The sequence below is a fragment of the Phytohabitans maris genome (assembly GCF_031085175.1).
GTDB lineage: Bacteria > Actinomycetota > Actinomycetes > Mycobacteriales > Micromonosporaceae > Phytohabitans > Phytohabitans maris.
Genome location: NZ_JAVHUY010000053.1, coordinates 1 through 55,080 on the forward strand (window position 1 = coordinate 1; position 55,080 = coordinate 55,080).

Annotated in this window: 65 protein-coding genes, 3 tRNA genes and 1 pseudogene (1 of these 69 only partly in view); 57 read left to right on the forward strand and 12 right to left on the reverse strand. The window is 69.9% G+C overall.

Features of this window, described 5'->3' with window-relative positions; all coding sequences use genetic code 11:
* The 8 genes and pseudogenes from RB614_RS37445 to RB614_RS37480 form a co-directional block, all read left to right on the forward strand.
* Positions 1–538: pseudogene (locus RB614_RS37445) on the forward strand (amino acid permease); the annotation flags it as partial.
* 47 nt (positions 539–585) lie between these two features.
* A complete protein-coding gene (locus RB614_RS37450; RefSeq protein WP_308716373.1) occupies positions 586–1,254 on the forward strand; it encodes a GNAT family N-acetyltransferase in 669 nt (222 codons plus the stop codon).
* A 395-nt stretch (positions 1,255–1,649) separates the two neighbouring features.
* Positions 1,650–2,162 carry a hypothetical protein gene (locus RB614_RS37455; RefSeq protein ID WP_308717448.1) on the forward strand — a complete coding sequence of 171 codons (513 nt, stop codon included), beginning with the start codon at positions 1,650–1,652 and terminating at the stop codon, positions 2,160–2,162.
* Positions 2,163–2,357: 195 nt separating this feature from the next.
* Positions 2,358–3,287 carry a hypothetical protein gene (locus RB614_RS37460; protein WP_308717449.1) on the forward strand — a complete coding sequence of 310 codons (930 nt, stop codon included), beginning with the start codon at positions 2,358–2,360 and terminating at the stop codon, positions 3,285–3,287.
* 369 nt (positions 3,288–3,656) lie between these two features.
* Complete coding sequence (locus RB614_RS37465) at positions 3,657–4,109, forward strand: SAM-dependent methyltransferase (RefSeq protein WP_308717450.1); 453 nt, start codon at positions 3,657–3,659, stop codon at positions 4,107–4,109.
* Positions 4,110–4,146: 37 nt separating this feature from the next.
* Complete coding sequence (locus RB614_RS37470; protein WP_308717451.1) at positions 4,147–4,566, forward strand: SAM-dependent methyltransferase; 420 nt, start codon at positions 4,147–4,149, stop codon at positions 4,564–4,566.
* Entirely contained in the window at positions 4,563–4,889 is a 327-nt protein-coding gene (locus tag RB614_RS37475; RefSeq protein WP_308717452.1) for a hypothetical protein, read from the forward strand. Before RB614_RS37470 ends, RB614_RS37475 begins: the two co-directional genes overlap by 4 nt.
* 245 nt (positions 4,890–5,134) lie before the next feature.
* Positions 5,135–5,773, forward strand: coding sequence for a hypothetical protein (locus RB614_RS37480; protein ID WP_308717453.1), 639 nt, complete (start codon positions 5,135–5,137; stop codon positions 5,771–5,773).
* A gap of 423 nt (positions 5,774–6,196) precedes the next feature.
* Here RB614_RS37480 and RB614_RS37485 read toward each other — a convergent pair whose 3' ends face one another.
* From RB614_RS37485 to RB614_RS37495, 3 genes are all read right to left on the reverse strand, one after another.
* Entirely contained in the window at positions 6,197–7,018 is an 822-nt protein-coding gene (locus RB614_RS37485) for a hypothetical protein (protein WP_308717454.1), read from the reverse strand.
* A 484-nt stretch (positions 7,019–7,502) separates the two neighbouring features.
* Complete coding sequence (locus tag RB614_RS37490; protein ID WP_308717455.1) at positions 7,503–8,672, reverse strand: hypothetical protein; 1,170 nt, start codon at positions 8,670–8,672, stop codon at positions 7,503–7,505.
* A complete protein-coding gene (locus tag RB614_RS37495) occupies positions 8,659–9,645 on the reverse strand; it encodes a hypothetical protein (protein WP_308717456.1) in 987 nt (328 codons plus the stop codon). The genes RB614_RS37490 and RB614_RS37495 overlap by 14 nt, the downstream gene beginning before the upstream one ends.
* 307 nt (positions 9,646–9,952) lie before the next feature.
* Between RB614_RS37495 and RB614_RS37500 the strand changes: the two genes are divergently transcribed.
* From RB614_RS37500 to RB614_RS37570, 15 genes are all read left to right on the forward strand, one after another.
* A complete protein-coding gene (locus tag RB614_RS37500; RefSeq protein WP_308717457.1) occupies positions 9,953–10,774 on the forward strand; it encodes a hypothetical protein in 822 nt (273 codons plus the stop codon).
* Positions 10,775–10,844: 70 nt separating this feature from the next.
* Positions 10,845–11,303 carry a single-stranded DNA-binding protein gene (locus RB614_RS37505; protein WP_308717458.1) on the forward strand — a complete coding sequence of 153 codons (459 nt, stop codon included), beginning with the start codon at positions 10,845–10,847 and terminating at the stop codon, positions 11,301–11,303.
* A gap of 2 nt (positions 11,304–11,305) precedes the next feature.
* Complete coding sequence (locus RB614_RS37510; RefSeq protein WP_308717459.1) at positions 11,306–12,169, forward strand: FtsK/SpoIIIE domain-containing protein; 864 nt, start codon at positions 11,306–11,308, stop codon at positions 12,167–12,169.
* Positions 12,170–12,226: 57 nt separating this feature from the next.
* The gene (locus RB614_RS37515) at positions 12,227–12,613 is read left to right on the forward strand and encodes a hypothetical protein (RefSeq protein ID WP_308717460.1); all 387 of its coding nucleotides are present in this window, start codon (positions 12,227–12,229) and stop codon (positions 12,611–12,613) included.
* Positions 12,614–12,629: 16 nt separating this feature from the next.
* Positions 12,630–12,959 (forward strand): glycosyltransferase family protein, encoded by a 330-nt coding sequence (locus tag RB614_RS37520; protein WP_308717461.1) that lies wholly within the window; start codon positions 12,630–12,632, stop codon positions 12,957–12,959.
* Positions 12,960–13,083: 124 nt separating this feature from the next.
* Positions 13,084–13,719, forward strand: coding sequence for a DUF6197 family protein (locus RB614_RS37525; protein ID WP_308717462.1), 636 nt, complete (start codon positions 13,084–13,086; stop codon positions 13,717–13,719).
* A complete protein-coding gene (locus RB614_RS37530; RefSeq protein WP_308717463.1) occupies positions 13,716–13,943 on the forward strand; it encodes a hypothetical protein in 228 nt (75 codons plus the stop codon). The genes RB614_RS37525 and RB614_RS37530 overlap by 4 nt, the downstream gene beginning before the upstream one ends.
* Positions 13,940–14,245, forward strand: coding sequence for a hypothetical protein (locus RB614_RS37535; protein WP_308717464.1), 306 nt, complete (start codon positions 13,940–13,942; stop codon positions 14,243–14,245). The genes RB614_RS37530 and RB614_RS37535 overlap by 4 nt, the downstream gene beginning before the upstream one ends.
* On the forward strand, positions 14,242–14,913 hold the full coding sequence (locus RB614_RS37540) for a hypothetical protein (RefSeq protein ID WP_308717465.1): 672 nt from the start codon (positions 14,242–14,244) through the stop codon (positions 14,911–14,913). Before RB614_RS37535 ends, RB614_RS37540 begins: the two co-directional genes overlap by 4 nt.
* Entirely contained in the window at positions 14,910–15,326 is a 417-nt protein-coding gene (locus RB614_RS37545) for a DUF6197 family protein (protein ID WP_308717466.1), read from the forward strand. The genes RB614_RS37540 and RB614_RS37545 overlap by 4 nt, the downstream gene beginning before the upstream one ends.
* The gene (locus tag RB614_RS37550) at positions 15,323–15,778 is read left to right on the forward strand and encodes a DUF3307 domain-containing protein (protein ID WP_308717467.1); all 456 of its coding nucleotides are present in this window, start codon (positions 15,323–15,325) and stop codon (positions 15,776–15,778) included. The genes RB614_RS37545 and RB614_RS37550 overlap by 4 nt, the downstream gene beginning before the upstream one ends.
* Positions 15,775–16,854 (forward strand): hypothetical protein, encoded by a 1,080-nt coding sequence (locus RB614_RS37555; protein ID WP_308717468.1) that lies wholly within the window; start codon positions 15,775–15,777, stop codon positions 16,852–16,854. Before RB614_RS37550 ends, RB614_RS37555 begins: the two co-directional genes overlap by 4 nt.
* Positions 16,851–18,473, forward strand: coding sequence for a replication initiator (locus RB614_RS37560; RefSeq protein WP_428983188.1), 1,623 nt, complete (start codon positions 16,851–16,853; stop codon positions 18,471–18,473). Before RB614_RS37555 ends, RB614_RS37560 begins: the two co-directional genes overlap by 4 nt.
* Before the next feature lie 72 nt (positions 18,474–18,545).
* Positions 18,546–18,899, forward strand: a complete 354-nt coding sequence (locus RB614_RS37565; protein ID WP_308717470.1) for a helix-turn-helix domain-containing protein — start codon at positions 18,546–18,548, stop codon at positions 18,897–18,899.
* 5 nt (positions 18,900–18,904) lie between these two features.
* Positions 18,905–20,425, forward strand: coding sequence for a LacI family DNA-binding transcriptional regulator (locus RB614_RS37570; protein WP_308717471.1), 1,521 nt, complete (start codon positions 18,905–18,907; stop codon positions 20,423–20,425).
* Positions 20,426–20,533: 108 nt separating this feature from the next.
* On the opposite strand, the gene RB614_RS37575 is transcribed toward RB614_RS37570, so the two are convergent.
* The 3 genes from RB614_RS37575 to RB614_RS37585 form a co-directional block, all read right to left on the reverse strand.
* A tRNA-Val gene (locus tag RB614_RS37575) sits at positions 20,534–20,605 on the reverse strand.
* A 12-nt stretch (positions 20,606–20,617) separates the two neighbouring features.
* A tRNA-Cys gene (locus RB614_RS37580) sits at positions 20,618–20,688 on the reverse strand.
* 37 nt (positions 20,689–20,725) lie between these two features.
* Positions 20,726–20,798, reverse strand: a tRNA-Gly gene (locus RB614_RS37585).
* A 381-nt stretch (positions 20,799–21,179) separates the two neighbouring features.
* Between RB614_RS37585 and RB614_RS37590 the strand changes: the two genes are divergently transcribed.
* Together RB614_RS37590 and RB614_RS37595 are read left to right on the forward strand one after the other, a co-directional pair.
* Positions 21,180–22,991 carry a hypothetical protein gene (locus RB614_RS37590; RefSeq protein ID WP_308717472.1) on the forward strand — a complete coding sequence of 604 codons (1,812 nt, stop codon included), beginning with the start codon at positions 21,180–21,182 and terminating at the stop codon, positions 22,989–22,991.
* Positions 22,988–23,893 carry a 5'-methylthioadenosine/S-adenosylhomocysteine nucleosidase family protein gene (locus RB614_RS37595; RefSeq protein ID WP_308717473.1) on the forward strand — a complete coding sequence of 302 codons (906 nt, stop codon included), beginning with the start codon at positions 22,988–22,990 and terminating at the stop codon, positions 23,891–23,893. The genes RB614_RS37590 and RB614_RS37595 overlap by 4 nt, the downstream gene beginning before the upstream one ends.
* Positions 23,894–23,917: 24 nt before the next feature.
* Here RB614_RS37595 and RB614_RS37600 read toward each other — a convergent pair whose 3' ends face one another.
* On the reverse strand, positions 23,918–24,148 hold the full coding sequence (locus RB614_RS37600; protein ID WP_308717474.1) for a hypothetical protein: 231 nt from the start codon (positions 24,146–24,148) through the stop codon (positions 23,918–23,920).
* Positions 24,149–24,265: 117 nt separating this feature from the next.
* On the opposite strand from RB614_RS37600, the gene RB614_RS37605 reads away from it, so the two are divergent.
* Positions 24,266–25,642: a cellulase family glycosylhydrolase gene (locus RB614_RS37605; RefSeq protein ID WP_308717475.1), complete on the forward strand. Its 1,377-nt coding sequence runs from the start codon at positions 24,266–24,268 to the stop codon at positions 25,640–25,642.
* A gap of 107 nt (positions 25,643–25,749) precedes the next feature.
* Positions 25,750–26,790: a Gfo/Idh/MocA family protein gene (locus tag RB614_RS37610; RefSeq protein WP_308717476.1), complete on the forward strand. Its 1,041-nt coding sequence runs from the start codon at positions 25,750–25,752 to the stop codon at positions 26,788–26,790.
* 34 nt (positions 26,791–26,824) lie between these two features.
* On the opposite strand, the gene RB614_RS37615 is transcribed toward RB614_RS37610, so the two are convergent.
* Positions 26,825–27,514, reverse strand: a complete 690-nt coding sequence (locus RB614_RS37615) for a carbon-nitrogen hydrolase family protein (protein ID WP_308717477.1) — start codon at positions 27,512–27,514, stop codon at positions 26,825–26,827.
* Entirely contained in the window at positions 27,511–28,500 is a 990-nt protein-coding gene (locus tag RB614_RS37620; protein WP_308717478.1) for an NAD-dependent epimerase/dehydratase family protein, read from the reverse strand. Before RB614_RS37620 ends, RB614_RS37615 begins: the two co-directional genes overlap by 4 nt.
* A 94-nt stretch (positions 28,501–28,594) precedes the next feature.
* Between RB614_RS37620 and RB614_RS37625 the strand changes: the two genes are divergently transcribed.
* The 3 genes from RB614_RS37625 (at position 28,595) to RB614_RS37635 (ending at position 31,655) form a co-directional block, all read left to right on the forward strand.
* Complete coding sequence (locus RB614_RS37625; RefSeq protein ID WP_308717479.1) at positions 28,595–30,028, forward strand: FAD-dependent oxidoreductase; 1,434 nt, start codon at positions 28,595–28,597, stop codon at positions 30,026–30,028.
* 118 nt (positions 30,029–30,146) lie between these two features.
* A complete protein-coding gene (locus tag RB614_RS37630; protein ID WP_308717480.1) occupies positions 30,147–30,461 on the forward strand; it encodes a hypothetical protein in 315 nt (104 codons plus the stop codon).
* Positions 30,462–30,668: 207 nt separating this feature from the next.
* Positions 30,669–31,655: a sigma-70 family RNA polymerase sigma factor gene (locus RB614_RS37635; protein ID WP_308717481.1), complete on the forward strand. Its 987-nt coding sequence runs from the start codon at positions 30,669–30,671 to the stop codon at positions 31,653–31,655.
* Here RB614_RS37635 and RB614_RS37640 read toward each other — a convergent pair.
* Entirely contained in the window at positions 31,560–31,991 is a 432-nt protein-coding gene (locus RB614_RS37640; RefSeq protein ID WP_308717482.1) for an STAS domain-containing protein, read from the reverse strand. The two genes, RB614_RS37635 and RB614_RS37640, sit on opposite strands and share 96 nt — an antisense overlap.
* Before the next feature lie 139 nt (positions 31,992–32,130).
* Between RB614_RS37640 and RB614_RS37645 the strand changes: the two genes are divergently transcribed.
* The 3 genes from RB614_RS37645 to RB614_RS37655 all read left to right on the forward strand — a co-directional run bounded on the left by RB614_RS37645 (position 32,131) and on the right by RB614_RS37655 (position 35,784).
* Positions 32,131–33,465 (forward strand): FAD-binding oxidoreductase, encoded by a 1,335-nt coding sequence (locus RB614_RS37645; RefSeq protein WP_308717483.1) that lies wholly within the window; start codon positions 32,131–32,133, stop codon positions 33,463–33,465.
* Between the two features lie 19 nt (positions 33,466–33,484).
* Positions 33,485–34,147, forward strand: coding sequence for a CPBP family glutamic-type intramembrane protease (locus RB614_RS37650; RefSeq protein ID WP_308717484.1), 663 nt, complete (start codon positions 33,485–33,487; stop codon positions 34,145–34,147).
* 152 nt (positions 34,148–34,299) lie between these two features.
* The gene (locus RB614_RS37655; RefSeq protein ID WP_308717485.1) at positions 34,300–35,784 is read left to right on the forward strand and encodes a methionine--tRNA ligase; all 1,485 of its coding nucleotides are present in this window, start codon (positions 34,300–34,302) and stop codon (positions 35,782–35,784) included.
* A gap of 602 nt (positions 35,785–36,386) precedes the next feature.
* On the opposite strand, the gene RB614_RS37660 is transcribed toward RB614_RS37655, so the two are convergent.
* The gene (locus RB614_RS37660; RefSeq protein WP_308717486.1) at positions 36,387–37,631 is read right to left on the reverse strand and encodes a tyrosine-type recombinase/integrase; all 1,245 of its coding nucleotides are present in this window, start codon (positions 37,629–37,631) and stop codon (positions 36,387–36,389) included.
* Entirely contained in the window at positions 37,618–38,574 is a 957-nt protein-coding gene (locus RB614_RS37665) for a helix-turn-helix domain-containing protein (protein ID WP_308717487.1), read from the reverse strand. The genes RB614_RS37660 and RB614_RS37665 overlap by 14 nt, the downstream gene beginning before the upstream one ends.
* A gap of 107 nt (positions 38,575–38,681) precedes the next feature.
* Between RB614_RS37665 and RB614_RS37670 the strand changes: the two genes are divergently transcribed.
* The 24 genes from RB614_RS37670 to RB614_RS37785 form a co-directional block, all read left to right on the forward strand.
* Positions 38,682–38,912, forward strand: a complete 231-nt coding sequence (locus RB614_RS37670; RefSeq protein ID WP_308717488.1) for a helix-turn-helix transcriptional regulator — start codon at positions 38,682–38,684, stop codon at positions 38,910–38,912.
* A gap of 196 nt (positions 38,913–39,108) precedes the next feature.
* Positions 39,109–40,032, forward strand: coding sequence for a hypothetical protein (locus tag RB614_RS37675; RefSeq protein ID WP_308717489.1), 924 nt, complete (start codon positions 39,109–39,111; stop codon positions 40,030–40,032).
* Positions 40,029–40,355: a hypothetical protein gene (locus tag RB614_RS37680; RefSeq protein WP_308717490.1), complete on the forward strand. Its 327-nt coding sequence runs from the start codon at positions 40,029–40,031 to the stop codon at positions 40,353–40,355. The genes RB614_RS37675 and RB614_RS37680 overlap by 4 nt, the downstream gene beginning before the upstream one ends.
* Complete coding sequence (locus RB614_RS37685; RefSeq protein WP_308717491.1) at positions 40,348–40,743, forward strand: hypothetical protein; 396 nt, start codon at positions 40,348–40,350, stop codon at positions 40,741–40,743. Before RB614_RS37680 ends, RB614_RS37685 begins: the two co-directional genes overlap by 8 nt.
* On the forward strand, positions 40,740–40,970 hold the full coding sequence (locus RB614_RS37690; protein WP_308717492.1) for a hypothetical protein: 231 nt from the start codon (positions 40,740–40,742) through the stop codon (positions 40,968–40,970). Before RB614_RS37685 ends, RB614_RS37690 begins: the two co-directional genes overlap by 4 nt.
* Positions 40,967–41,803, forward strand: coding sequence for a hypothetical protein (locus RB614_RS37695; RefSeq protein ID WP_308717493.1), 837 nt, complete (start codon positions 40,967–40,969; stop codon positions 41,801–41,803). Before RB614_RS37690 ends, RB614_RS37695 begins: the two co-directional genes overlap by 4 nt.
* Positions 41,803–43,206 carry an AAA family ATPase gene (locus RB614_RS37700; protein WP_308717494.1) on the forward strand — a complete coding sequence of 468 codons (1,404 nt, stop codon included), beginning with the start codon at positions 41,803–41,805 and terminating at the stop codon, positions 43,204–43,206. Before RB614_RS37695 ends, RB614_RS37700 begins: the two co-directional genes overlap by 1 nt.
* A gap of 277 nt (positions 43,207–43,483) precedes the next feature.
* On the forward strand, positions 43,484–43,843 hold the full coding sequence (locus RB614_RS37705) for a hypothetical protein (protein WP_308717495.1): 360 nt from the start codon (positions 43,484–43,486) through the stop codon (positions 43,841–43,843).
* A gap of 141 nt (positions 43,844–43,984) precedes the next feature.
* Positions 43,985–44,437, forward strand: coding sequence for a TrfB-related DNA-binding protein (locus RB614_RS37710; RefSeq protein WP_308717496.1), 453 nt, complete (start codon positions 43,985–43,987; stop codon positions 44,435–44,437).
* The gene (locus tag RB614_RS37715) at positions 44,434–45,837 is read left to right on the forward strand and encodes a phage terminase large subunit (RefSeq protein WP_308717497.1); all 1,404 of its coding nucleotides are present in this window, start codon (positions 44,434–44,436) and stop codon (positions 45,835–45,837) included. Before RB614_RS37710 ends, RB614_RS37715 begins: the two co-directional genes overlap by 4 nt.
* Positions 45,838–45,846: 9 nt before the next feature.
* A complete protein-coding gene (locus RB614_RS37720; protein ID WP_308717498.1) occupies positions 45,847–46,104 on the forward strand; it encodes a hypothetical protein in 258 nt (85 codons plus the stop codon).
* On the forward strand, positions 46,101–47,591 hold the full coding sequence (locus RB614_RS37725; RefSeq protein ID WP_308717499.1) for a phage portal protein: 1,491 nt from the start codon (positions 46,101–46,103) through the stop codon (positions 47,589–47,591). The genes RB614_RS37720 and RB614_RS37725 overlap by 4 nt, the downstream gene beginning before the upstream one ends.
* Positions 47,581–48,357: a head maturation protease, ClpP-related gene (locus tag RB614_RS37730; RefSeq protein ID WP_308717500.1), complete on the forward strand. Its 777-nt coding sequence runs from the start codon at positions 47,581–47,583 to the stop codon at positions 48,355–48,357. The genes RB614_RS37725 and RB614_RS37730 overlap by 11 nt, the downstream gene beginning before the upstream one ends.
* Positions 48,354–49,706 (forward strand): phage major capsid protein, encoded by a 1,353-nt coding sequence (locus RB614_RS37735; protein WP_308717501.1) that lies wholly within the window; start codon positions 48,354–48,356, stop codon positions 49,704–49,706. The genes RB614_RS37730 and RB614_RS37735 overlap by 4 nt, the downstream gene beginning before the upstream one ends.
* Positions 49,707–49,802: 96 nt before the next feature.
* A complete protein-coding gene (locus RB614_RS37740) occupies positions 49,803–50,222 on the forward strand; it encodes a hypothetical protein (RefSeq protein WP_308717502.1) in 420 nt (139 codons plus the stop codon).
* Between the two features lies 1 nt (position 50,223).
* A complete protein-coding gene (locus tag RB614_RS37745) occupies positions 50,224–50,679 on the forward strand; it encodes a hypothetical protein (protein WP_308717503.1) in 456 nt (151 codons plus the stop codon).
* Complete coding sequence (locus RB614_RS37750; RefSeq protein ID WP_308717504.1) at positions 50,679–50,960, forward strand: hypothetical protein; 282 nt, start codon at positions 50,679–50,681, stop codon at positions 50,958–50,960. The genes RB614_RS37745 and RB614_RS37750 overlap by 1 nt, the downstream gene beginning before the upstream one ends.
* Positions 50,961–51,134, forward strand: coding sequence for a hypothetical protein (locus RB614_RS37755; protein WP_308717505.1), 174 nt, complete (start codon positions 50,961–50,963; stop codon positions 51,132–51,134).
* Between the two features lie 72 nt (positions 51,135–51,206).
* Entirely contained in the window at positions 51,207–52,256 is a 1,050-nt protein-coding gene (locus RB614_RS37760) for a hypothetical protein (protein WP_308717506.1), read from the forward strand.
* Complete coding sequence (locus tag RB614_RS37765; RefSeq protein WP_308717507.1) at positions 52,256–52,651, forward strand: hypothetical protein; 396 nt, start codon at positions 52,256–52,258, stop codon at positions 52,649–52,651. The genes RB614_RS37760 and RB614_RS37765 overlap by 1 nt, the downstream gene beginning before the upstream one ends.
* Complete coding sequence (locus RB614_RS37770; RefSeq protein WP_308717508.1) at positions 52,651–53,115, forward strand: hypothetical protein; 465 nt, start codon at positions 52,651–52,653, stop codon at positions 53,113–53,115. The genes RB614_RS37765 and RB614_RS37770 overlap by 1 nt, the downstream gene beginning before the upstream one ends.
* The gene (locus RB614_RS37775) at positions 53,112–54,485 is read left to right on the forward strand and encodes a hypothetical protein (protein WP_308717510.1); all 1,374 of its coding nucleotides are present in this window, start codon (positions 53,112–53,114) and stop codon (positions 54,483–54,485) included. The genes RB614_RS37770 and RB614_RS37775 overlap by 4 nt, the downstream gene beginning before the upstream one ends.
* The gene (locus RB614_RS37780) at positions 54,485–54,964 is read left to right on the forward strand and encodes a hypothetical protein (protein WP_308717511.1); all 480 of its coding nucleotides are present in this window, start codon (positions 54,485–54,487) and stop codon (positions 54,962–54,964) included. The genes RB614_RS37775 and RB614_RS37780 overlap by 1 nt, the downstream gene beginning before the upstream one ends.
* A gap of 8 nt (positions 54,965–54,972) precedes the next feature.
* On the forward strand, positions 54,973–55,080 hold the 5' portion of the coding sequence (locus tag RB614_RS37785; protein ID WP_308717512.1) for a hypothetical protein. Its footprint extends 105 nt past the window's final position; 108 of the gene's 213 nt are visible here — the first part of the coding sequence; its start codon is at positions 54,973–54,975; the stop codon falls past the right edge of the window.

Below are 55,080 nucleotides of genomic sequence, written 5' to 3' on the forward strand. Positions count from 1 at the left end.
CCGCTACCTGTACGCGTTGGGCCGCGAAGGTGTCCTGCCCGCCGTGTTGGGCACTGCGGGACGGCACACCGGTGCACCCGCCCGTGCGTCCCTGGTGCATAGCCTCATCGCGGTCGTGGTGTTGGTCGGCTACCTCGCGGCCGGGTTCGACGACCCGCTGACCCACCTGCTGTTCTGGGGGACCGTGGCGGGCGGGTTCGGTGTGCTGATCCTGATGACCGCCACCAGCGTCGCGGTGATCGTCTACTTCCACCGGACCCCGTTCACCGGCGAGACCGCCTTGCACCGGCGGGTCGCCCCGACGATCTCCGGGGTGCTGCTGGCCGTCGTCCTGGTTGCCAGCCTGGACCAGTTCCCCATCCTGCTCGACGTCGATCCCGGCTCGCCGGCCCGGTGGGTGATTCCCGGCGGCTACCTGGCCGCCGCTCTGGCCGGGCTGGCGTTGGCGGCTTGGCTGCACCGTACCCGCCCCGACGTGTACGCCCGGGTCGGCAGCGGCGCCGACGCACCCACCACCGCCGCTTCGGTGAACCGCTGATGAAGACCCCCGCTTCGACCGACGACACCTGTGAGGAAACCCCTGCCGTGACCGACACACCCGCCGGCCCGCACGTCCGTATCGCCACCAGCGCGGACACCGACCAGATCACCAAGATCCTGGTCGAGGCGTTCCTGGACACCCCCGACGCCCCGTGGCTGATACCCGACCGGGACGAACGCCGCACCGTCTACCAGCGGCTGTGCCGCGCGCTGGTCGGCTTCACCCTCGCACACGGCTACATCGAAGTCACCGACCCGGTCGACGCGGCCTCGGTCTGGTTCGACTACGCCTACACCCCACCGGACCTGGCCGCCTACGACCAGCTCCGCACCACCGCCTGCGGCCCGTACGCGGACCGGTTCCGGCTCCTCGACGACACCTTCGCCGCCCACCATCCCCGCACACCGCACCACTACCTGGCCTGGCTCGGCGTCCACCCGGACCGGCAGTGCACCGGCCTGGGCAGCGCGTTGCTGCGCCACCGCAACGAGCGACTCGACACGGCGGGCCTGCCCGCCTACCTGGTCGCCACCTCGTCCGGTGCGGTCGACCTGTACGTCCGGCATGGCTACCAACCACGTCGGGGGACCCCGTTTTTCCTTCCCGATAGCGGACCGCCGATGTGGGGGATGGTGCGACGTGCTGTCGCACACGATGAGCGGACATCGCAGATTGGAGGGTCGACGGTGGTCGACGGCGTCGTTCCAGGCTAGTGCTCGAAACCTGTACCGGCGTGCGTGCATGGGTCCTGCTCACTACCCGACTGGAGGCCACGCCGACAACAACCCGTCTTGGCGCTCCACTATGGACTGTCTGCCGGCCGGATTTCCCCCCATCCGGCGGGCGGACAACCGGTCGGGGTCGAAGGGAAGCGCAGTGGCAGCACCCCGAACCACCCGCCTCCCCGGGCCGGGCGTGCCCACGCCGCGTCTGGACTGCACCCTTCGACCCCGACCACCCGCCGCCCAGACCGTGCAGCCGCGCAATGCCCCGGCGACCTCGATCGCGGCGCGGCCCTGTCCCCGCAAACGGGTGGTGATCGGTCGTGCCGAGCGGTTCGTGGCTACCGGCGGCATCGAACCGGCACCCCAAGGGAGGAAGCGTATTCATGGACGAACGTGACGACGATCTGGTACGGCAGCAGGTGCTGGCGTGCCGTCCCGCTGCGGTGGTGCAACCACGGCAGGCGACCGCGGCGCAGCTGCGCGCCCGGGCCGAGGCCCGCCTTCTGGTTCCGGCTGCGGCTGCGGCGGTGACCGAACAGCAGCGGCGGTTTGTCTCCAGCAGCGGGCCGGTTGCGGCGTCGATGGGTCGGTGGACGACGCGCTCGGCGGGGGTCGGGAACGCCGGCGGGTGGAGGGCTGCCGGTGCAGCGGGTGCGGCTGGCTCCAGATCCGAGCGGGCGGGTGGTGTCGCCGGCTACCGCGCGGTCGCAGCCGTGCGGCGCCGGCTCGATCGGCACGTCGCCGAGAGCACCGGCCCCACGGTGCGGGACATCCTGCGTTCACAGACCCCGCATAGACCGACCCACAACGCCAAGGAGGCCGATCGTGACCGAGACCGTCCAGACTGCTGCCGTGGTGGCTGCCTGTCGGTCGTCTTCGGAGGCGTTGACGGTTGAGCGGGCCCACGTGGTGATGCGGGAGCACCTGCGGTGTGCGACCGCCTGCTGCCCGCAGCGGCGGACGGCGCTGGCCGTTCTGGTCGAGGCCGGCCGTTACCGCCTTGCTTCGCCCTGACCGCGATCCAACCCGTTGTACAGCCCTGTCCAGTGCCCGGCTGGCTTCCGCCCGCTATATCGATTGAGGACTTCCTGTTGACCGAAGTTGTGACACCGTCGGCCCTGGCCCACCCGCGCCGGACTGCGCTGGTCGTGGCCGGGATGCTGCTGCTTGCCGTGGCGGTGGTGGGGGTGTGGGTTTCTGAGCCGGACCCGTGTCGGGCCGGGGCCGTCGCCGCGCTGGGTACCCGTCCGTCTGGCGGTTTTCGGTCTGTGCGGCCGGTTCCGGCGCGCGAACACTTGCTGCGGATGGCCGGTTCGGTCACTACCGTGCCGGCGGAGTCTGAGGCGGGGGTGGCTTACCATCATCAGCGGCGCTGGATCCTGGATACCACCGGCACGCCGGCCCGGTCGGGGGTCTGCGAGGACACCCCGGCGGTGTTCGCGGTCGACATCCGCCGGTGGGAAGCGGTGGACGGCTCCGGCCGGGGCATCGAGGTGGAGAACTGGCCGGACTACGCCTTGACCGGCGCCCACCCGGGTTTTCGTAGTACCGGCGCCGAGTTCGCCGCCGGGACGACAAGGCGTATCGACTATCCGGTGGGGAACCGGCGCAGTCCGATCACCGTACCGTTGGCGAGCGACTCGGCCGGGTTGGCGGCCCAGCTGGCCGCGGTTGATCCGATGCCGGATGGGCCGCAGGCGATGGTGCGTGCGGTGGACGAGTTGTACGCCTCGCACTACGTGGATCTGCCGGTGCGTCGTGCCGTTTTTCAGGTTCTGGCCGACGTTGCTGGGCTGTCGTTCAGCTCGGGGGTGGCGGATCGGCTGGGCCGCACCGGTGACGCGGTCGTCTACACGGCTGCTGGTGTGGAGTACCTGCTGGTGTTCGACCCGGCCACCGGTCGGCTGTTGGCCTCGCAGCAACGCTCGACCGGCGGGCATGAGTATCTGCCGGCGCCGCCCGGGCTGGTCCGCTACTACATCTTGTATGTCGAGCAGGGCCGCCGGCCGGTACTGGGGTGAGGGACGGCGTTGGTGATGCCCACGATGCTTCTGGCCAGCCCCGGTGGCCAACACCCGCACGGCGCCGCCGCCCGCCCCCCGGCCGGCTCAGCGGTGGCCCGTGCCGCCCGGCCGCGACGACTCCGAACGTCGGGCCGCGGCACGCCGGGGTGGTACGCCGCCCGCCACACCCCCGGGGGGGGCGGCGGACCCCCCCGGCGCCGCCGGCCCGGCCCCGGGCCCCCCCGCCGCCCCCCCCCCCCCCCGGGGGCCCGCCCCCCCCGGGGGGGCCCCCCCCCCCCCCCCCCCCGGGGGGGGGGCGCCCCCCCCCCCCGGCGCAGACGACCCGGCCCCGGTCCGCAGGTCGATGGTGGGCGGGTGGTGGTGGCGGTGAGTGACGCGAACGGTTGGGGGCCGTCGGAGGTCGACGTGGAGCGGCCGAACGCGGCCCGCATGTACGACTACCTGCTCGGCGGCGGCCACCACTTCCACGCCGATCGGGAAGCCGCCCACCGGGTGCTGGCGGTCGCGCCGGAGGTAAGGGTCACGGCGCACGCCAACCGTGGGTTCCTGCGCCGCGCGGTGACGTACGCGGCGGAGCATGGTGTGCGCCAGTTCCTCGACCTGGGCTCGGGCATCCCCGCGGCCGGAAACGTGCACGAGGTCGCTCAAGCGGTCGCCCCGCAGGCTCGGGTTGTGTATGTCGACAACGAGCCGGTCGCGGTGGCGCACGCGCGCGCCGTACTCGCCGGTGTGTCCAACACCGGGGTGGTCCAGGCCGACATCCGCGAGCCGGCGACGGTCCTGGGCCACGATCACACCCGTCGCCTGATCGACTTCTGATATCGGCGGCCTGGTCGCCGAGTTTCGCCGGCCGCTGGTGGCCGGCAGCTATCTGGTGGTTTCGCACGCCAGCCGCACCGAAGCCACCGCCCGAACCGACAGTGTCCAGCGGGTGTACGCGGGTACCCCGACGCCGTTGCAGGTGCGGACGCGCCGCCAGATCCGGAGCCTGTTCGACGGCCTCGACCTGGTCCACCCCACCCCGGCCGGGGGCGGACCTGCCGACCTGGTACCGGTCACCGACTGGCGCACCGACCCGGCTGATGCCGGGCTGGCGCCGGAGGTTGCCGGGAGCCCGTTCGTGGCGGGATTCCTGGCCGCCGCCGGCCGCGTACCGACACGACCAGCGGTCGCGGGTGGGCGTGCGGCGCACGCCGGCGAGGAAACCGTCCACGTCGACCCGTCCGGGACGTCGAGCCCGGCGTCCGCCCATACCTGGAAGGGGATCAGGGCATGACACGACCAGCCGGCACCCGCGCCACCGTCCCGGCAGCGGCCGCCGGATGGAAGATCACCGGCACCGGGGTGGCCAAGCCGTCCCACCACATTCGGGTCGCCGGCCGCCACTCGCTGGCCAGGGTCGTCGTGTTGGCCGCCCGGATCCACGAACGCCGCACGGACCGCAAGCCGCCGGAGGTCGAAGCCGGGCTGCGCGAGGGCGACGCCATGCGGATCTTCGGCTGGAAGACCCGGGCCATGCTCGACCGGTACGCCGCCGACGCCGCACAACGCCGCGCGGTCAAGGCCGCCCGCCGGCTCTCGCACGCCGACCGGATCTAGCCGCGATCTAACCGCCACATCGACCCTGTCAACTACCCCCAACCCATCCTCCCAAGGACACTGGACTGCATGAAGTGCGAGCGCGGCCTCCGCCTGGCCCCAACAGACGCTCCACCGGCTCGGCGCCGGCGCCGGCTCGTGGCCGTTGCGCATCGTCACCGAGTTGTAGGTGTTCGGCTCGTTCGCCCACGGGGACGCACCTCACGGCCCGCCAGCGGCGGCGCCCAATCGACAGGAGTCACGAGGTGACCGCCCTATCCGACCGCCGCAAGTTCAAGGACCTCGCCGCCAAGCTCCACGACGCGGCCGCCGCACGCGGCCTTATCCTCTACGACGGAGCCGCGGAGGCATTCCTTGCCGAGCGCATCCGGCAGGTCGCGACGGCCCTGGGCATCAGCCAACACCAAGCCCTGCTGCGGGGGTTTGACGACGATGACGTCGTACCCTCACTCGTCGGCGTCCTCGCCGACGGCTACGCACGCCTCGACGCCGTCTACGACAACGCCTCCCCGATCCTGCTGCCCGTAGCGCAGGCGGCCCGCATCGTGGCCGCCTGCGGCCAAGCCGCCCTGCACGCCGACTTCAACCGCGCCGCCAACCCGGCCCGAAGCGCCGCCACCGTCGAGAACGCAGCCGCGGCGATCACCACCATCGCCGTGGCCATCGAACGCGTCGGCAGCAGCACGGCGGCTGTCATCGAGGCAGCCGCCGTCATCCAGGCACGCTTCGCGATGACCACGCTGGCCGACAACCTCGCCAGCGGCACTTGGGCCTCCGGCGGGGACACCGACGAACAGCGGCGCGCCCGCGCCCAACGCATGCGCCAGACCGTCACCCGCGACCTGCAGCTACTACCACCAGCGCCCGACACCACCGTCGGCTAACCCTGACGTCCAGACATCGATTACGCCCGGCACGCCAACGACTAGAGCGTGCCGGGCGCTGTCGGCCAGCCACCTGGCGCCCAAACCCGCTACCTGCCCGCGGCGTGACACCACAACGGGGGAGCGGGCAGGCGGCGCCGGGGGCGCTAGATGATCTCTGCTCCCATTTTGCTCCCAATGTAAGTAGCAGAAGTGAAACGGCTCATTACCTCTGGATCGGTAACGAGCCGCTGACCTGCGAAAACTCTAGTGGGCGATACTGGGTTTGAACCAGTGACCTCTTCCGTGTCAACTAGGTCAAGTTCGATCCGCCACGTGGACCGATGGCTATATAGCCTGCTCGCGCTGGTGGTAGCCATTGGTTTGACGCTGCTTGTCAGAGTGGTCCATTATAAGATCGTCTCCCAGATTTCTCCCAGTCGGTCAGGCGACGTCTGGCGGGGCGGTGCGTTGTGGCTGGCTTGTTTCGGATGGCTGGGCCTTGCGCTTCGGCTGGCGTTCTGTTTCGAACAGACGTGCTTGGTAGGCCATCCGTACTGGGGCGCCGTGTGGCGGCGGAGCCGGCCATGCCAGGTGGGGTGTGCGCTGGTACCGATAGCCTCCGTCGCCGGGCGTTCGCACGCGTCGTACGCGAAGTTCAACGAGGCCGACTGTGGGCGGCACGACGATGGTCGACTGTCCGAACCACCTGACCCAGATCGCGACTGCTCCCGCTTCCGCCTCGGCGATGAGCTTGTCAAGGGACCGCCGCTTGGTGTGTCGGTCGATCTCGATTGCGAGTTTCACGCCGTTCGGGTGTCGGCCAACGATATCGATCAGGCCGGGCCATTCGAATCCTCGGCGGCTGGTACGGGTGTACCGGGACGGAACCTCGCGGTCGCATGCGAACTGGTACTGCTCGGCCCACCGAGCCACCTCGACGGTCAACAGGGACGTAACCTCGGCTGCGGTGAGGTCGAACGCGAGCGGCGCGAGCCATCCGGCCAACGAGCTGGTCGCATTCGTCAGTCGCCTGTGCCGCGCGTGATCGTCCATATCCGCTCTCCCCGGATCGCCGATATTGACGATAATCGTGAGCCGCGTGAATACGTGAGTAGCAATAGCGCGGTTTGGCGATGGGCGGTGCTTCCCGGTGGCGTAGGCGTCGCCCGGCCGGACCGCGCCGACCTTGTCCAGGCTGGAGCGCCCTACTGGACGAACGACCTGGACAAGGTCGGCGCGGTCTGGCTGCCTGTGGTGCGTCATCGGGAACGCACGTACAGACCTGTCCTCTTCCCGGAGCGTCCGGGGCGGCTGGAAGCCGCGCCTCGCCGGCGAGGCGGGTCTTCCCTCGGGCCGAATAGGCCCGGCCTCGCCGGCGAGGCGACCCGCCCGTGTTCCGATCACCGCGACTGCCCGGGGGCGCGAGACGCGCACGGACATGGCGGTATCGTCGTACCCGCGCGGCGTCCGGGTCCGCCGTAGCGCCTGTCTCGAATCTGGCCGAGCCCAGTGTTGCGCCTTCCCGGCGAACGCTGGGTTTCGTCGTGCGCGCTGGCGGCCCGTGACGGGCCGGGTCGCCGCGCCTAGCCGAAGGCGACCAGGCGCGGCGCGGTCCCGGATCCAGCGCGGCGCGGGCCGCAGGCCCGCCTTGAAGACGTACAGAAAGTTCTCACAGCGTCGCCGGCAGCCGGCCGGCAGCCGGCAGCCGAGCTGTCGACATCGCCGGCAGCCGGCCGGCCTCACAGGGCTATCCCTGTGGTCCAGGGCCACCGATCTGCGGACCATCTGGCCACAGGGTGGTTAGGTCGCTCGGTGTCAGTGGCCGGCGATAAGCTGCGCGCAGTACCTCAGTAGCGTTCGGCTCGGCTTGCTCTGCCAACGAGACGAACCAGTCGATTCCGGCAGGGTAGGACCACAGGTAAGTCCGAAGCTGGGGACTCACCGCGCGGTCGCTGAGGGTATCGCCGATGTCCTCTTGGGACCAGAACGGAACGCGTGCCTGCGCAACGCGTACGCAGTCCTCGATGCTGGTGCCGTTGTTGATGGCAAGGTGGAGCTCGGCGCGTACCAACTGGGTGAAGTGGGCTATCCGCACGCGGGCGGTCACCTCTTCGTCATCGGGGATAACGAAGAGCGGGAGTGCTTGGGCAAGTCCTTCCATGAGGACCTGTTGGGGAGCGTGGACCGACAACAGCCTCACCCACGGCACGTCCTCTGTGGCGCATCGAGCGGAGTAGCTCGCTCCCTTGAGCGCGTGGCCCAGGACCTCATGTAGCGCAAAGACGCGAGCCTGTACCTCTGTGAACTGCGCGCGTCGAAGGTTGAGACGAAGCCGCGCGTCCTTGCCGATGCCGTCTAGCCAGTAGCTCCAATATGCGTCGATGTCGGCTGCCTCGACCGTGAGCGCAAACGGTGCATCGGTGTCGACCAGCGTGCGGACGGTGGGCTCCAGCTCGGCTGCCTCGCGGCGGATCGCGGCAGGTGCTTGGTCCGTGGTGAGCTGACCCTCGCGCTCCGCCAGCCGGTTAGGGGTGTGTGCATCCCACTCCACGCCCAGGCGCTCGACGCTGGCGCGTGCCTCGGCTCCGCGATGGGCGATGTACTCCGGTGACCATCCGAGGCAGTGACATCCCTGCGTCTGCTGAACGTACTCGGCTAGGGGTGCACGCTCGCCGAGAAGTGCTCGGAGGTAGGCGATGTCACTCTGAAGCCGGACGCGTACCGCTTCCTCGTTCCTGTCCCGGCTCTGCTCGTGGAGACGTTGAAGGGCGAGAAGAACCTCCAGACGACTGCCGGCGGGCTCGGGCGCTTCCTCAACCGGGTGACAGTCGTAGTCGATCACGGGAGCGGTGCCGCGTGCGCGTTCGTACGCGTCCCAGGCCCGGAGAGTAGCTTCAACCTGGTCACGCAGTCGCACGGTCAACATCCCATCGCAGGGTTACGCTCTGATTCGGTCGTAGGTAGTCACGAGTCACGCTCATTACGATGTCATCGTCCTCGTAGTCCCACAACAGGTCCTCCGAGGCGAAGCTTTCCGAACCGTCGGGGTGCTCTTCGAGCGCCGAGCAGTGACTCAGTGTTCCCGCTGCCTGGTGGCGGACTTGAACCGATAGGTGACGGGTGAAGCGTTGGACGGACTGACGCCAGTAGAGCTGGTCCAAGAACTGGCCGCCTTCGGACTCGTATCCCAGAACCGCTGACTCGCCGGGCTGGATCGCCGGCGAAATTTGACAGGCGAACTTTACGAGGGTCGGCGTGTCGTGAACGCGCTGAATAGCAACCCGTCGTCCACCATTTGATGTCGGGGTTATAGACAAGCTGCCCTTGGTGTAGCGGAACCACAATTCTCGTGGGATTCGCGTGATCGGCTTGGCCGTCAGGTTCAGTACCTCGTGTTCGTAGGCAACATGTGCCCAGCCTTCACCGTCAATGTCGATCTGGACTCGCATCGAAAGCTCAACCACGCTTCCCGACAGGCCCGCAAGCAGCAAGGTTTCCTCGTCAGACAGGCGCCTGGCCTTTTGTAGTTCGAGAAGTCGCTGACCCAAGCCGCGGCTTACCGGGTCAACGTCGCCGTTCGTTGGAGCTAACCGAGTGGGGATGCTGGCGGGTTCACTCTTGGTGGAGGGTCCCCACTCCACGTCTTCCTCTGCGGGGGCACTGAGGCCCTGGGCGACTCTCTGGAAGATGTCAGGTCTGGACGATGTCCCCGACACTTCAAACAACTGTTGGGCCGTATGGCCAGGAAGCATCGCTTCCAGAATCCGGCAGTGATCGGGATACGGGAGACCTTTCAAATTTCCGGATAGCCACCGGTGAAGCTGCGCACGACTCGGCCAAGTGCCGACCAACTGAGGGTCGATCTTCCGTGCGGCCTTGTCGTACTCCATGCAGAACGTTCGGTACGTCTGCCAGTGTCGTTCTTGGAGAAGAGCCTTGAGCAGGATTGAGCCAGACAAAGCCGCGTCCACCTTTCGGCTTGCCGATCAAGATAGTCAATGTTACCACAAGACGCGACACAGACGAGACACTGGGCGACATCGAAGTTTGGAGCGCGATATAGGCGCTCTGGAGAGGCGACATCGGTAGCGCGCACGATGGCTTCACCGCAAAGAGCAGTCGTCCACTGGGGACGTGGCTTGTGGTTTGGAGGTGATGTCCGTGCTAGGAGGCAGGTTGTTTGGTCCCCGGCCTGGGGTGATCACGGTGGTTGATCCGCCGGTGTCGGCGTCGTATGCGAGGAAGGCGCGGGTTGCGTTCTTCGCGGTGTCGTCGGTGGTCGGGGTGTCGACCGCGGCGGTGTCGGCGGTGTTTCTGCATCCGGTGTTGGCTGTGGCGCTGGGCGTCGTGGCTGGTCTGGTGTGCGGGGTTCCGGCGGCACTGGTGACGCTGGCGTGGCCGGTGCTGCGGGTGCTGTGGTGGTGGTCGTTCGAAGCCGTCATCGTGGCGTTCGTGGTGTTGGGGCCGGCGTTGCTGGCCGACCTCACGCATCCGTTGCTGGCGTTGGGCTTCGTGCTGGCGCTGGCCGGGGTGTGCGCCCTGGCCCGTCCGGTCCGTTGCTGGCTGGTGGCGTGGTCGTGGTGTCTGGTGGTCCGGCACCGGCTGCGGGTGTGCTTCGCCGATGTGATCCGGTCTTCGGCGACGCGGAACCGGTCTGCGGTGTTGCCGCTGATCCTGTGGGCGCGGCCGACGCCGGCTGGTGAGCGGGTTTGGGTGTGGCTTCGGCCGGGTCTGGACCAGTCCGATCTGGAGGGCAAGACCGGCAAGGTCGCGGTCTCCTGCTGGGCAGGCGAGGCACGGATCGTGCGCGCCTCACCGAGGTTCGCCGCGCTGGTGCGGGTGGACCTGACCCGCCGCGACCCCCTCGCCGGGACGATCGCGTCGCCGCTGGCCGTGTTCATCGGCCACATCCGCAACGAGGCGGCTACGCCGGTGTCTCCGGCTGTGCCGCCGGTTGGCCTGGACCTGGCCGACGTTCCCGAAGTCCCGGCCGAGCAGCCGCGTGGGGGTCGTCGGTGACCATCCACAGTGCCCTGCCGGGTGTCCGTGTCCGTGATGGACAAAACCGTTCTGTGAAGGAGTGCCAGTAGTGGCAAACGAAACGACCCTGACCGTGGTCGGGAACCTGACCGCCGACCCGGAGCTGCGGTTCACCCCGGCGGGGGTGGCGCTGGTGAAGTTCACCATCGCCTCGACCCCGCGTACGTTCGACCGGCAGTCCGGGCAGTGGAGCGACGGCGAGCCGTTGTTCCTGACCTGCACGGCGTGGCGGGACATGGCCGAGAACATCGCCGAGTCCCTGACCCGGGGCACCCGCGTGGTGGTCTCGGGCCGGTTGAAGCTGTCGCGTTGGGAGACGCCGGAGGGGGAGAAGCGTTCGGCGTACGGCCTGGACGTGGACGAGGTCGGCCCGTCGCTGCGCTTCGCGCAGGCGAAGGTGACCAAGATGTCCCGTACCCGTTCCTCGGACGGGTTCACCCCGGACGCCCCGCCGGATGACGCCTGGTCGATCCCGGCCGGTGGGGCGAACGCTGGGCAGGCGGCCTGATCATGTCGCCTGTTCTGGTCGCCACCACCCCGGACGACACGGCGGTGCCGCTCGGCCCGACCCTGTCGATCTTCGACCCGGTGTATATCGGGATCGATGAGTTCGGCCACCCGGTCACGGTGCCGCTGATCTACCGCAACCTGTTGATCGGCGGTGAACCGGGTAGCGGTAAGTCGGCGCTGCTGAACGCTGTTGTGGCGCATGCCGCGTTGTCGTTGGACTGCCGGCTGTGCCTGCTGGACGCCAAGCGGGTCGAGTTGGGCCAGTGGCGGCGGTGCGCGGACGCGTTCGTGGGTCCAAGCCTGCCAGACGCGTTGGCTCTGCTGTCCCGACTACAGATCATGATGGACCGCCGGTACGACTACCTGGAGGAGTGCGAACGCCGGAAGGTCGTGCCGGATGACCGGTACATCACCCCGTATCTGATCGCGCTCGATGAGTTCGCCTACTACTCGGCCACGGTCGGCAAGAAGGCGCAGCGGGAGGAGTTCTCCGAACTGCTGCGTGACCTGGTCGCCCGGGGCCGGGCGGCCGGGATCATCGTGGTCGCCGCGACGCAACGCCCGTCGTCGGACATTATCCCGACCTCGTTGCGGGATCTGTTCGCGTGGCGGTTCGCCGGCCGGTGCACGACCGACTCGTCATCCGACATCGTGCTCGGTCACGGCAAGGCGCAGCAGGGCTGGACGGCAAACACTATCTCGCCGACCAACCCCGGCGCCGGGCTGCTGATCGCGGAGGGCGGCACACCGCAACTGGTCAAGGTCGCCTACCTGGACGACGCGACCTGCGCGGCTATCGCCCGTTACGCGGCCACCCTCCGCAACACCGTGGCCAGCAAGCCGCAGCCGAGGGTCGCCGCCTAAAGGCTCCGGTCCCGAATCCGGGACAGGGGAAACCAACCCATGAAGGAGGGCCATCGTATGGCCAAGCACCTGCCGGTCACTCAGCCGGCACCACAGGTCATCCACTACCTCGACCCGGCCAACCCGACCGGCGGCTTGCAGCCGTTGACCGAGCGGGAGCTGGCCGAGCGGCGTAAGCGGGACCAGATCCTCTACACCCGCTGGCTGCTGCGTCGGGCCGAGCTGGCCGAGCGGGACCGTAAGGTCCGCCGGTTCTGGCTCGGGTTCGGCGTCACCGCCGGCCTGGGTGTGCTCGGCGCTGGCACCGCGTTCGTGTGGTGGGTGGCGACGGCGGCCGCCTCGATCGGTCTGGGCCTGCTGGCCATCCCCGCCGTGATCCTCACGGTTGGTGGGCTGGCGGTCGGCGGTCACAAGTGCGTCACCATCGTCCAGCACTGGCACTGACCGGAGGCATACAGAGATGACCACCGATCAGAACAGCGGACGCCGGGAGTTCTACGCGGCGGTGGCGCTGACCGATCTACCGATGCCGGAGCGGGTCTCGTTCGAGCCCGGTCACGTGCGGCTGGTGTTCGACACGATCGCCGCGTGCACCGCCTGGGCGCAGGCGTTCGGCGTCGAGCTGGTCACCTGGCAGGACGCCGATCGGACGGGTCACGTCCACGGCTACGGCGACTTCGTGGGCCGCAGGGTGTGCCTGATGGGTCGCGATCTGCCACCGGTATCCGAACCGGCCTTGACCGGCGCGACCCGCGTCCGGTTGGAGGCCCTGACCACGGAGGTGGCTTAGCCCACCCCTGCCCTATCCCTGCTGGATGGGCCGGCAACACCGGACACAGCCCTGACAAAGCGATCCGGCGCGGCCGACCCAAACACCAACCCGATTCCCCATCCGAAGGAGAGGAGGCGGCGTTATGCAGCCTACCCAAAACCTGGTCACCGAACCGGTGATCACGCCGGCTGACACCCTGCGGGGTGCGGCCTTGTACCTGATCCGGCACGGCTGGCACCAGCGCGACCTGTTCGACCTGACCAACCCGGAGGTCGCTTTCCCGCCCGCGTGCGGGCTGGGCGGCATCCGGATGGCCACGATCGGCCGCGCCGAGGTGACCGCCGACCTGGTCACGGACGAGGCGGTCGCGAACTTCGACCAGGCGGTGATGGCGTTCGCCGATCACCTGTTCACCGACTATGGCCAGCCGGACCCGACCGCTTCGGCGGGCGCGGACGACATGCCGTGGCCGGAGCAGATCGTGGCGGACTGGAACGACGCCTACGACCGCAACGTCTCCCAGGTCGTCGCCGCCCTTCAGGGTGCGGCTTACCAGTGGGACAACCGGCACGGCCGTCTGGCCTGCTGCGGACAACCGCAGCCGGACGAGACCCCTACGTCGGCCTGTTCGAGGTGCCAGTACCTGCACGGGGACACCGAACCGTGCTGGTTCGACGCCTGCACGAACTGCGGCGGCCCGTACACGTTCGGGCCGTCGACCAGTGACCTGTGCGGGACGTGCGCTCACGCCACCGGCTTCGACGGCGGTGCGGCATGAGCAACGGTCTGTTCAAGTGGACACCGGCCCGGCTGATCAACACCGGTGACGTCATCTACGGCGACGTCAACCGGTTCCAGGTCATCGACTGTGACCCGGTGATCCCGTGCCGGCGTATCGTGCTGACCCTGGTCGACCTGGACACCGGCCGGCAGCGGGAGTTTCGGGTCCGCTGGAATGACGAGTACCCGGTCGCCCACCCCAATGCCGGGGGTGGCCGGTGAGCAAGAACACCGTCAAGCCCGGCTTGACATCTCGTCGCCGTAACCGGCGTGCCCGCAACCGCATGTGGGTGCGGGTGGTCCGGCTGGTGTTCCGGTTCCTGACCGGCCGCCCGCTGGACGGACGCCGGCACTGCAACGGCAGCTTCTGGCGCCGGGGTACCCGCCGGGTCGGCTACCCGCCCTACCTCATTACGTGGGGCTGGTGGAACCTGGCCGCCGGCTGGCAACGAGCCACCATCCGCCTGTCAGCCCTGCTCCTGACGGTACTGGCGGTGCGGATCCTGCTGGGGGTGGTCGCATGACCGCCACCGGCAAGCCGGCACCACGGCGTAAGCGGGCCGCTCAGCCGGTGGAGAACGCCAAGTTCGACGCGTTCGTGCGCCGGATCCTGCGGGCGTACGGGCGTCGGGTCGCCGCCGGCGACATCGAAGCCCTCGCCAGTCTGGCGCGGCTGTCGTCGGAGGTCGACGCGACCACCCGGCTCGCTGTAGCGAGTCTGAAGAACGGTCCCTACAAGTATTCGTGGCAGGAGATCGCCGACCGGCTGGGCACCTCCCGGCAGGCCGCGCAGATGCGCTACGGCGACAAACCCGCCACCGGCGCCACCCTGGACCGCCGCCTCGTCGAGGCCGGCATGGGTGTCACCGTCGCCACCCTGGTGGAGGTCTTCGCCGACCACCACCCGGGTGTCCCGGCCGCCTCGGTCTGTCCCGGGTGCGGCTTCCGCTACACCGACAAACAGACCGCCTGCCCCAGCTACGCGACGGTCCGGCCACTGCTGTACCGGCGCCGGCACGAAGACCAAAAGGCGGTCAACCAACTCACCACCGACCAAACCGATGACCTGCACGGCCGCAGCACCACACGCAAGCGTGCGGCGGCCCGGCAGGCCACCCGACCGACCTCGCCTCCACCGCGCGCGATCCCAACGAGCCTGTTCGACGCGCACAACCCGGAGGTGACGTCATGAACCCTGTCCCTACCACCAACCCCGTTCAGGTTCTCCGCAACGCGGCGGACTACCTGGAAGCCAACGGCTGGACCCAGCTCGCGTTCTTCCGGTTCGCCGGGGGCGAGCCGCCTGCGGCTTGCTCTGCCGGTGCGATCCAGATCGCGGTGACCGGCGGACCGGTGGACGTGTTCGCCGACAACTACCGCCAGAACCCGGCGAACAGCCGACAGTTCGCGGCGGTACTGGAAGCGATCGACGTGCTGGTGTCACACCTGCGCCGAGAGCACCACACGGCCGCGTTGACGTCGATGTTCGCGGCGTCCGCGCTGGCTAGGTGGAACGACCGGACCGGCCGCACTTTGGCCGAGGTGGTCACCGCGATGCGGGAAGCCGCCGACCGGCACGACACCGCAGGCGGTGGTGCGCGATGACGCATACCCAAACCGCGACGTTCGCTGTGGTCTTCGTGGCGTTCTACGCCGCCCATATGGTGGCCGACCACTGGGTGCAGACCCAATGGCAAGCCGACCACAAAGGACACCCTGGGTGGATAGGCCGTACCGCCTGCGCCGCCCACGTCCTGACCTATACCTACACCACGCTGGCCGCTGTCGGGCTCGCTGTCTGGCGTCTCGACCTTGACTTGGCCTACGGCAACCTCGCCGCTGGTCTGGCCATCTCGGCGGTCAGCCACTACATCGCCGACCGGCGTACACCGCTACGCCGGATCGCCAAGCTGACCGGGTCCGGCCGCTTCTACACCCTGGGCACACCCCGCCCAGGCAAGGACGACAACCCATCACTTGGTACCGGCGCGTACGCCCTAGACCAGTCGTGGCACATCGGCTGGTTGTTCCTGTCGGCTTTGGTGGTGGCCGGATGACCACCACCGCGACCACATCCAAGCCCGTCACGGGTGAGCCTCGCTTGGCGTCGTTCGCCTCGTGGGCGGTCCTGGTCGCCTCGTTCGGCCTGTCCGCTACCACGTGGGTGGCCCTGGCCGTCCTGGCCGGCTTCACCGGCGAGGTCACCATCAAGGGCGTCACCGTGCTGAAGATGGCGTGGCTGATGCCGGTCGCGATCGACGGCTACGTCGTCGTCGCGCTGGTGCTGTGGATGTCACCCGTCCCGGCCAAGGTGGCCGCGTTCGCCAAGAAGAACACCTACGGTGCGGCACTGCTCGGTGTCGCCGCCCAGTCGGCGTACCACCTGCTGCACACCGCATCCACCACCGATGAAACCTGGCGCGTGGTCCTGGCCGCGATCGTCGGCGCTGCGCCGCCGTCCGTCGCCGCCGGGGCCGTGCACATGCGCGCCCTGATCCGCCGGGAAAGCAACACCAAGCCCGGCACCGTACCCGAGTCGTCGTCAACGCCGACGCACGACCAACCGTCCACACACGACAACTCCGCCGTACCGGCACCTGTCGCCGACACGGCACCACCATCCACCCCGGACAGTGGCCGCAAGGCCACCACCGGACGGGACCCCAACCTGGTCCCGGTGGTCATCAAGGTTCCGGCCGAACCGGTACCGACCCCGGCCGCCGTCGCCGCCCGCATCACCAAGACACCACAAGCCAGCACCCGCACCAATCAGGCCACCGTACCGGCGCAGACCGCCCGACCCACCCGTTCGCCTCGGCCGCACAAACCGGCACCACCGGCATCAAAGTTGGCACCGTCCACCACCGACACCCCTGTCACCGAGTCGGACCGTGCACAACTCACCTTGCCCGTGGTCGCCGGCGACGTGCTGGCCAAGGCCGAACGAGCGGCACGGCAGTACCGCACCGAACACGGCGTCCCGATCCGGCCGGCGCAACTGGCCGCGCGTATCAAGGTGACCAGCGAGGAAGCGGCACAGGCCCTGGCCGTACTCAACCTCGGCCCGAACCCCCCAACCACACCCGCCCCGACCGTCAACGGCAACCGCCCCAAGGGCGGCACGTCCCGGTGACTGTCTCGACGCTGACCGTCGTACCCGAAGCATCCGCTTCGGGTACGGCCCCATGCGCCGAGCCACCCACCATCGCCACCCCTGATCGACCAGACAGCCTAGGAAGCCTGGTCGACCCCGGCGGCAGGGTCCCCGCCTGGTGGTCCCGCTCCCCGGACCAACGCCTCCAGGCACTGGCCCGCACGACCCGACCGGACTACCACGACTGGCTCACCCATGTGCGACCGGCCGCCGGATGCATCCGGCCTATCCGGCTGGCCGGCACCACCCTCACCCTCGAAGCCGGCACCGGACGCGTACTAGCCACAATGGACACCGCCGGCATGCCGGATGGGGTGATCCTCAAACCCTGCGGCAACCGCCGCGCCACGGTCTGCCCCACCTGCTCCAAACGCTACCAACGCGACGCGTACCAGGTCGTCCGCTCCGGCCTGATCGGCGGCAAAGGCGTCCCCGAGCACGTGGCCACCCACCCGGCCGTGTTCCCTACGTTGACTGCCCCCTCGTTCGGGCAGGTCCACACTCGCCACGTCAAGCGGCATACGTGTGAGAGTCGGCGTCGCTGCGACTGCCGGCCCGAACCCTGCCACCCCCGCCGCGACGCCCCGATCTGCCCGCACGGGACGCCGTTGGTCTGCTACGCCCGACACGAAGAGACCGACCGGCGGCTCGGCACCGCCTTGTGCCCGGACTGCTACGACTACGACGCCCAAGTCGTCTGGAACGTGCAGGCCGGCGAACTGTGGCGCCGCACCACCATCGCCGTCAACCGCCACCTACACCGGCTCACCCGCGCCCGTGGCATCCCGGACATCCCCGACTACTACCTCAGCCGGGGCAAGGTCCGCATCCGCTGGAAGCCACCGTTCCGGCTCTCCTTCGGCAAAGCCGCCGAGATGCAACGACGCGGCGTCGTCCACTTCCACGGCATCGTCCGCCTCGACGGCAACGACCCCACCGACCCGACCCGCATCATCCCACCCCCACCGGCCATCGACGCCGACGACCTCAAAGCAGCCATCGACCACGCCGCCCGAACAGTCACCTTCACCACCAACCCCCACCCGGCCCGCCCGGAGGGCTGGCAGATCGGCTGGGGCGACCAAATCCTGACCAAAGTCATCACGGTCACCGGGCGAGGCGAGATCACCGACGCCCAGGTCGCCGCCTACGTAGCCAAGTACGCCACCAAATCCACCGAGGCCACCGGCCACACCTCCGCCCGCCTCACCGACGACACCGTCAACCTCTACGCGGACGGCGACGGCACCCACACCGAACGCCTCATCGAAGCCTGCTGGCAACTGGGCCAACCCCGCGACTGGCGACGGCTACGCCGCTGGGCACACATGCTCGGCTTCGGCGGCCACTTCCTCACCAAATCCCGCCGCTACTCCGTCACCTTCACCATCCTGCGCCAACAACGCATCACCTACCGCCGCACCCAAACCAGCGGACCGGAGCAGACCACACCCGGCGAGCAACCGACCACGCTTGTCGTCAACTTCCTCCAATTCGTCGGCACAGGCTGGCACACCACCGCCGACGCCCTACTCGCCAACACCTCAGCCGCACTCGCCCGCGAACACCAACCGGAACAGCTCCTAACGCCCACCTAGGACCGATGTGCGATCGCAAGAACACCGTCAAGCAAACCTTGACACCAAACGGCGAGAGGAGAATCGGCCGCCATGACCAGCACCACCCCGCCCGGTGACGGCTTCTACCGGCCCGCAGAGGTCGCACAGAAGCTGCGCTGTTCCGAGTGGTGGGTCAAGGAACAGGCCCGCAACCGCCGCATCCCGTACCGCTGGATCGGCGGCAGCTACCTATTCACCGACGAAGACATCGCCGAGATTCTCCGCCTGTTCAAACGCGAGCCGCTCGCCCCGGTGCCCTCGATCCCCACACCGCGACGCTCACCCGAGCAACCGTCCGATATGGAGTCCCGACGTCCCGGGTTTCGGCTCACGGCGCGCGTGCCACGTCGAGCACGCACCGCCACGGCGGACAACTCGGCACGCCAGCGAAAGGAAGGGCACTAGACCCGATGGGATACGCGGAGAAGCGCGGTGACTGGTGGCGTGGCCGGTACAAGATCGTGGCCGGCAAGTACGGCACGGTCAAGGATGACACCGGTGCCGTCATTCGCTTCCGCACCCGACGCGAGGCCGAGAGAGCCGCCAACGACGCCGAAGCGAGGGTGCGGGCTGGCACATGGCGCGACCGCAGCGCCGGGCGGATTACCTTCGGCGAGTACGCCAACACTTGGTATGAGCGGCAGGACCTGGCCGCCTCGACAATGCAGAACTACCGGCGCCGGTTGGAGGAGCATCTGCTGCCGGCGTTCGAGGGATACGAGCTCGGCGCGATCGGCCCGGACGACATCGCGAAGTGGGAGAAGCGGGAACGAGCGGCCGGCTATGCCGCGTCCAGTATCCGCTCTTGGCGTGCGCTGCTTCATCTCATCTTGGCGGACGCTGCCGACCCGTCCGAAGGGCTCATCCCGTCTAACCCTGCGGCGAAGCGCCGTGGGCGCGGTCGGCGTGTGGGGCGTTCCCAGCATCGGGGTGCCGAGAAGGCGATTACGGACGCGCTCGGCATCCTGCTCATCGCGGAGCGGGCCGCGTTGCTGTCGGGCCGGGATGACGAGTTCGTCGCCGTGGTGCTGCTCGGGTTCACGGGGATGCGGTGGGGTGAGTTGGTCGGGCTGGAAGCTCCGTATGTACGCCCGAACGGCGTCCGGGTGGAGTGGCAGCTCTACGAGCTGGACAACGGCGAGTTTCACCGCTGCCCACCCAAGGATGAGTCTCGCCGTCTGATCCTCGCGCCTGGGTGGCTGGTCGACCTCGTCATGGATCACATCGCCCGCACCCGACCGGCCGTCTGCGCGTGCCATGGGTTCCGGTACGCGTTCAGCGGGCACCGGACGGTCAACGACGCGGCCCGCCAGACCGGCCCAGGGCTTGCTGATGTCGCACGCCGAGCCGGCGTGTCGGTCGGCACCGTTTCCGGCGTTCTCAACCAGCGCTCCACGGTTGCCGAGGCGACCGGCGCCCGGGTCCAGAAGGCGATCGCTGACCTCGGCTACGTCCGAGGCGCCGTGACCGGCACGCTCGCGCCGCACTGGCGCCGCAACGGCTTCGCTACCTGGCTGTTCCAACCGGCCGCCACGGGCTGGTACCCGGACAAGGCGCCCCGGAAGACGCGGCCGGTGCCCGTGCTGGCCGACCCCTGGCCGGGTGTCCCGGTGCGGGGGCGGAACGCGGCCGGGCGGGCTGATGCCTGCTGGGTACCGATCGCGCCCGGTTTGACTCCGCATGGGCTGCGTCACACGTACAAGACCCTCATGGTCGAACTGGGCACGCCGTCGAAGCTCATGGACGCGCAGATGGGGCACGCGGACGGGTCTGTGGGAGCGCTGTACGCCCATGTCACTCAGACGATGATCCAACGGCTGCTCGATGGCCTGACGGAGTTGTGGACGGCCGCGCTGGGGGAGCGGCGCAAGCTCAGCGCGGGCTCGCCGGTTGCGGTCCTGGATCGCCTGCTCCAGGAGGGTGAGCTATGAGCCAACTCGCAAGATCGTCTCCCAGATTTCTCCCAAGCGGGCTCTCCCACGAAGTAAGGCCGGCTCCTCGTTTGGAGGAAACCGGCCCTGACCTGGTCTTTTATGGAGTGGGCGATACTGGGTTTGAACCAGTGACCTCTTCCGTGTCAAGGAAGCGCGCTCCCACTGCGCCAATCGCCCGTATGTGGTGCGAGGTGGAGACGGGATTTGAACCCGTGTACACGGCTTTGCAGGCCGTTGCCTCGCCTCTCGGCCACTCCACCGAGGTGACCCCCGACGTCTTGTCGCGGCCTCACTCCGAGCGGACGACGGGACTCGAACCCGCGACCCTCACCTTGGCAAGGTGATGCGCTACCAACTGCGCTACGTCCGCGCTACCAGCCGGGATGTTTCCCGGCGACGGATCAGAACTTTAGCCCAGTCCCGAAGCAACTGCCAACTCGGTTCCCGCTCGGCGCGTCGCCGTCGGGGCGGCGCGGCCCGACTGTCGCGCATCCGTCGCGTGCGGGAACGCCGTGTGGCCGCGCCGTCCGGGGCGGCGCGGCCACCACCGTCGGGTGCCCTCGGGTGCCGAAACGCGCGGTGGCCTGGTCCGGAGCAAGATCCGGGATCCGGCGGTCACACGAACGCGGTCACACGAACGCGGGTGGGACCGGCTTGTCGGACGTATTCGCTCCGGGAACGCGCGTGGTTGGCTGTGACCAACCCCGGGGCCGAGTCATGCACCTTGTCGCCTAGCCATGGACGGTCTCACGTGACGACGCCCTATCCACGCCATTCCGCCGCCCCAGCCGCCCACCTGCCGGCCCAGGCGGCCTCGGCCCAGGCGGCCTCGGCCCAGGCCGCATCGGGCCAGGCCGCATCGGGCCAGGCCGCGCCGCCGTACGGCACGCCGGCCCTGGCCGTGCCGGTGGTCGCGGGCCCCGGCCCGTACCCCGCGCCGGCCCAGCCTCCGCCGGCCACGTACTCGGCGGCGACCCGGCACCTGTGCGCCGGTGCCTACCTGGACGCCGAGTTTCGGCGGACCAGCCTCCGTGACGTGTACTACCAGCCCAAACGGATGGTCGCCCCGTCCTACGGGTTCGACCTGGGTACCGTGCTGCTGCACTGCCTGCGGGCCCGCAACATCGCGTTCTTCCGGGACGCCACCCTCCTGGTGGTCATGGTCTTCGCGCTGGTCGCGTCCCCGCTCCCGTTCGTGGCCGCGATGGTGCTCCTCTGGACCGCCCACTTCACGGTCGAAGGGTGGCGGGTGCTGCGGGACGCGATGGGGCGGATCCGGGCCGGCGGGCAGCTTGGCACCACGATCCTGGCCCGGCTCGGGATGCTGGCGGTCCGGTGGTTCGTGAGCCAGTTTGTCCTTCTGCTCTTCGCCCTGATCGTGATAGGTCTCACGCCGGAGGAGTTCGAGGGCGAGGGGATGACCGGCTCGCAGGTCGCCGGGATCCTCCTGCTCCTGCTGATCGTCTACGCCATCCCGCTCACCGCGAACCTGGTGGTCCAGGTCCAGCTCGGCACCCTCACGCCCAACGGCTCGTTCGCCACGGCGCCGCGCGGCGAACGGTTCGACGAGATCGCCTACCAGCAGCAGGGCAACCAGGTGGTGTACAGCGGCGACTGGCCCTTCGTCGGCTCCGGCGACCCGATCGACAGGTGGTCGTTCGCCCAGCGCCTGATGCGGCCCGCGCGCCTCTTCGCCGAGCCGGCCACCGAGGCGCAGCGGGAGTTCGACACGCCGCCGTTCACCGCGCAGGAGCTCGTCGACACCGTCCGGGAGAGCCTGCGTACGTTCGCCTTCGAGCCGGACCCGGAACGCCGGCTGCCCGCGCTCACCGTGGAGGACCGGCTCTTCGTCGCCGGTACCGAGATCTCCCACCTCGTGCCGCACACGACGCCCGACCGGATGGCGCAGGCGATCCGCTACCCGACCAACCCGGCCCGGCACTACCTGGTCTGCCAGGTCGTCTCCTGGAACGGCGAGCTGGTCACCACCGTGTACGTGCACGTGGCGGTGCAGGGCAGGATGCTCTACCTGGAGACCGTCACGGCCGCGCTGCCGCCCTGCAAGGAGGAGTACCGGATCGTCGACCAGGTCGGCGGCACCGGACCCGCCGCCTACGGGAAGGCCGTCCTGGACGGGATCCTGGACACGCCGCGGCTGGCCGCCTCCGCGCTCGCCAACCTGGTGCGCACCGGGTTGGAGGTGCTCGGCGGGGCGCTGTCCAGCGCGGGCGTGACGGTCGACCGGGCGGTCACCCGCGGCTACGACTACGGCGCCCGCTACGGGGTCCGGGACCTCGGCCGGGCCGTCGCGGAGCGCCACCACCTCCAGGCCCAGGACATCGACAAGTACGCCAAGCTCGTCCGGCGGCGGATCATCGCGACCGTGCTCGACTTCCTGGACGCGCGTGGGGTGGACACCGCCGAGTTCGTCGAGCGGGCGGTCAACATCCTGAACGCGGGCGCGATCCACACCGGCACCGGCAACATCACCATCGACGGGCCCGGGGTGGGCAACCAGACCAACAACTACGCGGGACCGGCGGCACCCGGAGGCGGGAAATGAACGGGTACAACATCGGCGCCATCCACCACGGCCACGGCGACATCACCGTCAACGGGCCCGCGGTGGGGGACCAGACCAACGTGTACGGCGCGCCGGCGCGCTCCCAGCCGGCCGAGCGGGTGGACGTCGGCGTACTCACCGTGCTGCCGGAGGAGACGCGCGCGGTGGTCGACGCCTTCGCACGCTCGCAGCGGTACGCGACCGCGCAGGTGCCCGGCGGCCCGATGGCGTACCACGGGCGGTTTCCGGCGGTCGGCGGTGGCGGCATCAGCGCGGTACTGACCCAGACGCTCGACCGGGGGCCGCGCTCGGCGGCGGTGGCGTTCACCCGGATGCGGCGGCTCTGGGCGCCACCGGTGGTGCTGCTGGTCGGTATCGCGGGTGGCATCGGCGAGGGCGTGCGGGTCGGTGACGTGGTCATCGCCGACCAGGTCGTCTACTACGACGCGCGGCGGGTCTCCGCGTCCGGCACCCACCGCCGGGGGCAGGACCAGCCGGCCGCCGCCGTGGTGCGGCACCGGGTCAACGACTTCCTCGTCGAGTGCCGAGGCACCGTGCCGTTCGGCGCCGGCGCGGTGCGGGTCCACAGTGGTCCGATCGGCTCCGGCGACGCGGTCGTCACGGACGCGTACTCGGACATCCGCCGGTTCCTGCTGGAGTACAACGAGAAGACGCTCGCCGTCGAGACCGAGGCGGCCGGCGTCGCGCAGGCCTGCTACGAGGAGATCGGCGAGGACGCGACCCTGCGCGGCTGGCTCGCGATCCGGGGCATCTCCGATCGCGCCGACGCGGCCAAGGGCACCGCGCACCACCAGGCGGCGGCGGAGCGGGCGGCCGCCGTACTCGTGCGGTTGATGCCTTTCCTCGAGGTGGCCACGGGCGGCGGCCCGCCGGCGGTCTGAGCCGCCGCGGGCCCGCCACCGCGGTCAGCTCAGGCGCGAGCGGAGCAACTGCTTGCCCTGCTCGGCGCCCTTGCGGCTCTCGCCCTGGGCGCGCCGGAAGAAGTCGGCGAGCTGGCTGTCGCCTTCGCGCTCGGCGTCCTGGATGTACGTCTCCAGCCGCAACGCGTTGCTCAGGCACGCCTCGGTAAACCAGATGATGTTGTAGTCCTTGTCCTTGGTGCCGGTGATCTGGCCGGTCTCCTGCATCATCGTCATAGCTACCGCCTACCCCGGGCGGGCCGATCTATTCGCCCGGGGTGGCGGAGCGCTTGACTTTGTTAGTCAACTTTACTTACCTTTCCATCGAGATCCCTCACATCGATGGAGGAGACTATGGCGAGGGTGCGCCTTGTGTTGGCCGCGCTCCTGGCGCTGGGCGCTGGCGCCGCCGGCATACTGGTGGCGGCCGCTCCGGCCCAGGCCGCCGGGGTGACCGCCACGTTCAGCAAGGTGCAGGACTGGGGCTCCGGATACGAAGCCAAGATGACCATCACGAACGGCACCGGCGCGACGCTCAGCGGCTGGACGGTCGCCTTCGACCTGGCCGCGGGCACCAGCGTCGGCAGCTACTGGGACGCGCTGCTCACCAGCTCGGGCAACCGGCACTCGTTCCGCAACCGCGACTACAACGGCACGCTGGGCGCGGGCGCGAGCACCACGTTCGGCTGGATCGGCAGCGGCGCCGGCGTCCCGACCGGCTGCACGATCAACGGCGCGCCCTGCGGCGGCGGCCCGGCGCCGTCCCCGTCTCCGTCCTCCCCGCCCGCGTCCACGCCGCCGCCCACCTCCGGCACGCCGGTGGCGCGAAACGGCCAGCTCCGGGTCTGCGGCACCAAGCTCTGCAACCAGCAGGGACAGCCGGTGCAGCTGCGCGGGATGAGCACGCACGGCATCCAGTGGTTTCCCAACTGCTACGGCAACGCGGCCTTCGACGCGCTGGCCACCGACTGGCGGGCCGACGTGGTGCGGATCAGCATGTACGTGCAGGAGGGCGGCTACGAGACCGACCCGCGCCTCTTCACCGACCGGGTGCACAGCTACATCGAGCAGGTCAGCGCCCGCGGCATGTACGTCATCGTGGACTGGCACATGCTCGATCCCGGCGACCCCAACTACAACCTGTCGCGCGCCCGCACGTTCTTCACCGAGATCGCCCAGCGGCACGCCGGCAAACCCAACATCCTGTACGAGGTCGCCAACGAGCCCAGCGGCGTGAGCTGGTCCAGCATCAAGTCGTACGCGGAGCAGATCATCCCGGTGATCCGCGCGCAGGACCCGGACGGCGTGGTGCTGGTCGGCACCCGGGCCTGGTCGTCGCTCGGCGTCTCGGAAGGCGCCAGCGAGAGCGAGGTCGCCGGCAACCCGGTCAACGCCGCGAACGTCATGTACACGTTCCACTTCTACGCCGCCTCACATGGACAGTCCTATCTGGACACATTGTCCCGCGCGGCCGACCGCATCCCGATGTTCGTGACCGAGTTCGGCACCCAGACCTCCAGCGGCGACGGGGCGAACGACTTCAACCGCGCCCAGCAGTACCTGGACCTGATGGCCAGGAAGCAGATCAGCTGGGTCAACTGGAACTTCTCCGACGACACCCGCAGCGGCGCGGTCCTCACCACCGGCACCTGCCCGAACGGCCCGTACGCCGGGACCAGCCGCCTCAAGCCGGCCGGCTCCTGGATCCGCGACCGTATCCGTAACCGCTGACGGGGTTTGCGCGTCTGCCGGAGGGGCGGTAGCTAGGCTGGACGTGATGTGCTCCGGCGGGTGGTCCCGCCGGAGCACGACCGAAGCGTCCGTGGGGAGAGAGCCTGGTGAGCGATCCCATCCGCACCGCCGTCATCGGGTACGGGCTGGCCGGGCGTGTCTTCCACGCGCCGCTGATCAGCGCCGACCCGGCGTACGAGCTGGCCGGCATCGTGACCGCCGACCCGGCGCGCTCGGCCGAGGCGGCCGCCCGCTACCCCTCCGCCCGCATCCTGTCCAGTGTGGACGAGCTGCTGATCGCCGCGGACGGCTTCGACCTCGTCGTGGTCGGCGCGCCGACTCCGGACCACGCGGCCGTCGCGACCCGGACCCTGGAGCGCGGGCTCGCCACCGTCGTCGACAAGCCACTGGCTGTGCGGAGTGTGGATGCCGCCGCGCTCATCGAGCTCGCCGCGCTCGGCGGTGTGCCGCTGACCGTCTTCCAGAACCGGCGCTGGGACGGCGACTTCCTGACCGTGCGCAAGCTGGTCGAGGCGGGCGCGTTCGGCGACGTGTGGCGGTTCGAGTCGCGCTTCGAGTGGCACAGCACCCGCCCGCGTCCACAGTGGAAGCAGGAGACCGCCGGCGTCGACGGCGGCGGCGTGGCGTACGACCTCGGCGCGCACCTCGTCGACCAGGCGGTGCAGCTCTTCGGGCCGGTCGCGTCGTACTACGGCGAGCTGGACCGCCACCGGGCCGGCGCGGTCAACGACGACGACAGCTTCATCGCGCTCACCCACACCTCCGGCGTGCGGTCGCACCTGTCGATGAGCAGCATGGTGGCGCAGCGCGGCTTCCGCTTCCGGGTGCTCGGCTCCGGCGCGGCGTACACGAAGTGGGGGCTCGACCCGCAGGAGTCCCAGCTGGCCGGCGGCATGTCCCCGCTCGACGAGGGCTTCGGCGTGGAGCCGGCCGAGGCGTGGGGCAGGCTGGGGCGCGAGCCGGACGCCGTGCCGCTGCCGACCGAGCGGGGTGGCTACCGCGAGTTCTACGCCCGGCTGGCGGCCGCGCTGCGCGGGTCCGGCCCGTTGCCGGTGGACCCGCGCGACGCGCTGGTGGCGATCGGCATCATCGAGGACCTGCAGGCGCAGAGCACCGCCCTCGGGTAGCCGGCGGCGGCGCTGAGGCGGCTGCGCCGCGAGATCACGAAAGCAGGGTGAGGGTCGCGCGTACCACCTCGCCGGGCTCCGGGCCGGCCAGGGCGACCACCTCACCGGTCGGCGCGACGACGGTCGAGCGGCCCGCCGTCGTGTCGTAGCCGCCGCCGGTCGGGCCGGCGAAGCTCGCCACCGCCACCCATACGCCGTGCGTGGCGGCGGTGCGGTGGGCCCGCTCGGCCAGCACGTCGGGGCGGTCTTCGGCGACCCCGGCCACGTACGCGTCGATGCCGAGCGCGGCCGTCTGCGCGGCGTGCCGCGGTACGCCGGTGTCCTTGCAGATGGCCAGCCCCAGGCGCCACCCGTCGACGTCGATCGCGGCCGGCTCGGTGCCGGGCACGAAGCGGGTGGACTCGCCGCCGCCCAGGTTGAGCTTGCGGTAGGCGACCGCCACACCGCCACCGTCCACGGCGAGCGTCGCGATGTGCGGTCCCTCGACCGGGGCACCGACCAGGGCCAGCGCGCCGCTCGCGGCGCACGCCTCGACCAGCGGGGCGAGCCGCGGGTCGCCGATGTCTACTGTGGAGGCCTCCAGCTCGTACCCGGTGAGGCTCATCTCGGGGAAGACCACCACGCGCGTGCCCGCGGCCCGCACCACGGCGGCGTGCGTGGCCACGTTGGTGGCCAGGTCGTGTGAGACGACGGGCGGCTGCGCGACGGCGATGGTCAGGGTCATGGCGTGTACGCGGCGGCGAGCTTGTCCATCGCGGCGTCGAAGCGGGGGTCGACGCGGCGGCGGGCCGGGTCTTCGTCGTGCCACTCCACGATCTCCCGGGCGCCCTGGTGGAACGGGATCGTCGCGACGAAGCCCGGCACCAGCGCGCGCAGCTTGGCGTTGTCGAAGACCATCGAGTGCGTCTTGTCGCCGAGCAGCCCGGCACCCCACTGCGGGTCCTCGGCGGCGATCGCGTCGGACGGCACGTGCACGATCCGCGGCTCCACGCCCGCGGCGTCGGCCAGGTGGTGCGCGATCTGGTCCCAGGTCAGCACGTCGTCGGAGGTGATGTGCACGGCCTCGCCGATCGCCCGCGGGTGGCCGAGCAGCGGCACGAACCCGCGCGCGAAGTCTCGCGTGTGGGTGAGCGTCCACAGTGAGGTGCCGTCGCCGTGCACGACGACCGGCTTGCCCTGCCGCATCCGCTCGACGACCGTCCACCCGCCGTCGAACGGGACGAGCGTGCGGTCGTACGTGTGCGAGGGGCGCACGATCGTGGCCGGGAAGCCGCTGTCCCGGTAGGCCGCGACCAGCAGGTCTTCGCAGGCGATCTTGTCGCGGGAGTACCGCCAGTGCGGGTTGCGCAGCGGCGTCGACTCGACCACCGGCAGCCGCGCCGGCGGGGTCTGGTAGGCGGAGGCGGAGCTGATGAAGACGTACTGCCGGGTGCGGCCGGCGAACGCCGCCAGGTCGGCCCGGACGTGCTCGGGTGTGAAGGCCACCCAGTTGACCACCGCGTCGAACTCCAGGTCGCCGAGCGCGGCGGCCACCGAGTCGGGGTCGCGCACGTCCGCGCGGAGCACGGTGGCCTCGGGCGGCAGGGGGCGGTGCGTGGTGGTGCCGCGGTTCAGCACGAACAGGTCGATGCCGCTCGCCACGGCGAGGCGCGAGGAGGCGGAGCTGATGATGCCGCTACCGCCGACGAAGAGCACCCGGAGATCAGCCACGCCGCCACCTTAACGCCGATCCGCGAAACGAGTGTGAGGAAATATCATGTCTCGGATCATGATCGCGAACCGTCCACTGTAGAGAGGAACCCTGATGGGTGTCACCCGCAAGGATGCGTTGCGAATTCTCGGCGGTACCGGTGTGGCCGCGGCGGCCGCCGCGCTGGCCCCCGGCTCCGCCGCCTCGGCCTCACCGGCGCACCCGGCCTCGGCCTCCGGCGAAGGCGCGGGCGGCGGCGCCATCCGCCGCGACGTCTGCGTGATCGGCGGCGGCTCCAGCGGCACGTACGCCGCGGTCCGCCTGCGTGACCTCGGCCACAGCGTGGCGGTCGTGGAGCGGGCCGGGCGGCTCGGCGGGCACACCGAGACCTACCACGACCCGGCGACCGGCGGCAGCACCGACGTCGGCGTGCTGATCTACCACGACATGCCGCTGGTACGGGACTACTTCGGCCGCTTCGACGTGCCGCTGGTGCGGTACACCGGCCAGGGCGGCACGGCCAACCACTACGTCGACTTCCGCACCGGCCTGGTCGTGCCCGGCTACACGCCGCCGGCTCCCGCCGCGCTGCCCGCGTACGTCGCGCTGCTGCAGCGGTACCCCTACCTCGACCAGGGCTTCGAGCTGCCCGATCCGGTGCCGGCCGAGCTGCTGCTGCCGTTCGGCGAGTTCGCGGTGCGGCACGGGCTGGAGTCGATCGTCCAGCTGCTCTTCGGGTACGGCCAGGGGCTCGGCGACATCCTCCGGATCCCGGCGATCTACGTGCTCAAGAACGTCAGCCTAAGCGTGATCAACAGCGTGCTCACCGGCTCGCTGCTCATCACCGAGCGGCGCGACAACAGCGAGCTGTACGAGAAGGCCACCGCGTTCCTCGGCCCGGACGTGCTGCTCGGCGCGACCGTGCGGAGCGTGCACCGCGGCCCGCACGGCGTCCAGGTGCTGGTGACCACGGCGGACGGCCCGCGGGTGATCCTCTGCCGCCGGCTGGTCGTCACCGCCCCGCCGCTGCTGTCCACTTTCGACGGCTTCGACCTGGACGCGACCGAACGGGCCATCTTCGGCCGCTTCCGCCACCACCACTACTGGACCGCCGTGGCCCGCCTCTCCGGCATGCCCGCCGGCGTCTCGCTGGTCAACGTCGGCGCGGACACGCCGTACAACCTCGCGCCGCTGCCCGGCTTCTACGGCCTCACGGTGACCGGCGTACCCGACCTCTGGGGCGTCAAGTACGGCAGCGACGGGCAGATCGCCGACGCCACGGTGCGGGCCGCGATCGTGGCGGGCATCGAGCGGCTGCGGACGGCCGGCTCGTACCCGGTGGAGCTGGACGGGCTGGAGTTCTTCAAGGCGCACAACCCGTTCGAGTTGGTGGTCCGCCCCGGCGACATCGCGGGCGGCTTCTACCGCCGGCTGTACGGGCTGCAGGGGCGAAACAACACGTTCTACACCGGAGCCGCGTTCCACACGCACGACTCGTCCCTGTTGTGGCGGTTTACGGAGGAGCTGCTGCCGCGCATCGCCGCCTGAGCAAGCCGTTGACCCCCGTTCCCGCTCTTAGTAAAGTTTCCTTCTAATTCGTCCGGCCGTGCTCGCAGGGGAGGCGGGCACGGCCGGAAGTCCGCTGGCATGGCCCGTTGGAGCGTTCATGAAGATGCGCAAGCTCGGCCCGATGCTCGTCGTTTCCGCCCTCACCACCGCCGGCCTCGTCGGCCTCTCGCCCGGGAGCGCGCTGGCCGCCCCCACCGACTGCACCATCTCGTTCAACGGCAACCCCCGGACCGTGCAGAGCTACTGCGCGGGCGGCACCGGTGAGCACCGCATCCACATCGTGCTTCGCCACTTCCTGCCCGAGGTCGGCCTCATCCCGGTCGAGGGCAACTGGGCGCCGGTCGGTGGCGTGTCCATCACCGGCTACCCGCCGCACACCATCGAGAACGTCTGGATCGAGAAGCGGGGCTGAGGTCCCGAGGGCGGCCGCCCGCCGACATCCCCCACGGCACCGGGCCGCCCTCCACTCGTTTCCAGATGGACCTGATGTCCGCTCAAGGGCGAGCGGGCATCAGGCCTGGTCGACCCGATGGTGCGCCCACCCGGCCGGCTTCGGAGAAGCAGCTTGTCAGGGGTGTCGGGTAGGTTGAGGCCAACGAGGGCCGATGGGGGGTTCACCATGGGTGAGGCCACGAGCGTCGCGGGCGTCGAGATGCGCCTGGAGGAGTTCCGCACCGAGCTCAATGGCTACTGCTACCGCATGCTCGGCTCGGCGTTCGAGGCCGAGGACGCGGTGCAGGAGACGATGGTGCGCGCCTGGAAGGCGTACGACCGGTTCGAGGGGCGCTCGGCGCTCCGCTCCTGGGTGTACCGGATCGCCACGAATGTCTGCATGGACATGCTCGGCAGCGCCCAGCGCCGGGCCCGGCCGATGGAGCTCGGCCCGTCGTCCAAGACGCGCGAGGTCACCGAGGTCGTGACCCTCCCCGAGCAGGTGTGGGTGGGTCCCGTGCCGGACAGCCGGGTGGTGCCCGACCGGAGCGACCCGGCCGACGTGGCGGTGGCCCGCGACTCGATCCGGCTGGCGTTCGTCGCCGCGCTCCAGCACCTGCCGCCCAAGCAGCGCGCGGTGCTGATCCTGCGCGAGGTGCTCGCCTGGTCCGCGCAGGAGACCGCCGAGCTGCTCGGCCTCACCGTCGCCTCGGTCAACAGCGCGCTCCAGCGAGCCCGGGCGACGATCTCCTCGGTGGATATGACCGGCGACCGGCTCGAGCCGCTCGACCAGGAGCAGAGCGACCTGCTCGCCCGCTACGTGCGGGCCTTCGAGGCGTACGACATGGCCTCGCTCGCCGCGCTGCTGCACGAGGACGCGACGCTCTCCATGCCGCCGATCCCGCTCTGGTTCCGCGGCCACGACGAGATCGCCCAGTGGATGCTCGGCCCCGGCGCCCCGTGCCGCGGCTCGCGGCTCGTCCCGACGGTGGCCAACGGGCTGCCCGCCTTCGGGCAGTACCGGCCGAGCGGCCCCGGCGGCCGCCACGAGCCATGGGCGCTCATCGTGCTGGAGATCTCAGCCGGCAAGATCGCCGCGGTCAACTCGTTCCTGGACGTCGAGCGGGTCTTCCCGCTCTTCGGGCTCCCGCCCCACCTCGACGAGGCCGGCTGAGCCGTCGCCCAGGGGCAGCACCTCGCTCAGGCCGGCTGAGCGGTCGCCTGGCGGCGGCAGCAGGGGCAGCACCTCGCTCAGGCCGGTGAGCTGGAGCAGGTCGCGCAGGCGCGGGTGCGCGCCGTAGAGGCGGATGACGCACCCCAGGCGCCGCGCCGCCAGCTGCAGCCGGGCCAGCACGTCGACCGTGCGCGCGTCCGGGTCGGTGATCGCCCGGACGTCGCAGACCACGACCTGGGCCGGGCGCTCCCGCACGATCGCGGCGAGACGCGCGGAGAGCGCCGGCACGTCCGCACGGCCGGCCGACGGACCCATCACGAACACCGGCGCGTCCATGCCAGGCCTCCAGTCGCCGGGGTGCGGGTACACACGTTGAGACCGGCCGCCGGGCGGAAAGTCATCGCGGGCCGATGAGTTCGGCCGCCCACGGCCGTCTGACCCCCTGACAGAGCGATCACCACCAAGGGGGAACGTCATGAACCCGCAGGCCCTACGGCAGCGGTTCGCCGGCCAGGTGCACCTGCCCGGCGAACCCGGATACGACGAGAACCGCCGCTCCCTCAACCCCGCCGTCGACGCCCGCCCGGCCGCCGTCGTCGAGGCCGCGAGCGCCACCGACGTACGCACCGCGCTGGTCACCGCCCGCGCGCTCCAGGTGCCGTTCTCGGTGCAGGCGACCGGCCATGGCACGCACGCGGCCAACGACGGCGGTATCCTGCTGCGCACCTCCGGCCTGGCGGCCGCGCTGGTCGACCCGGACCGCCGGATCGCCCGGGTCGGCCCCGGCACCCGGTGGCGCGCCGTGCTGGTGGCGGCCGCGCCGTTCGGCCTCGCCCCGCTCTCCGGCTCGTCGCCGGACGTGGGCGTCACCGGGTACACGCTCGGTGGCGGTGTGGGCTGGCTCGGCCGCCGCTACGGTTTCGCGGCCGACAGCGTCGTACGCGCGGAGGTGGTGACCGCCGACGGCCGCGTGGTGACCGCGAGCGCCGACCGCCACCCGGACCTGTTCTGGGCCCTGCGCGGCGGTGGCGGCAACTTCGGCGTGGTGACCGCGCTGGAGTTCCGCCTCCACCCGGTCGCCCGGGTCTTCGCCGGCGCCGCGTACTTCGCCGCCGACCGCGCCGCCGAGACGCTCGCCTGGTATCGCGACTGGGCCGCCACCGCGCCCGACGAGCTGAGCACCGCCGCGCTGCTGCGCCGCATGCCCGACTCGCCGGACGTGCCCGAGGCGGTGCGCGGCCGGCGGGTACTGATGATCAAGTCGATGTACGCCGGGGACGCCGACCAGGCCCGGTGCCTGCTGCGTCCACTGTGGAACGCGGCCGGGCCCGTGCTCCACGAGGAGCTGGCGACCACGCGGTACGCGGACGCGGCCATGGGCGGCACCGCGGCCCGTTACCTGAACCTCTTCCCGGCGCTGCCCGACCCGGTGCTGCGCGCGCTGGCCGGCGCGCACGAGGACGGGCTGGCCTCCACCGTGGAGATCCGGCACTGGGGCGGCGCGATGGCGGCTCCCGCTGCCGGTGCCGGGCCGGTGGGGCACCGCGACATGCCGTTCTCGGTGATCGTCGACGCGCTGGTGCCGGCGCTGGAGGCGGCCCTGCGGCCGTACGGCAGCGGCGGCTCGTTCCTCAACTTCCTCGCCGACCCGGGACGGACCGCCAGCGCGTACACCCCGGAGAACCTGCGGCGGCTGCGGAGCGTCAAGGCCGCGTACGACCCGGACAACGTCTTCCAGGTGGGCCACAACATCACCCCGAACGTAATCACCCCGGACGTTCACCCGGCGGCCCGCGTGGCGGCCCGCTGACCGCCGTACCGTTGCGGTCGTGGACAAGACCGCGGCCGCGCCCCCGCGGCCGGCCACCAGGGTGTGGCTGGCCGCGGAGTTCCTGGCCCTGTTCTTCGGCGTCGTCGGTGCTTACGCGCTGGCCGGCAGCCCGGGCAGCCCGATCCCGTTCCTGCTGGTCGGCGCCGTCGCCGCGTACGTCTACCTGCGTCGGCAGCCCGGCTTCGAGCGGCGCGACCTGACCCGGGCGGCCGCGGTGCCGCCGGCGCTGCCGGCGATCCTGGCCGGCTGGGCGGTGGCGGCGGTCGTGGGTGTCGTGGTGCTTGCGGTGGCCCGCCCGGAGCAGCTCCTCGACCTGCCCCGCGAGGAGCCGCTGCTCTGGGGGCTGGTGGCGGTCTTCTACCCGCTGCTCTCGGTGTACCCGCAGGAGCTGATCTACCGCGCGTTCCTGCTGCACCGGTACGCGCCGCTGCTCGGCACGGGCGCCGGCGCCGCGACCGCGAGCGCCGCCGCGTTCGGCTTCGCCCACGTGATCTTCGGCAACGTGCTGTCCGTGCTGCTCACCCTCGCCGGCGGCTGGCTCTTCGCCCGGCGCTACCAGAAGAGCCGCTCGCTGCTGGCCGCCTCGGTCGAGCACGCCCTGTACGGCGTCCTCGCCTTCACGATCGGCTTCGGCGACCTCTTCTACCACGGCGCCCGCTAGGGCCGTGTACCCTGGCTGGGTGATCGCGATTTCGGCCCAGGTGATGATGCCCCGCTAGCGGGGACACTCTGAGCTGGACGCATGAGGCCCCGAGACGGGGCCTCTCTTCATGTGCGCGGGGTCCCGGCTCCTTCCCGCGAGGATCTCGAACGATGACCACTGCGACCTACTACGTCACCACCACGATTCCGTACGTCAACGCCAGACCGCACCTCGGCTTCGCCCTGGAGCTGGTGCAGGCCGACGTGCTCGCCCGGCACCGGCGCCAGCGTGGCGACGCGGTCCGCTTCCTGTCCGGTACCGACGACAACTCGCTCAAGAACGTGCTCGCCGCCGCGGCCGAGGGAGTGTCCACACAGGAGCTGGTGGACCGCAACGCGGGCGCGTTCGAGGCGCTGCGCGAGCCGCTCCGGCTCTCCTTCGACGACTTCATCCGGACCAGCCGCGACCCCCGCCACCGTCCCGGCGTGGAGCGGCTGTGGCGGGCCTGCGCGAAGGCCGGCGACCTCTACCGCAAGCACTACGAAGGGCTGTACTGCGTGGGGTGCGAGCAGTTCTACACCCCGGCCGAGCTCACCGGCGGCCGCTGTCCCGAGCACGGCACCGAGCCGCAGCGGGTCGCCGAGGACAACTGGTTCTTCCGCCTCTCCCGATACCAGGACCGCCTCCTCGACCTCGTCCGGAGCGGGCGGCTGCGCATCGAGCCGGCGGCGCGGCGCAACGAGGTGCTCGCGTTCGTCGAGGCCGGGCTGGAGGACTTCAGCATCTCCCGCTCGCAGAGCCGCGCCCGTGGCTGGGGGATCCCGGTGCCGGACGACCCGGACCAGGTCGTCTACGTGTGGTGGGACGCGCTGGGCAACTACGTCACCGCGCTCGACTACGGCACCGCGGGTACGGAGTACGACCGCTGGTGGGTACGGGGCGACCGGCGGGTGCACCTGGTCGGCAAGGGGGTGCTCCGCTTCCACGCCGTGTACTGGCCGGCGATGCTGCTCTCGGCCGGCGAGCCGCTCCCCACGGATGTGCTGGTGCACGACTACCTGACCGCCGACGGGCGAAAGATCAGCAAGTCGTCCGGCGCGGTCGTGGACCCGGTGGCCCTGGTGGACCGCTTCGGCGTGGACGCGGTGCGCTGGTGGCTGCTGCGCGAGGTGCCCCGGGTGGGGGACGCCGACTTCACGGTGGCGCGGCTGACCGAGCGCTACGAGCGCGATCTCGCCAACGACCTCGGCAACCTGGTCAACCGGGTGGTCAGCATGGTGCACCGCTATCGCGGCGGGGCTCCCTCGGCGTACCAGGTGGATGAGGCCGACCCGCTGGTGGCCGCGTGGCGCGCGGCCCCGGAGCGGCTGGACGCGGCGCTGGCGGATTTTGACTTTCGGCTGGCGACGGCGGCGGTGTGGCGCGTGGTGGAGGAGGCCAACCGGTACGTGGAGGAGGCGCGCCCGTGGCAGCTCGCGCGCACCGACGGCGCCGCGCTGGACCGGGCCCTCGGCGTGCTACTGGCCGCCTGCCAGGCGGTCGGCGAGCTGCTGGCGCCGTTTCTGCCCGAGGCGGCCGCGCGGGTCACCGCCCAGTGCACGCCGGTGGACGGCCGCCTCCCCGACCCGCGCCCCCTGTTTCCGCGGGCGGGCTAGCGCGCTTTTCGACCTCCCCACGGCTGTCCGCACCGGCCCGCCTCGGCGATCCACCCCGACACCGCCTCCTGCAGCGCCGGCAGGTCGGCGTCGCGGTAGGGGCGCATGCGCATGGTGGAAGACTAGAGGGCTTCAGCGTCGAGTTGGCCGACACTTCACCACCGCGCCGCCGCCGGGCGGGCGGGTGTGTGTGCGGGAGGCTCTGGAGCTGCCCCGTCTGTGCGTGCGGCTGCCACGCACACGCCGCGGACGGTGACCGCGAAGGTCGCCCGGGGGCTTGTGTCGCGGAGTCGGCAGCGGAGGCCGGGGATTTCGGCGAGCGCAAGCTCGCCCCCGGCCGCAGCGGTGCCCGCGGGAATGCACCCCAAGAAAACGCTCCGCTGCGCTCCACGTTTCCCCGGGGACCCCGCGCATGCGGTCTACAGCTGAGGCGGACCGGGCCAAACCATCGCCCGCCCTCAACCACAGGCCACCACCCCGGCTCCAGGGGTTTGTCCGGCCGGTCTTGCGGGGCCGTCGGGATCACCCCGGCGGGACGCCTCATTCGAAGAGCGAATGGTGGTAGAGCCATCCGCACCCGCCCTGACCAGCGACAACATAGATCACGCCCCCACGCTTGGGCGCATGCTGGGCACATCAGCCATTTGATCATGCCCAAACACGTCCTGGATCGCCTCGCGGCTGCGGTCCTCATCATCGGGCCATAAGTGCGTATATGTCCTTAATGTCTCCGTTGGGTTGGCGTGCCCGAGTCGGGCCGCCACGACCTTGACGTTGAGCCCCTTTCTGATCAAGAGCGATGCATAGAAATGTCTGAGATCGTGGTAGCCGCACGTAGCCAGTTGCTCGGCCTGCCGCTCAAGTTCGGCCCGCCGGTCTGGGTCCCGCTCCTCGGCGGCCCGCTTCCGGAACGCCGCCGCAGCCGCGGCCCGGGCCGGGAGCCAAACGTGGTCGTTGAACCACCACCGGACCAGCGGCATCCCGTCCGGAGTGGAGAACACGAACTTCGCCTTGCGCGTCTTCGGCTTGGGGCCAGTGTGGTCCTCAACCTCGACCTCGACGGGCGGGTACGCGGCCAGATGCGCGGACAACTCCATCAGGATGGCGTCGGCCGCCGGCACCCAACGCGTGGCCGCCTTGACCTTCGGCGGCACGACCGCGACCGTCGCCTTGGTGAGTGGCTGGACCTGCTGCTCGATCCGCACCCGCCTCTTCTTCAGGAAGTCGACGCGGTGGGTTTCGAGACCGAGTCCTTCACCTTGCCGGACACCGAGGCCCGCGCCGACGGCGACGAGTCCGCGGTACCTCGGGTCGATCGCATCAGCCAGCGCCTCGACCATCTCGACGGTGAGCGGGATGATCTCCTCGTCCTCGATCTCCGGGAGCGTGATGCCCTTGCACGGGTTCGACCCGATGACCCGATCCTTGACCATCGAGTTGAAGACGGCGCCGACGACGGCCATGACCTGCGCGACGGAGCCCGGCTTGAGGCGGGTGCTGAGGTCGGTGGCAAACCCCTGCATGCGTGTCGGACGGAGGGAGCCGATCGGCTTCTCGCCGAACGCGGGATAGACGTGGAGCCGCAGGCTCGACTCCCACCGGCTGGCCGTGTTCGGTCGGTGGGGGAGTGACTTCCGGACCTCCTCGGCGCAGTCCCGGAAGGTGCGCTTCCCGCCCTTCGGATCGATGTAGCTGCCTACGTTAAGGCTGTGCTCGACTTCGGCGCGGAAGCGGTCGGCGTCGATCTTCCGGCCGAAGCCCTTCTTCCGTAGGGTGCCGGCCTCGTCGCGCCAGCGAACCACCCACGGTGTCCGCTTGCGCGTCGGATCCCTGTTAACGCTCGCCATCGGACACCTCGGGTGTGAGCGCCTGGTTGAGGAGATCGCCGAACGCCCTGAGCGTCCTGGGTGTGACCGTCTCCTCGAACGTCGGCGCGGCCTTGGCTTTCAGCATCACTAGCCGTTCCTCGATGTCGACCTCTTCCACCACGTAGCCCGCCGCCCGGAAGTAGTTCAACGCCTCGGCGAGATCCGTGCGCACGGCGGCCAGCCCGCCCGGGCCGAACTTCACGCCGTGGTCTGTGCCGGTGAACTTCCGGTCCGGGTGTTCGACCCGATACAGCTTCGGCATCAACCGAAGGGCTTTGCGGAGCAGGTCGTCGACCAACTCGTTAACCCGGGCCAGCCCGCGACCGACGCCGTCCGCCTGCCGGGCGATCGCCGGCCGGTCGTATGCCTCGGGGCCGGCATACGGCTTGTCCGGGTCGCCGGTCGCCCGCCACATCAGGGATACGCCGTCGTCCGTCATGAGCAGGTCCAGCATCCGCTCGACGTTGACGAGCAGGGCCTCCACCGCCTCGTACGGCGGCGTTTCCCACGTGATGCGGCGGTCGCCCGGGGCTGCGTTGCGGCGGAACTCCAACGCCCGTTCGATCGGCCTGCGTGTGTCGCCCTTGTACGTCCATGGCAGGGGGAGTAGGCCGCGGGCCCAGTACCACGCCTGCGCGGCGATGACCGTGATCGCTGGGGTCAGCTCGACCGGCTCGTTGTTGGCGCGGTCCGGCATGAGGAGCCGGTCGGGCGTGGTCTCCAGGGCGGCTGCGAGCGCCATCAAGTCCTCGACATCGACCTTGCGCGTGCCCTGCTCGATCTTCGAGATGGACGACTGGGCGATCCGGCGCCCAGCCTCGCCGAGCCGGTCGGAGAGCGCGGTCGTGCTGAGGTTCAGCGCCTTACGGCGGGCGAGCACGTTCCGGCCTAGGTGGATGTTCACCGGGTCGGGGCTAGTCATGGGCGAATAGTAGGCGGACTTGACTGACTAAGGCAACCTCAGACAGAATTGGATCAGCAACGACTTCTTCTAGTCGCTGTGGACTATCCGTAGTCCGTGGAGGGGACGTGTCCAAGACTGCCACCCGAGAGCCGCTCGCATCGACCGAGGAGGTCGCGAGCTTTCTCAAGATCACGCCGGCTGCGCTTCTTCAGATGCGCCACGCCGGCCTCGCGCCGGCCGCGACGAAGGTCGGCACCCGCCTGCGGTGGGACTGGGCCGACGTCGACCGCTGGATCGACCACAAGAAGTCGACCAGCAGCAAGCCCGGCGACCGCTCCGTGGTCAGCCGAACCTGATCAGCAAAAAGGGCCGACGCCTTGCCCGCGTCGACCCGTTCACCCGTCCCGCAACCAACAACCGAAAGGGCGTAGTCCTAATGTCCACTGTAACGGACCAGCCGCCGAAGGGCACCCGACACAGCGGCGCGGCGCTCCGGTACGCCAAGCTGATCGAGGCCGCTCTGCTCTCCGTCGCCAGAACGACGGTGGGCCGATGACCACCACGGTCTCCGGGCGCACCTACAAGCGCACCCGGCCGCGCGGCTTCGCCGAGTGGGCACCGCGCCCCGACACGCTCGTGCTCCTCGACCAGATCAACGCCGTACTCGCCGAGTACGACCGGCACCTTCCGATGACCGCCCGGCAGCTTTTCTACCGGCTGGTCGGGTCGGCCGGCTACAGCAAGACGGAGCAGGCGTACGAGCGGCTGTGCGAACTCCTCAACCGCGCCCGTCGCGCCCGTCGCATCCCGATGTCGGCGATCCGGGACGACGGCACCACGGTCAAGGCGACGTGGGGCTACGACTCGCCCGCCGACTTCTGGACCACGGTGCGCGGGTCCGCCGGCGCCTACAAGCACGAGCCCACCGACGGCCAGCGGATCACCGTCGAACTGTGGGTGGAGGCGGCCGGCATGGTGCCGATGGTCGCCCGGATCGCCCACCAGTACGGCGTCAACGTCTACTCCTCCGGCGGCTTCGACAGCGTCACCGCGAAGTACGAGGCCGCCCGCCGGATGGCCAACCGCGACACGCCCACCGCCGTCCTCCACATCGGCGACCACGACCCGTCCGGGCTCTCCATCCTGGACTCGGTCGCTGAAGACGTCACCGCGTTCTTCCGAGACATCGAGCCCGGAGACATCGCGCCGACGTTCGTACGGGTGGCCGTGACACCGGAGCAGACGGAGCGGTACGCACTGGAGACCGCGCCGCAGAAGACGACCGACCGGCGCGGCGAGGCCATGGCCGACACGGTCCAGGCGGAGGCCCTTTCGCCGGACGAGTTGGAGCGGGAACTCCGCGACGCGCTTGAGACGTGGGTCGACATGGAGGCGCTGACCGCCGCGAAGGCCAAGACCCAGGCGGAGCGGGCCGAGATCCTGGCCACCCTCGACGAGCTGGGGGCCGGCCGGTGAGCGACGAGACGTACATCGTGGTCGGCGACGACGGCACGCCCAAGGCCGTAGTCGACCTCGCGCTGCTGACCGAGGAGGGCGCCAAGCTCGGCGCCGCGATGGCGCTGTCGTGCGACGACCCGGAGCGACTGGATGCGATCACCGCCGAGGCCGTCGAGAAGTACGACGATCCCACCTACTCCTTCGTAATCTCGGCTGCGCTCCGGATGGTCACGGAGAACATCTTGGCGCCCTGTATGGCGGTGGCGCACAAGGCGACCGGCATCGACCTCCGGGACGGCCTCGACCGGATTCTGCGTGGAGAGGAACCCCCTCGTGTCTGACTATGAGCAGGGCACCATCTACGACGCGCTCGGCGGGGTGCCCCTCTCCATTGGCGAACGCTGGGCGCACTTCCACGTCCGCAACCCTCGCGTGTACGAGGCCCTGTGCGGTCGGGCGCGGACGTGGATAGGGCGGTTCGGGCGACGCACCGTGGGCATCGACACGATGTTCTCGGGCGTGCGGTGGGAGATCGCGCTCGCGACCTCGGACCCCCACTTCAAGATCAACAATAGCTACTCGCCGTGGTACAGCCGCTGGATCATGCAGAACGAGACCGACCTCGACGGGCTGTTCGAACTCCGCCGGAGCGAGGCCGACAACGCCGACCTCGGCGCGCTCGTCCGCCACGCCGAGACCCTTCTCCGCATGGCGGAGGCGGCGACGTGAACGGGGAAGAGGTCCGGATCCCGGACACGCCGGCGATGGTCGCCGGCGAGATGGCCATGAAGATCCACTACGCAATCACGTGCCACGCCGAACACGCCTTCGCGTACCTGTCCGCGTCGCTCGACCACCTCGGCGTTGATGGCGACGACCGCGAGGAGGCGCTCGACAAGTTCACCGCCAGCCTGTGCAGGTCCATCGTGGCCGAGTCGCGGAGGTGGTGGCGGTGACCACAGCGTTCGCGTGGGTGCTGGCCTTGCTGGATGAGGTCGGCTCCCAGCCGCGAGGTAAGCGGGTCCGGCAGTGCGTCTCGCACGAGGACGCGAAGCCGAGCCTGTCGATTGTCCCGCACGAGGAGGGCAGCTGGGCGCCACGCTGCTTCGGCGGCTGCTCCACGCAGCAGGTGCTCGATGCCCTCCACCTCACCCGGTACAGGATGTTCCGGCCGCCGCCGGTCAGTCCCGCCGAGTACGTGCGGCAGGTCGGGCTGAAGGTGGAGTTCCCACCCCTCGACCCCGACGCAGGCCGGCACCCCGCCACCCGCGGCATGAGGCTTGAGGCCGTCCACGACTACGGGGTCGCGGTGCTGGAGCGGTGGCGTGCCCGGAACGGCAGCAAGGACTTGCGGTGGGAGCGGGTGCTGCCCTCCGGCGCCCGGATCCCCGGCCTCGGCCACCTCACCTTGGCGAGCATGCCGCTCTACCAGGAACGGGCGGCCCTACAGGCGGTCGGCCTCAACGAACCCGTGCTGGTGACCGAGTCGGAGAGCAGCGTCGACAGCCTCAAGGGTTGGTTCGGCGTCACGTGGGCCGGGTCGGCGTGGACCGTCCAGACGGGACGTCTGTCCCGGATCCTCGGCGGCTATCCCAACGTGATCGTGATCCCGGACCACGACCAGGCCGGCCTAGCCGCGCTCGCCCAGCTCGAACGGGCCGGCCTCGCCCGGCACATCCTCATGCCCGAACCCGGCGAAGACGCCCGCGACCTCCTCAAGCGGCTCGGCCACCACCGGTTCGCCGACGCGGTCCGCGGCGTGCTCGCCCGCGCCCCGGTGGCCGCCTGATGAACGACTACGACCACGAAGCAGCGTGGGAAGCCCTGGAAGCCGCAGGCGTCCCCACGCTGCTCGTGCGGCCCGAGAAGGTGACCGTGCCCGACACACCCGAGGCCGCAGTCCAGGCCGCGCAAGACCAGGAGGACGCCCACCAGCGCGCCTACCGACGCCTCCTCGTCGAACGCACCATGTGGCACAAGGCGAACCGCGAGGCGGTGCGACGCGTCCAGGCGGAGGAGGCCGCGGCCAGCACCGTCGACCCGGTCGGTCCCCTGGACTGGTCAACGTTCCTTACCCAGGAAATGCCGCCGCCCGACTGGCATGCTGGCCGGCTGTTTTCCCAAGGGCAGCAGGTCACCGTCGTCGGCGAAGGCAAGGCCGGTAAGTCGATGTTCTGCCAGGAGATGGCGTGGCGCGACGCCGCTGGCCTTCCTTTCCTCGGCGACACCAAGTACCGGGCCCGCAGGGTCATGTACGTCGACCACGAGAACGGGCAGCAGGACATCCAGTCCCGGTTCGTTTCGTTCGGCGCCACCCCGGAAACGCTCGCCAACCTCGCGTACCTGTCGTTCCCGGCGCACCGGCCGCTCGACACGGAAGGCGGCGCCGCCGACTTCCTCGCCGACGTCGACCGCTACCAGCCGGAGATCGTCTACCTCGACACGGTGAGCCGTGTCATCTCCGACGAGGAGAACTCGTCCGCGCCGTGGCTCGCGATGTACCGCCTGCTGACGAAGCACCTCAAGGCGCGCGGGATCACGTCGGTGCGGATCGACCACTTCGGCAAGGACCACGAACGCGGGTCACGCGGCTCGTCGGCGAAGTCGCAGGACATCGACACCGTCTGGGAGCTCCGCAACGGCGACAACGACACCCTCACCCTCACGCGGACCTTCACCCGCAACGGCATCGGCCGCTCCTACTACCGCCTGCGCAGGCTCGGCGAGATCGTCGGCGAGCAGTGGCGGCCCGGCGCGACCGCCCACGTCCTCGCCGACGAGCCCACCCGCCGCGACGCCGCCCCCGGCGAGTTCATCGCCGCCGCCCAGGTCGCCGACCAGCTCGACGCCGCCGGCGTCCCGCTCGACCTCGGCCGAGACAAGGTCCGCGCCCTCATCAAGGACAAGGGCCTGAAGATCAGCGCCAACAACAACCTCCTCGCCGAGGCGCTCAAGCTGCGCAAGAAGCGCGCGGAGGAAACCACCCAGGGCGAAACCCTCATGGACGGCGTGGAGGCGCTCAGGGCCACGATCCGGCGGTGCCACGCCTGCGGGCTGCTGCCCGGCGAGATGCGCCACGAAGTCAACTGCGTCTTCGGCCGCTCCACCCCCGAGCACGTCGCCGAGATCCTCGACTACCCGCTTGAGGAGATCCGCAAAGTGCGCGCCGAGTGGGACGGACGCCTCGCATGACCGTCGATCCCTCAGCCCGACGGAATGCCGACTGTGTCTGTCCGCAAGGCATACGCCCGATTACCGCCTCACTGTCTGTCCTGTCCGTATCAGGACAGACGACCACAACGGACGCCGTAACCGCAGGTCAACGGCGTGACCACCTGTCCCGGACAGGTCGCGGACGGACAGGACAGCACCTATCCCGATCCGTCCGTCCCCGTCCCCACCAAGGGTGGGGACGGACGGGACAGGTCGGCGGGACAGCAACCAACACACATCGGAATGGAGCACCACAGTGACAACGCCCATCGATGCCGAGCACCCCACCTTCGTCACCCCGACGGAGCGCGACGACATCATCGACAGCGACCACCGCACCCGCAGAGACGCCCTCCGCCGCGAGATCCGCCAACTCGACCTCCGCAACGCCACCGAAATCGCCGCCGCCCAAGCCGAATCCACCCGCGCCGCCCTCGACGCCCACGAGGCCAACATGCGCGCCGCCATCGAACAGGCCATCGCCGCCGCCCAGCAGACCATCGCCAAGCTCAACACCCGCCCACGCTGGGCCAACTACCTCTTCGCCGCCTACATCGCGCTGCTCGCCGTCTCCGTCAGCGTCGTCATCATCCAGTGGGCCACCGGCACCGCATAGACACAGCTCAACGCGGGTCTTGACACTGCCAACTTGGCGTTGTCAAGACCCGTTTTAGCGCCCATACTTGGCGCAGAACGACGCAGAAACCGACGCAACACTCTTCTACGCTTCTGCGCCACGCGCCCGGGAGGTGACCAGATGACCCGCGAATCCGTCGACCGGAACCAAGCGATCTGGGCCGCCTACTGCCAGGGGGCGACGCAGGCTGAGATCGCCGCTGAGCATGGGGTCACGCAGACGCGGGTTTCGCAGATCGTGAAGCGGATGCGGGAGGCCATCCCGCAGGAGACGCGTCAGGAGCGGGCCGAGCGTGAGCTTGCGTTCCTTGACCAGCTGCGCCGCGAGGCGATGGAGGTCGTGCATTCGAAGCCGTCCCCAGTTGTGGCCGGCAAGGACGGTGACATCGTCCGTGACCCGGAGACGAACGAGGTCGTCCGCGACCACGCCGGCCGGCTGGCGGCGATGAACCAGGCGCGGCTGCTCTCAGCGGATGTGCGGAAGCTGCTGGGCTTGGACGCGCCGACGCGTACCGAGGTCAGCGGCGGTGTCCGCTACGAGCTCGTCGGCGTCGATCCGGAGCAGCACCGGTGACCGCCGCAGTGGCCGAGAGCCCGGTCGTGCAGACGGTGCGGTACGAGCCGCGCGGCGCGGCGCGCACCCTCTTTCATAACCGTGATGCCGAGGTCGCCATGGTCGGCTCGGCCGGCACCGGCAAGTCCATGGCGTGCCTGTTCCGCCTCCACTTCGCTGCGATGGCGAACCCCGGCATCCGTGGCCTGATCATGCGGAAGACCGCGGTCAGCCTCGGCGCGACCACCCTCGTCACGTTCGAGGAGAAGGTCGCGAAGGAAGCGATTGCCGCCGGGGTCCTGCGCTGGTACGGCGGCTCGACCCGCGAGGCCGCCTCCTACCGCTACCACAACGGGTCCACGATCGTCGTCGGCGGCATGGACAAGCCGGAGAAGGTGCTGTCCTCGGAGTACGACTTGGTATTCTGCGACGAGGGCATCGAGTTCACCGAGACGGACTGGGAAACCCTCGCCACCCGGCTCCGGCACGGTCGCCTGTCGTGGCAGCAGCAGATCCTCGCCACCAACCCGGGCCCACCCACCCACTGGATCAAGAAGCGGGCCGACCGCGGCGCGCTCACCCTGCTCACCTCACGGCACGTCGACAACCCGGCGTACGTCAACGCCGACGGCACCCCCACCCCGCAGGGACGCGAGTACCTGGGCCGCCTCGACGCGCTCACCGGCGTGCGCCGGCTACGGCTGCGCGACGGCATCTGGGCCGCCGCCGAGGGCATCATCTACGAGGGGTTCGACCCAGGCGTCCACGTCATCCCCAAGGGCACCGTCATCCCGAAGGCGTGGCCGCGCTACTGGGCGGTCGACTTCGGCTACACCAACCCGTTCGTCTGCCAGTGCTGGGCAGAGGACCCCGACGGTCGGCTGTGGCTGGAGTGGGAGGTGTACCGGACGCAGCGGCTCGTCGAGGACCACGCCGTCACCATCCTCGACCAAGTCAGCCGCCTCGACCCGAAGTCCGTGCACCACGACCAGCACCCGCGCCGCGCGCACGAGGGCCGCATCTGGACCGGGCCCCGCCCGCGCGCCGTCATCTGCGACCACGACGCCGAAGACCGCGCCACCCTGGAGCGCCACCTCGGCCTGGCCACCGTGCCAGCGAAGAAGACCGTGTCCGACGGCATCCAGTACGTGCAGGTGCGCCTCAAGCCGGCCGGCGACGACAAGCCGCGTCTGTTCCTCCGCGCCGGCGCGCTCGTCGAACGGGATCAGGCGCTCGACGACGCCGGCAAGCCGTGCTGCACGGCCGAGGAGTTCCCCGGCTACGTGTGGGCGGTCAAGCCCGGCAACTCCGGCGACCTCAAGGAGGAGCCGGCCAAGGTCAACGACCACGGCATGGACGCGACCCGCTACATGGTCGCGCACCGGGACGCCAAGGTCCGTGGCTCGATCCGGTGGCTGTGAGGAGACCCGATGACGACGCTGTCCGACGCCTGGCGCACCGGCCGCTCCGAGCGGCTGTCCAAGCGCCCAGCGCCGCCCATCGTGGTGAAGCTGGTCAAAGCGCTCGGCGAGAAGCTGCCGACCTGGCAGGGCGTCCGCACCTTCGCCTACACCGCCGGCGGTCTCGGCCTCGTCGACTACGCCATCTGGGAGGCGCACCACCTCGCCGGCTACGCCGCTGCGGGTGTGTCGCTGCTGTGGCTGGAGTACGCGGGCAGGCGCCGGTGAGGAGCCTGCTCGGCACGGTCGTGGACGCGGTCGGTTCGATCACGAACCGGTCTCCGGTCCCGTACGTCTCCCACGACTACACCGTGGGCGTCGGCGTCGGCCTGGCGCAGACCCGCGACCGCGGCGGCCAGCTCGCCGCCATGTCCGGCAACGGCACCGTCTTCTCCATCGTGGACCGGCTGGCCACCTCCACGGCTGCCGTCGACTGGCACATGCACCGCACCCGCATCGACACCACGAAGGTGTGCCCGATCTGCGAGCAGCCCGGCGTCGTGCTCGTCAAGGACCACCTGGCGCTGCGGATCTGGAACAAGCCGTCCGACTTTTTCACCAGACAGGAATTGGTGGAGGCCGGGCAGCAGCACTTCGACCTCACCGGCGAGACGTGGCTGCTCGTCGAGCGTGATGAGCGGATGCGCGGGCTGCCGCTGGGCCTGTGGACGATCCGCCCCGACCGCATCGACCCGGTGCCGTCCAAGGAGAAGTTCCTCGTCGGCTACATCTACAAGTCGCCCGACGGGCAGCGGATCCCGCTCGACCTGGACGAGGTCATCCAGATCCGCCGCCCCGACCCCGAGGACCCGTACCGCGGGCTGGGTGCGATCCAGGCCGCGCTACGGGACGTCGACTCGGCGAACCTCGCCGCGCAGTGGAACCGCAACTTCTTCCTCAACTCGGCCGAGCCCGGCGGCATGATCAAGACCGACGGTCGGCTCGACGACGACGAGTGGAACCAGCTGCGGCAGCGGTGGAACGAGCAGCACAAGGGTGTGTCCCGCGCGCACCGGGTGGCGATCCTCGAAGGCTACGAGTGGATCGACCGCAAGTACACCAACCGGGACATGCAGCTCACCGAGCTGCGGATCCTGTCCCGGGACATGATCCGCGAAGCCTACGGCATCGCGAAGTTCGCGCTCGGCGACGTCGACGACGTCAACCGCGCGACCGCTGAGGCGTCCAAGGCGTGGTTCGCCGAGTCGGCCACCGTGCCCCGCCTGGACCGGTGGAAGCAGGCGTTGAACAACGACTTCCTGCCCCTGTTCGGCTCTACCGGGAGCGGTGTCGAGTTCGCGTACGGCAACCCCGTGCCCCCTGACGAGGAGGCAGAGAACGCCGCACGGGACTCGAAGACGAGCGCGTGGGCGACGCTCGTCACCGCTGGCGCGGACCCGGATGACGCGGCAGACGTGGTGGGCCTGCCCCGCATGCGGGTCCGCGCCCCCCAGCCTGTGCAGGCGCCAGCCGCAGGGGACGACGAGGACGACGGGCCCGACGACGGCCGGCCGGAGAACGCCATGCGATGGGTCGCGGTCGCGCGGGTCGACGACGACACCTGCCAGCCGTGCGAAGACAACGACGGCAAGACGTACCGCAACAGGGCCGCCGCCTACCGGGACTACCCGGGCGGGTCCGGCTACCGGCACTGCGAGGGCCGCGGTAACTGCCGCTGCCGGGTTGTGAAGAGGGGACGCCGCAATGACGGTTGATCTCGCCAAGCTCGTCAACCTCGCCACCCAGGTCGAGGAGAGGGTGAGTGCCGCTCGCCCCACCGACGGCGGCAAGTCCTGGTATCGCATCACCAACGCGGCCAAGAAGAACGAGCCGGTCGAGGTGTTCATCTACGACCGGATCGGCGGCTGGGGTGTCTCTGCCCGCGACTTCGTGATGGAGCTCCGCGGCGTCAAGGCGCAGAAGATCATGCTGCACATCAACTCGCCGGGCGGTGAGGTGTTCGACGGTGTGGCGATCCACGCCGCGCTCGTCAACCATCCGGCGCACGTGGTGGCCATCGTGGACGGCCTGGCCGCCTCCGCTGCCTCGTTCATCGCGATGGCCGGCGACGAGATCGAGGTGGAGAAGGCCGGCCGGCTGATGATCCACGACGCGTCCGGCGGCTGCCTCGGCAACGCCAAGGACATGCGGGAGATGGCCGACCTGCTCGACTCGCTGTCGCAGACGATCGCTGAGATTTACGCCGACCGGGCCGGCGGCACCGTCGAGGAGTGGCGGGAGGCCATGCTCGCCGAAACCTGGTTCACGGCCGCTGAAGCGGTCGAGAAGGGCCTCGCTGACCGCGTCGCGGGTGACGACAGCGACGAGCCCGACAACAAGCTCACGGCGCCTCTGGCGGCGTCGGCAGAGGACGACCAGACCGGCGGGCCGACACTCGCGGCGGACCTGGTCGAAGACACCGTTTCCCTCGTGGACCCCGAGTGGTTCGCGGAGATGATGAAGGGGGCGTTCCACTCGTGACCGCACCAACGATCCCGACGAGCGCGGCCGAGCTGGAGGCCATGCTCTCGGACACTTCCACGCTGACGGCGATCGCGAAGACGCCCGCCAGCCTCGGCGAGTTCATCCGCAAGTACGCCAGCGCGCAGATGGCCAAGAACGGCGAGGTCATCGAGGCGCAGATCCGCGAGCAGTCGCAGATCGTCGTGGCCGAGATGCTGAAGCAGAACGGCACCACCCTGTCCAACCGGTCGAAGCTGGACCTCGGCGCGGGCAAGTCCGTGACCGGTGCGGGCGCCGCCTACAACCCGGAGGCGATCGGCGCCGCCCTGGACTCCGAGTTCGCGTCGGTGTCCGACTTCCTGCGCTCGGTGGTCCCGGACCACAAGAAGAGCCCGAAGGACCGCGCCCGCTGGGAGAAGATCCGCAACGACTACTCCACGGTCGACCCGGCCACCGGCGGCTTCCTCGTGCCGGAGCAGCTGCGCAGCGAGATCCTGCAGAACACGCTTGAGGAGTCCCTCGTGCGGCCGCGGGCGATGGTCATCAGCATGGACGGGCCCAGCGTGCCGTTCCCGTGCGTGGACGAGACCACCCACTCGGGCAGCGTGTACGGCGGTATCACCGGCACGTGGGTCGAGGAGGCCGAGGCGCTGCCGGAGTCGGAGGCGAAGTTCGGCCGGATCGTGCTGCGCGCCAACAAGCTGGTGTCGTACTGCGAGGTGCCGACTGAGCTGCCCACCGACGCCCCGCAGGCGTTCGGCAGCTTCGTCGACAACGCCATGCCGCGGGCGATCACGTTCTTCGAGGACTCCGCGTTCCTGACGGCGAACGGTGTGGGCAAGCCGCTCGGCGTGCTCCACTCCGGCAACAGCGCCCTGATCGCGGTGGCGAAGGAGTCGGGCCAGGCGGCGGACACGATCGTCTGGGAGAACGTCATCGCGATGTTCTCGCGGATGCTGCCGTCGTCGCTGAACCGGGCGGTGTGGATCGCGTCGATCGACTCGTTCCCCGAGCTGGCCACCATGGCGCTCTCGGTCGGCACCGGCGGCAGCGCGGTGTGGCTGAACAACGGCGTCGAGGGCCCGCCCGCGACGATCCTCGGCCGGCCCTGCTACTTCACCGAGAAGGTCAACAAGGTCGGCGACCAGGGCGACCTGTCGTTCGTCGACTTCGGCCACTACCTGGTCGGTGACCGGCAGCAGATGCGGGTCGAGTCGAGCCAGCACTACAAGTTCGGCAACGACATGATCGTCTACCGGGTCATCGAGCGCGTCGACGGTCGCCCGTGGATGAAGTCGGCGATCACGCCGGCGAACGGCTCCACCAAGACCCTGTCTCCGTACGTGACGCTCGCCGAGCGCGCGTAACTCGCGGCCGAGGGGTACGGACCAGTCCGTACCCCGGTAGGCCCTAACCAGCCCGGCAGGAGACCGCGGTCAAGCCCCGGGCGGAGAGGAACCACAGTGGAAGGACTCGGCCGAGTCTTCAACGTGGTCGCGCAGGCGAGTGGGATCCACATCCCGCTCAAGGACGCGGCCGGCATCACCTTCGTCTGCTTCGAGGACGACGGCTCCCAGATCATCACCCTGAAGGAGTCGATCGACGGGCAGTCGGAGCAGAACCTCGCGAAGATCACCAAGCTGTACAAGGGGCCTGGTGTCGGCGGCACCTGGACCAAGGTCACGCAGGCGGCGTCGCACACCTTCGACCTCACCGATGACACGACCAACGACACGGTGGTCCTGTACGTCGGCGCGGACATGCTCTCGGCGGGCTACAACTGCGTCGAGCTGACCAACGACGGCGGCAACCCGGTCATCGCGATCGTCCACGACCTGCTCGTGCAGCGGGCGCCGGAGAACCTCGCCCGGTCGGTGGTGTGACGTGTCCGTCTACAACGAGGCTGCGGCGTTCACCAAGTCCGTCCTGGGCAAGGTCGCGTCCAAGCCGTACACGATCGCGGCGGAAACCAAGTCGCTGTTCAACGTTTCCGGTCTGGTCGTGGTTACCTCGCTGGTCGGTGTCGTTACGACCGCGATGACGGTGGCCAACACAGTCAAGCTCACCGTCAACCCGACCACCGGTACCTCAACGGACATGTGCACGGCGACGGACCTCGGTACCACGGACACGCCAGCCGGGAACCTCCTGACTCTTCCCGCGGCTGTCGGTTCGGCCATGACCAACTCCATCGGTGTCGGTCTGCCCGGCCGCGGCTTCTTCCAGGTGGCGGCGGGCACGATCGAGCAGATCACGACCGGCACCAGCCCGGATGGCGCCATTACCTGGTACCTCACGTACGTGCCGCTGGTCGACGGCGCGACGGTGGTGGCAGCCTGATGCAGCACCTCAGCCAGGTAGTCAAGGTGCTCGGCGACGCCCTGCACCGCATCGAGTTGCTGGAGCGGCACGACCGCGCTCACGCCGAGTTGGGATTGCAGCTCGACTCGCGTTGCAAGGCGCTCGGTGACCAGATGCTCCAGATGTCGGAGGACTTGGCGGCGGTTGCTGGCAACGTCCAGTTCCCCGGCGAGGACGCCGTGCGGGACGAGGACAAGCCGGCCCGGCCGGTCAAGAAGGCAGCCGCGAAGAAGGCGGCCCCCGAGCAGGCGGGCAGCTAGATGGGGTACGAGGGCCTGCTGTCACTCCTGCGCACCAATGCGGAGGAGTACGAGCAGGCCCTCACCCAGGAACGCGACGAGCCGGTCGACTGTCCGAACGACGGGGAGCCGCTGCGGCCGGGACCCGACGGCAAGCCGTACTGCCCGTTCGACGGCTGGCGCCCCGACCTGTAGGCGCCGCCGACAACTACATATCCCCCCTCCCGCTCCGCTCTGGCGGACCGGCCAAGAAAGCAAGGGCACAGGATGGGTATCTGGTACACGACCCGCGAGGCCGTCAAAGCCGCGCTGGACTACAAAGAGACCGCGCGCTCCGACGCGCAGGTCGACGCCGCCATCGAGTCGGCGTCCCGCGCCGTGGAGGGTCTGACCCACCGGCGGTTCTACCCGTGGACCGGCACCCGCTACTTCGACTGGCCCGACCGCCGCTACTCCACCCCGTGGCGGCTGTGGCTCGACAACAACGAGGTCGCCTCCATCTCCACTCTCGTGGCTGGCGGGCTGACCATCGCCCCCAGCGACTACTTCCTGCGCCGCTCCGACGGCCTCGACGAGCCGCCGTACACGTCGATCGAGATCGACTTGGACTCGTCGGCCGCGTTCACCAGTGGGCCTACCTTTCAGCGGGCGGTGGCGGTCACCGGAGTGTTCATCGGCTGCCCGGTCGACGAGGTCCCGGCCGGTGCGCTCGCGGAGGCGCTCGACGCGACAGAAACCGCCGTGGATGTGACGGACGCGGCGGCCGTTGGTGTCGGTCACATTCTGCGCGTCGGCGACGAAAGAATGATCGTCACCGGGCGTCAGATGCTGACGACAGGGCAGACCCTTCAATCGGCGCTCGCCGACCGCATTAACGACGTCACCGTGGTGGTCACAAACGGTGCTGCTTTCTCCGTCGGTGAGGTCATCCTCCTCGACGGCGAACGCATGTGGATCGTCGACATCGCGGGCAACAACCTGATCGTCAAAAGGCAGTGGGACGGGTCCGTTCTGGCGTCGCACACCGGCTCCACCATCTACGCATCCCGGACCGTCACCGTCGAGCGGGGCGCGCTCGGCACCACCGCCGCCACGCACGACACGGCGGCGGCGATCGTCCGGCACAAGCCGCCCGCCCTTGTGACCGAGATGGCGGACGCCGAGGCCATCAACACCCTCCTGCAGAAACGCGCCGGGTACGCCCGCACCGTCGGCTCCGGCGACAACGAGCGTGAGGCCGGCGGTCGCGGGCTGCGGCAGGTCCGCGAGGACGTCCGCACCACGTACGGCCGCAAGGCCAGGACGGCGGCGGTCTGATGATCGGCGGCTACTCCACCATGCAGGGGCCCCTCTTCGATCGCCGGGCAGGCGAGGCGGTCCGCTCCTTCCTGCTTGAGAGCGAACGCGAGGTGGCGGAGGAGGGTGTGGACCTCGTCCGGTACGTGGGCGGCAAGTCCTTCCGGTACCTGAGCAGTGTCCCGACGGGAAACTTCGCCCGCGGCGTCCAGGCGTCCCGGACGTTCGGCGGCTGGACCGTGCGGGATGACGTGATCTACGGACCGTGGCTCGAAGGTGTGAGCAAGCGGAACGCGGCCACCCGGTTCAAGGGGTACGCGCTGTACCGGCGTGCCGCGCAGCTGCTCGGGACGACCGCCCACCTGATCGCCGAGCGGGTTCTCCCGCTGTATCTGCGGCGGATGGGTGGCCGGTGATGGGCATCAACTCGCGGGCACTGGTCGACGCGCTGGCCAGCCACGCGGCGGCCAGCGGGCATTTCGATCGGGTCGCGAAGCATGAGCCGAAGAACGCCCCGGGCATGGGGTTGTCCGCGTCGATATGGGTTCAGCACATCGGGCCGGCGGTGGGGAGCGGCCTGAAGAGCACGAGCGGCCTGGTGGTCATGAACCTGCGGGTCATGTCGGACATGGTTCAGGAGCCGCAGGACGACATCGACCCCCTCGTCATGGCTGCGGTCGACGACCTCATGGCCGCCTACTCGGCGAACTTCACCCTCGACGGTCTGGTCCGCTGCGTGGACTTGCTGGGCATGAGCGGCACCGCGTTGCGCGCGGACGCCGGCTACCTGCAGATCGGCGGCACGCAGGGCGGCATGTACCGGGTCATGGTCATAACCATTCCACTGATCATCAACGATGCCTGGGAGCAGAGCGCATGAGCAAGACTCACGGCATGGGGGCCGGCCTGCTGGTCGGCGGCTACGACATCTCCGGTGACGTCGGCGCCGTCCAGCGGATCGCGTGCCCCCGCTCGGTCCTCGACGTCACCGACATCACCCAAGAGGCGTACGAGCGCAGGCTGGCGCTGAAGGACGGCGGCATCGACTTCACCGCCTACTTCAACCCGTCCAGCGGCCGGGCGCACCCTGTGCTGTCCGCGCTTCCGCGATCCGACGCCGGCGTGCTGTACCGGCACGGATCGACGCTCGGGAACCCGGCCGCGTGCATGGTCGGTAAGCAGATCGGCTACGACCCGAACCGCACCCAGGACGGCGCCCTCACGATCGGCGTGTCCACCGTCTCCAACGGGTACGGGCTGGAGTGGGGCGACCTGCTCACCGCCGGCACCCGCACCGACACCGGGGCAACCAGCGGCACCGGGGTGGCCTTCGACGTGGGCAACGCGTTCCTGAGCCTGCCCGGCAGCTCCGGCAACTACGCCAACACCCCCGACGCAGCCGCCCTGGACATCACCGGCGACCTTGACATCCGGGTGAAGATTGCCCCCGATGACTGGACCCCCGCCGCAAACCAACGCCTGGTCGCCAAGTACCTGTCAACCGGCAACCAGCGGTCCTACCTGCTCAGCCTGCTCACCACCGGCGCGATCTCGCTGACCTGGTCGGCGGACGGCACCAGCACGACGCTCACCGAGACGTCCAGCGCGGACCTCAGCGCCCTGGCCGGCGGGGCCGTGAAGTGGGTCCGCGCCACCCTGGACGTCGACGACGGGGCATCGGACGCGGTGGCCAACTTCTACACCTCCGACGACGGTGTCACCTGGACCACGTTGGGTGTCGCCCAGATGGTCGGGGCGACAACCTCCATCTTCGCCGGCACCGCCACCCTGGAACTCGGGTCGCGTGACGGCGGCACGGATGGCCTGTTCGCCGGGAAAATCTATGAGGCCGTGGTCACGGACGGCATCGGCGGCAGCGAGGTCGCGCACCCGATCATGGGCCTGTCCGGGATCACCGACGCGACCGGGCGGGTGTGGACGGTCAACGGCACCGCGTTCCTGTCCATCGACACCAGGTTCGGGTTGCAGGCGTACCTGCAGGTGGTCGCTTTCACCGGTACGGATGCGACGGTGAAGCTTCAGCACTCGCGGGACAACACCAACTGGTCCGATGTGACCGGCGGCGGGTTCACCGCGATCACCGCGGCGCCCGGCGCACAGCGGATCGAGACCAGCCGGACGCTGGTCGTCGAACGGTATCTGCGGGTGGTCACGACCACGTCGGCCGGCTTCACCCACCTTCAGTTCGTTGTCGCGGCGGTCAAGAACGAGGGCCCGGTGACGTTCTGATGGCCGAGACCACGGTGACGAGCAGGCTCCCCAACGGGGCCTTCGGGCAGCGGATCGCCCCGAAGCTGAACCCCAACGCCTACCGCACCTTCGAGGTGCGGTCGCCGCTGTCCACGCACTGGCGCAACGCCACCTGCGCGGAGGTTGAATGCCGGCACCTCCTCTCTGGGTGGGTGTCCCGCATCGACGTCTCCACGGAGCAGGGCAGGACGTGGGCGGCAGCCATCAAGGCCAGCGGCCGGCGGTACACGTACGAGCAGAACGGCACGGTGGTCACGTTCAAGTTCGGCCCCGGTCAGCAGTGTTTCCAGGCGCCGCACAAGGTCCGCACCGGACGGCAGGAACTGTACGTGGTGCGTGACGGCGACTGGCGCGGCAACCCGACCGGACGCACCCGCCAGCACCGGCAGCCGGGCCTGTTCGTCGAGGAGTTCGAAGAGGGCTTGTCCCGACTCCGGGACCGGATCCAGCAGGGATAGGAGAGGCGATGGCCAAGGCAATGGCCTGCGTGGTCAACGGGCAGGCGCTGGTTTACGACACTGATGACATCGAGTGCCTCAGCGTCTCGGGCCGAGTGCTCGACGTCTCGCCCGAC

Excerpts from the sequence above, each read along its gene's own strand:
- RB614_RS37530 (WP_308717463.1), top strand. The coding sequence starts at position 13,716 with ATGAGCAACGGTCTGTTCAAGTGGACACCGGCCCGGCTGATCAACACC.
- RB614_RS37525 (WP_308717462.1), top strand. The coding sequence starts at position 13,084 with ATGCAGCCTACCCAAAACCTGGTCACCGAACCGGTGATCACGCCGGCT.
- RB614_RS37595 (WP_308717473.1), top strand. The coding sequence starts at position 22,988 with ATGAACGGGTACAACATCGGCGCCATCCACCACGGCCACGGCGACATC.
- RB614_RS37765 (WP_308717507.1), top strand. The coding sequence starts at position 52,256 with ATGATCGGCGGCTACTCCACCATGCAGGGGCCCCTCTTCGATCGCCGG.
- RB614_RS37645 (WP_308717483.1), top strand. The coding sequence starts at position 32,131 with ATGAACCCGCAGGCCCTACGGCAGCGGTTCGCCGGCCAGGTGCACCTG.
- RB614_RS37655 (WP_308717485.1), top strand. The coding sequence starts at position 34,300 with ATGACCACTGCGACCTACTACGTCACCACCACGATTCCGTACGTCAAC.
- RB614_RS37495 (WP_308717456.1), bottom strand. The coding sequence starts at position 9,645 with ATGGAGTACGACAAGGCCGCACGGAAGATCGACCCTCAGTTGGTCGGC.
- RB614_RS37665 (WP_308717487.1), bottom strand. The coding sequence starts at position 38,574 with ATGACTAGCCCCGACCCGGTGAACATCCACCTAGGCCGGAACGTGCTC.
- RB614_RS37605 (WP_308717475.1), top strand. The coding sequence starts at position 24,266 with ATGGCGAGGGTGCGCCTTGTGTTGGCCGCGCTCCTGGCGCTGGGCGCT.
- RB614_RS37640 (WP_308717482.1), bottom strand. The coding sequence starts at position 31,991 with ATGGACGCGCCGGTGTTCGTGATGGGTCCGTCGGCCGGCCGTGCGGAC.
- RB614_RS37770 (WP_308717508.1), top strand. The coding sequence starts at position 52,651 with ATGGGCATCAACTCGCGGGCACTGGTCGACGCGCTGGCCAGCCACGCG.
- RB614_RS37720 (WP_308717498.1), top strand. The coding sequence starts at position 45,847 with ATGACGACGCTGTCCGACGCCTGGCGCACCGGCCGCTCCGAGCGGCTG.
- RB614_RS37660 (WP_308717486.1), bottom strand. The coding sequence starts at position 37,631 with ATGGCGAGCGTTAACAGGGATCCGACGCGCAAGCGGACACCGTGGGTG.
- RB614_RS37540 (WP_308717465.1), top strand. The coding sequence starts at position 14,242 with ATGACCGCCACCGGCAAGCCGGCACCACGGCGTAAGCGGGCCGCTCAG.
- RB614_RS37550 (WP_308717467.1), top strand. The coding sequence starts at position 15,323 with ATGACGCATACCCAAACCGCGACGTTCGCTGTGGTCTTCGTGGCGTTC.
- RB614_RS37485 (WP_308717454.1), bottom strand. The coding sequence starts at position 7,018 with ATGACGCACCACAGGCAGCCAGACCGCGCCGACCTTGTCCAGGTCGTT.
- RB614_RS37515 (WP_308717460.1), top strand. The coding sequence starts at position 12,227 with ATGGCCAAGCACCTGCCGGTCACTCAGCCGGCACCACAGGTCATCCAC.
- RB614_RS37625 (WP_308717479.1), top strand. The coding sequence starts at position 28,595 with ATGGGTGTCACCCGCAAGGATGCGTTGCGAATTCTCGGCGGTACCGGT.
- RB614_RS37570 (WP_308717471.1), top strand. The coding sequence starts at position 18,905 with ATGGGATACGCGGAGAAGCGCGGTGACTGGTGGCGTGGCCGGTACAAG.
- RB614_RS37520 (WP_308717461.1), top strand. The coding sequence starts at position 12,630 with ATGACCACCGATCAGAACAGCGGACGCCGGGAGTTCTACGCGGCGGTG.
- RB614_RS37455 (WP_308717448.1), top strand. The coding sequence starts at position 1,650 with ATGGACGAACGTGACGACGATCTGGTACGGCAGCAGGTGCTGGCGTGC.
- RB614_RS37510 (WP_308717459.1), top strand. The coding sequence starts at position 11,306 with ATGTCGCCTGTTCTGGTCGCCACCACCCCGGACGACACGGCGGTGCCG.
- RB614_RS37700 (WP_308717494.1), top strand. The coding sequence starts at position 41,803 with ATGAACGACTACGACCACGAAGCAGCGTGGGAAGCCCTGGAAGCCGCA.
- RB614_RS37565 (WP_308717470.1), top strand. The coding sequence starts at position 18,546 with ATGACCAGCACCACCCCGCCCGGTGACGGCTTCTACCGGCCCGCAGAG.
- RB614_RS37615 (WP_308717477.1), bottom strand. The coding sequence starts at position 27,514 with ATGACCCTGACCATCGCCGTCGCGCAGCCGCCCGTCGTCTCACACGAC.
- RB614_RS37545 (WP_308717466.1), top strand. The coding sequence starts at position 14,910 with ATGAACCCTGTCCCTACCACCAACCCCGTTCAGGTTCTCCGCAACGCG.
- RB614_RS37710 (WP_308717496.1), top strand. The coding sequence starts at position 43,985 with ATGACCCGCGAATCCGTCGACCGGAACCAAGCGATCTGGGCCGCCTAC.
- RB614_RS37600 (WP_308717474.1), bottom strand. The coding sequence starts at position 24,148 with ATGACGATGATGCAGGAGACCGGCCAGATCACCGGCACCAAGGACAAG.
- RB614_RS37555 (WP_308717468.1), top strand. The coding sequence starts at position 15,775 with ATGACCACCACCGCGACCACATCCAAGCCCGTCACGGGTGAGCCTCGC.
- RB614_RS37755 (WP_308717505.1), top strand. The coding sequence starts at position 50,961 with ATGGGGTACGAGGGCCTGCTGTCACTCCTGCGCACCAATGCGGAGGAG.
- RB614_RS37730 (WP_308717500.1), top strand. The coding sequence starts at position 47,581 with ATGACGGTTGATCTCGCCAAGCTCGTCAACCTCGCCACCCAGGTCGAG.
- RB614_RS37635 (WP_308717481.1), top strand. The coding sequence starts at position 30,669 with ATGGGTGAGGCCACGAGCGTCGCGGGCGTCGAGATGCGCCTGGAGGAG.
- RB614_RS37780 (WP_308717511.1), top strand. The coding sequence starts at position 54,485 with ATGGCCGAGACCACGGTGACGAGCAGGCTCCCCAACGGGGCCTTCGGG.
- RB614_RS37475 (WP_308717452.1), top strand. The coding sequence starts at position 4,563 with ATGACACGACCAGCCGGCACCCGCGCCACCGTCCCGGCAGCGGCCGCC.
- RB614_RS37750 (WP_308717504.1), top strand. The coding sequence starts at position 50,679 with ATGCAGCACCTCAGCCAGGTAGTCAAGGTGCTCGGCGACGCCCTGCAC.
- RB614_RS37775 (WP_308717510.1), top strand. The coding sequence starts at position 53,112 with ATGAGCAAGACTCACGGCATGGGGGCCGGCCTGCTGGTCGGCGGCTAC.
- RB614_RS37675 (WP_308717489.1), top strand. The coding sequence starts at position 39,109 with ATGACCACCACGGTCTCCGGGCGCACCTACAAGCGCACCCGGCCGCGC.
- RB614_RS37630 (WP_308717480.1), top strand. The coding sequence starts at position 30,147 with ATGAAGATGCGCAAGCTCGGCCCGATGCTCGTCGTTTCCGCCCTCACC.
- RB614_RS37760 (WP_308717506.1), top strand. The coding sequence starts at position 51,207 with ATGGGTATCTGGTACACGACCCGCGAGGCCGTCAAAGCCGCGCTGGAC.